The organism is Salinispora goodfellowii (genome assembly GCF_059570675.1).
Window position 1 is genome coordinate 1 of sequence record NZ_JCANTD010000031.1, and the last position, 52,691, is coordinate 52,691.

Consider the following 52,691-nt stretch of genomic DNA (forward strand, 5'->3'; position numbering starts at 1 on the left):
CCACACCCACCTTGTCGTGGCCCTGGGTGACCCGCAACCCGGCAACCGCAACGACACCATCGTCTACCGCACCTCGGGCATCGACCAGAAGCTGGCAGGACGGCCGGTCATGGCCGACGGCGCCTACCGCGGCAACCCCGACGTGATCATCCCGTACCGCAAACCCGCCGACGGCAGCGAACTACCCGACTGGAAGAAGGACCTCAACAGGCACCACCGCACCGTCCGAGCCCAGGTCGAACACGCCCTGGCCCGCATGAAGACCTTCACGATCCTGCGCGACTACCGCCGCGCCGCCCACACATTGACCGACACCGCATCCGGCAACGCCCACCTCCACAACATCATCCTCGCCGGGTGACACCAGCACCGTTGCCACACAACGCCTCCACCGAATTACGAGACATCCTTAAGCGAGACAGCCCCGCCGGGCACCAACGTGACCGGTGGAATCAGGATTGCGCGGATGTTTCGATGACGCACGTGCGTTGGACCACGTCAAGCAACTCCACGGCGCTATGGGGGGTTTCGCAGGCAAAGTATGCAGTGAGCACTGTCTCGACGTTGAGGGGAGGAGCGAAGACGAACTGGCCGTTCTCGCGATACTGCAGGATCGTGTCCGCCTTGAGCTCCCGCAGGCGGCTGACCGTGTCCTCCAAGCGCACGAGGTCGCCGTTCCTGGCGGCGCAGAAGTCGTACTCCAGCGCGGCGCTGTGCCGCGTAGGAACGAGGTCGACCGGTTCGCGGCCGATGCGGTGCTGGATGCTGTACGCGTCGAGTCCGGTGCAGATGCGCAGCAGATTCTGCACTGAGGCGCCGCCGCCGGAGATCCGCGGCGCGCACTCCAGGATGTGCAGCCGTCCGGCACTGTTGTAGCGGAACTCCGCGTTGAAAGCGGAGTTGTCAAGACCGAACCCGCCGATGACAGTGTCCAGAGCGCTCTGCAACTCCGCGCCCTTCACGGCGTCGAAGGGCTGGGTAACGCACCCGGTCTCGTGGAAGGACGGAAGACCGGTCAGGCGAGGCAGCTTGATGTGGAACAGGAGGCAGGTGACCTTGCCGTGAACGACGAAGCCGTCCACCATCACCTCGTCGCCGTCCAGGTACTGCTCTGCGATGACATGGGACGCGCCCCGGCTGCCATGCAGCAGACCACAGACGCGCTTCACGGAGACGAACGCCTTGTGGAAGTCCTCGGGCCGGTCGACACGGACGACTCCAGCGCTGTAGAAGCCGTTGGAGGGCTTGAGGACGATAGGGAAGCCCAACTCCTCCTCGACCCAGCCCAGCGCCTCGGGCGGATCCGTCGCGGCCGGGATGTCGATGTGATGGGCGACAAGGCCCCGAACCGAAGGATGGGACTTAAACAGCGACTTATCGGTGAGGCGGTGCACGGCGTCGAGGCTGCGGGTCGGCCAGCCGCGGTGGTCACGCAGTAGGTCCGTGTGCACCTGATAGTCGTCCCGGAACGAGACGATCTCGTCAAACAATCCCAGCTCGACGGTCTCTGCTGCCAAGGCCGGAAGAGTTTCCCGCCAGGCGTCCCGGTCAATCCCGGCCAGTGAGGGGGGTTCCAGGAACGTAGGCTCGATCCCGTTTTTCTCGCAGTAGCGCAGATAGTCCAGAGAGTCCTCGTGGCGACCCAGTACGAGCGTTCTCATCGGAGCTCCAGGGTGCAGCACTTGACGCTGCCGCCGGCCTTGAGGAGTTCCGACAACTCCACGCCGATGGGATTGAACCCCTCACCCTTCAGCCGCGCGATTAAATGGATGGCCGCTTGCGGGAGCAGCACGTTGTAGCCGTCGCTGAATGCGTTGAGACCGAAGACTGCCGCATCCTCGTGGCGGGCGAGGATGGCGTCGGGGAACATGGCCCGCAACACCGCCTGGCTGCCCTCGGAGAACGCCTCCGGGTAGTACATGATCTCCGTGTCGGAGAGTACCGCCAGGGCGGTGTCCAGATGGTAATGGTTTGGGTTTACGAGCGTGAGGCTCATGACTGGCAGCCCGAAGAACTCCTGAGCCTCGGCGTGCGAGCGTTGGTCCGTGCGGAAGCCGGTGCCAGCCAGGATCTGGCGGCCGACCTTGAGGTAGTCGCCCTCCCCCTCGTTGATGAACTCCGGCCACAGGACCTCCTGGAACCCTTTTCGCTCGAACCAGTCCAGGTACGCCGGACCCTCGGCAGTCCGCTCGACGTGCCGGAAACGGGCGCCGAGGACCTTGCCATCGACGACGGTCGCGCCGTTGGCAGCGAAGACCATGTCGGGCAGCCCGTGGACCGGGGCGATGAGCTCCACCGTATGGCCGAGTGACGTGTAGAGCTCGTACAGCCGCTCCCACTGGGCAACCGCGACGTCGTTGTCGGAAGGCTTCTCCGGGTGCATCCATGGGTTGATCGAGTAGGTGACGTCGAAGTGGGTGGGACGGCACATCAGGAGACGGCGTGGGATGGCCACGCGGCTGCGAACGGGTTGGTCAGTGCGCGATGCCGGACGGATTGCGTCGGTGATGGGCACGGGACTTGGCTCCTCGGTATGGGTCAGTTTGTCTTCTCGGGGGCGCGGGAGATCAGCGTCATGAACGCCGTCGCCACGAGTTCACCGGCTTCTGTCGCCACCTCGCTACGTGTCGACAGGACGTCGCTGCCTGCCAGGCGCCGGGCTGCGTTGATCTGCACGGTGACCGTGAGGCGGTCTCCCGATCGGACCGGGCGGCGGAAGGCGAGGTGCTGCTCGCTGTGGACCACACGGTCCATGTCGAGGCCGATGAGGGGGTCGTCGCGGACTTCACCCATCGCACGGTGGACAACGCTGAATACGAACGCGGGTGGTGCGATCACGTCGGGATGCCCCAAGGCACGGGCAGCGTCAATGTTCCGGTACGCCGGGTGCGGATCGCCGACGGCGTCCGCGAACTCCCGGATCTTCTCCCGGCAAACCTCGTACGGTGTGGTGACCGGGTAGCGCCGCCCGGCCAGGTCGGACGTCACCGGCATTCAGCCCTCCCGACTGAATCACTCAAGTTCATGTGCTTTCCCCCAGTCGTACTCAGATGCCGTGGTACCGCTCCTGCTCAGCGGCCGTGACACGTGACGTGGTGGTTCGGCCCCTCGGCCAGGAAGGCGGCCACCGAGGTGCGGTGGTCGTCACTCCTGACCACCCCGGCAGCGATGCCCGGCAGTGCCTCGTCCGCGGCCCGGGTGCCGCCGGCCAGATAGTGCGAGACGACCCGCTTGGTCGCCGCGTGAGCGATCGTGGGTCCGGTCGCCAGGTCCATTGCGTACTGGGTGGCGTCGGCCTGGAAAGTGGCCAGGCCGAAGATCTCGTTGACGACACCCCAGCGTTCCAAGGTCGTCGCCCGGTAAAGCCTGCCGGTCATCACCGCCTCGCGTGCCCGGCCCGGTCCCGCACGCTCGGCGAGGCGCTGGGTGCCGCCCATCGCAGGGGTGAACCCGACTACCCGTTCGACCAAGCCGAAGCGGGCCGATGCGGTGGCCACGATGAGGTCGCAGGCGAGTGCGAGCTCGAAGGCCGCAGTGAGGGTCAGGGAGTGCGCCGCGAACACGGTGGGGAAGGGCAGCCGCTCCAGGGTCCTGGTCGTGGCCAACTGCTCAGCCCAGAACGACTCGGCCTCGTCCGCCGGCATCCGCCGGAAGACCTCCACGTCGACGCCGGCACTCACGGTCGTGCCCTCAGCACGGATCAGCAGGGCCCGCGGCGGGTGGGCGCCGAGCCACCTCAGCGCCTCCTTCCAGGCGTCCCACATCGCAACGTCGAAGAGGTTCTTCGGCGGGTTGTCTATTGTCAGGACGGCCAGTGGACCATCCATAGTCATCCGGAGCGGAGACCCCTCGGGCAGGACGTTCGTCACGTGGTGCTCCGGAAAATGCTGATCGAGTTGTTGCCACCGAAGCCGAAGGCGTTGTTCTGTACATGACGCAGCCGGGGCACGGCCAGCGAGCTCCCGATGACGAGGCTGACGTCCAGTTCTAGGTCCTCGACGCCGATGTTGGTGGGGGGCACCAGGCGGCGTTCTAGGGCCATGCAGGACGCCACAGCGCCCACTGCTCCGGCAGCGCCCATAAGGTGGCCGATGGTCCCCTTGACCGCGGTGATTGCCGCACTGGGATAGCGCTCCTGGAATATGGCGCCTTCGATGCTGTCGTTGGCCCGGCTGCCAGTGCCGTGAGCGAATATGACGTCGATGTCGGACTCTACGAGGCCGGCCTGGGCGAGCGCCATACGGTGGCAGGCGGCAACACCCTCGGGATCCGGGGCTGTGGGATGGCTGGCGTCGTTGTTGACTGCGGAGGCCAGCAACTCAGCGTAGGGCGAGCGGCCACCCGCCAGGGACCGCTCGGTTCGCAGAATCAGGAAGCCGGCTCCTTCCGAGGGCGTCACGTACCGCCGGTCCTTGGCGAAAGGGCGACAGGCGTGGGGTCCGATGGCCTGCAACGTGTTGAACCCGATCAGGTTCTTCTCGGAGTACGGGTCGACGCCACCGACGACCGCCGTCTCGGCCACTCCCGCCTGAAGCATCTCCAGCGCGCACGAAAGTGCCACGTTGGCCGAGGCGCAAGTGTTGTGCACGGTGAAGGCCGGGCCGACCGTGCCGATGATGCGAGCCACGTCGTCCGCGATGGAGTAGCTGGAGTACCCGCCCGACTCGCCCGGGTCGCAGCGGCCAGCGACGACGTCCTCCAGCGTGTCCGCCTGGCCGTCACTGGTACCCACGCAGACCACGGCGTCGCGCAGTGCCAGGTGCCCGGGGATGAGACCGGCGTCAGCCAGCGCTTCGCGGGCCGCGTACTCGGCAAACAGGGAAGCCGAGCGGGCCGTCCCGTACAACGGACGGTGGCCGGTGAGCTCTTGGGCGTGCTCGCGGGCCGAATCAGGAACACGGCCGCACAGGATGCCCGGCTTCATACCGGCGTAGATCGGCTCCAGCTCTTCGAAGCGGGTGGTGGTGTTGCACAGGTCGTCCCAGAGCGCATCCCTGCCCGCGCCGGCCGGCGAGATGGCTCCGAGGCCGGTGACGAGTACGGGTTCGGTACCTCGGCTCATTACGAACTCCTCTTTGTTACGGTCACACTGGCGCACTTGCCCGATGGGGTGCGGCACTCGAGGACCGCACTCCCGCCTGGAGTAAGACCACGCAGCATCTGGAAGAAGCCGGCGGTGATGAAGGCCCCGTTCCTGCCGAAGTGTTCCGCTACCTGGGTGGTCGCCTCGGTGGCGTCCGCCCCTGTCCGTACAACCCAGGCCCGGCCGCCCGTCGGCGAGGGCGCCACAGCGACTGGGGCCTCCTTCCGGAAGTCGAAGCTCGCCGAGTAGTCGTCGCCGGTGCGAAGCCGGGCATGGGTGACACCGGAGTTGCAACGCAGGCCGGCGTCCTCGCGCCGCGCGTCGGCCAGCGCCTCGGGGGCGTAGACATCGCCGACGAGGAGGTGACCCGTCGACGGGCTCCCCTTGCCGAGCGTGGCCAGCATTTGCCAGAAAGTGACGACCGGGGTGAGCTGAGCCGCGTTGAGCGTCATGTTCCGGCCGGTGGCGCCGATCGCGAGGTTGACGAACGCGGACGCGGAGCTGGTCAGGGCGTTGGGGAAGTACTGGGCCGAGACTAGCCTGCCCTTAGACATCGCCGTACGCTGCAGTCCCACCATCGCACCGAAGTTCCCGTACTCGGTTCCGATGATCACGGTCTCGCCGGCCCCGCGCTCGTACTCATTCTGGAGCACGAGGTACAGGCACAGCCGGGTAAACCAGTCGCGGAACCTGTCACCCGCGCTCCCGACGACTTGCTGGAAGTCCTCCGGCACGCCCACGGGGGCGCCGTCCGATGACTCCCCCGGGGCCACCGCGCACAGGGCGACCCGGTCAAGGCAGAATTCAAACACGCGTCTCTCCATGGCAAAGCCGCCGCAGCCGGAAGGCGACAGCAGCGGTGGATGCGGCTACTTGGCGATGACGGCCGCGATGTGCTGGCCAAGATCCGCCACGGTGGCTAGGTCGCGCGGGAAGTCGTCACCGAGTTCGATGTCAAACTCCGCTTCCACCTGGACAATTACATCGATGAACTTAAGGGAATCGATTCCAAGGTCGGCGCTCAGGTGCTGATCGCCCGAAATTTCGAACGAGCCCGGACGCTCCGCGACGCTACGCAGTACATCGGCAACCCTGGAGTCAATATTGCTCGACATCTTAGCACCTCTCGTTAATACCGGCAATGGAAACTGTGATGACGGACATGAATAGACCGTTTCTTGTGGCCCAATGCCCGGTGAAGCCTTTGAGCTCCTGCCTGCCGACCAGTGGCCCAGGCGCGCGCAGAAGAACGCCGAACGTGCCGAAAGCCGGGTGCAGGAATACTCCTGCTTCATGGAGTCCGAGCGGGCATCGTGCCAGCGGAAACCATGCCTTGCACGTCGACTCCTTCGCCGTAAAGAGCGCTCTGTCCCAGTGGACGCGGGGATTGACTTCGGAGAGCTCACGCACCCGGGCGCGCTCCGAATGCAACGCTACCTTGGCGAGGACTCCGCCGGGCAGCGGAGCGTGCGGTTCGGCGTCTATGTCGATGCTGCACAGTTCAGAGGAGCGCGCAAAGGCTGCGGCCCGATATCCGGAGCAGTGGATCATGCTACCCACAACCCCGGCGGGCCTGCGGGGCCGTCCGCGGACGGCACGATGGGTGTCGCCGACACGACCATTCGGGCCATCGCTCGCCGCGCGCGCAGTGACGAACAGAGATGAACTCATTGCGCCGTTTATGTGATATGGAGCCGAGTGCGACATCCCCCGAATAATAGCTATCTGTCGATGGATAACCCGTGAAGAGATCCTCGCCGAATGCCCGCACGGGAAGGATGCCCTCAATCACTTTATCCCCCGATGTGTGAATGGACCAAGCGCATAACAGTAAGCACCAAATCGATGCCACCGTATCAGCTATTTCCGGCAAGTGGGGCGTCGTGGCTAGACTTCTGAGGTCAGTATGACCATATTTGTTCAAATTTCAGCCGGGGCTCATGGCTGCCCATTGAGCATGATCACAAGGGTTTACAGCCTCGAATCGGTGTGATCTCCTGAGTCACGCTTCGACTTGGATACGCACAGGGGGATTCGACAGTGTCCATGCGGGACCCAAAACTCACTCAGGCCGGTTTCGATAGGTGGGCCCTCGCCGAGGTATTCGGCATCACGGAAAGAGACAACGCCTATCGGGAGCTGGCCACCGAGTACGACAACCTCCCGGAGGACCCGTACGCGGTCGGCTCAGGGCGATACCGTCGGTATGCCCGCGGCATGTATCTGCCGTGGTCGAAGGAATTCAGCTGGATCCCGGCGACCGAGGACCAGTCGCGCGGCGGGATGAACGGCTACTATCAGGGTGACCACAACCCCGAGTACCCGGGTGTGGTGCGCAACCTCCCCGCCATCAGTGAGCGGGGCCGCAACAACCGGCTGCTCCGGGACATTATCGACTTCGACTTCCAGCAGACCCGCTGGAATGACGTCGACTCCGTATGGCCGTTGCATGTGGGAGTGCACTTTATCAAGCTCTCGATCGACGAAGACGGTGGCGTAGCCGTGTCGTCGCCGAACGAACTGCACCAGGACGGGGAACCGTTCGTCTTCGCCCACCTTATGTACCGGCACAACGCGGAGGGCGGCGAAAACATCGTCGCTCCACCCAAGTACCGCGGCATGCAGCCGCACCAGGTGCCCGAGGACGATATTATCGCCTCTTTCGAGCTGACGCTTCCGCTCGAGGCCTACGGCATCACCGACAAGCTGGTCAGCCACTACGTGGGTCCAATCAGGAAGAGCGCCGGCGACGGTCCCGGCGAACGCGCCATCCTTCTTACGGACTTCGTCCCGATGCGGCAGCTCTTCTGATGGCCTTCCGCTTCGAGAAGCCGGTCGACGGGCAGTCACTCGAGGAGCTAAGGAAGGCTCTCGTCTTCTTCTACGGCGACGCGACCGTGACCCAGGCCGACCCCGGGTTCATCGTCGGAGTCTCCGCGAACCTGTCGGACCAGGAACTGGGCGATGTTGTACGACACTTCCTGCGTGGGCAGCGCACTGGTCCCACCAAGGTGGTGGTGGAGGAAGCCGGTCGCCCGGGAGCCAGCTGTGCCCTCCCATACGACGACCGGATGGAGGTCGGACCCGGGGTGCACCTTCAGGGGCCCGACTGGGGCGGCGCGATGGACGCCGCCCGCACTCTGGTACGCGACCACTTGGCGGCTCGGTTCGACGTACCGCAACTGGGCGGATCCGCACTGATCTCCCGTGACGTGCTGGTTAAGGCGGGCTACTACCGCAAGTTCCCCAACCTAGTGAACGCAGTGTCTCGGATCCGGTCCGACTACTGGGACAGCGTCTCGGTCGCCCTGCTCCGGCCTGGCCAGGAAGACGCGCGGGCGTCGTTCTACGAGCCGTCGGACATGGTACTCAACCCGGTCACCTGCTATCACGTGTACGCCCAAGCGCCGGCGCTCATGGAACGCCACTCGTCCGGCATGTTCGGCATCGAGGGGAAGGTATTCCGCCACGAGTCGTACAACCACACGGCGACCCGGCTTGCCGAATTCACCATGTACGAACTCGTCGGTCTGGGCACGGAGGAGGCGGTCGGCGGGTATTTCCAGGATCTTCTGAAGGCGTACGCCGAGCTCTTCGCGGCACTCGGTCTCCCACACCGCATCGTCAGCGCGTCCGACGCCTTCTTCGGTGACGAACCCACCATCACCCGCAACGCCCAGCTGATGAGCGGTAGCAAGTTGGAGGTACGGATCCCGATGAAGGACGCTGAGCTCTCCGTCGCCAGCGTGAACGCGCATGGAGCGGCGTTCATCGACTCCTTCGGACTGAACCACGATGGCAGGGTCCAGGCGACCTGTTGCGCGGGCATCGGCCTCGACCGGCTCGCGTACACGCTCAAGGCCTACGACCTGCTTCCCTGACCCGACCCGATCGGATGATGCACCAGCATGGTGCCACTCACCCCACATTCATAGGACTACTGGTCATGCAGAACATCGCTGTAATCGTGGACGAGCTGCTCACACAACTCGCGGCGGCACGGGACGTGCCGAGCGACGCCCAGCCGGCCGAGGTCATCATCAGCTCGCTCGACCAGATGCGTTTTCTGGTTGCCCTAGAGGAGATCCTTGACACGGTACTGGAGGTAGGCGAGGTCTTTCCCTTTGACCTGACGTCCCGTGAGGATCTGGTCAAGAGTGTGACCGAGCTAGTCGCGGAGGCCGCGACGTGACGGCGCTGCGGAGCCGGGCCAGTGTCTCTGGGGCGCTCGAAGTCGTTCGGGTCTCTCTTCCCCTGATGTTCGGCATGGCCGGCAACCTGGTGATGATGCTCGTCGACCGAATCGCGCTGGCGCGCTATTCGGAGGCGACTCTCATCGCTTCGGGTCCGGCGGTCTTCACCGGCATGACGATCATCATGTTCGTAACCGGGATCGTCGGCATCACGCGCTCGTACGTCGCCCAAGCGCACGGCCGTGCCGACCGCGATGGAGCGGCCGACGAGGGTGTCGTCGGCATGCTGCTCGCCGTGGCGGTGGCGGTGCTGATGCTGCTCGCTACTCCGCTCGTCATACGAATACCGGAGCTCAGCGACCGGCCGGCCGACAGTGTTGCGCTGGAAGCGGTCTTCCTGGAATGGTCGGTTCGCTTCGGCGCGGTGATGGCAGTCAATATGGCGCTGGCGTCCTACTTCAACGGCACTCGGAGAACGAGGGTACCGATGGTGGTTGGTCTGATCGGCCAGGCCGTCGGCGCCATCATGGCCATCGGCCTGATCTTCGGCAGGTTCGGACTGCCAGAACTCGGGATGCGGGGCTCTGGCATCGCCACCTTCATCGCCGTCTCCGTCATGTTCGCCGGTTACGTGGTGTGTCTGCCCCGTACGTTCTACTCGGGGTTCACCCGGGTAATCGGCAGAGGCGCCCGCTATGTCCTGAAGGTGCTCGGGGCGCGGCTGGGCAAGGGTGGCCCCTCCGGCGGCTCCGCCGGTCTCGAGGAGATGGGTCACACATCTTTTGTGTGGATTGCCGGAATCCTGGGCCCTATCGCACTGGCCGCCAACAACGTCGCCCTGTCGCTCAACTACGTGGCGATCATTCCGCTGATCGGGCTGGGCGTCGGGTGCAGCATCCTGACGGGCAACGCGATCGGCGAGAACAAGCACGAGCGCGTCCCGCACATCATACGAGCCGCCCTCACGGTTGGGACGGTCTACGTCATGACCGTCGCCTTTGTCCAGATACTCCTACCCACCCTGTTGCTCACCCCGTTCGGCCTCGACAGTGCGGACCCGTCGATCACGAGCACCGCGGTCGACACCTCCCGGGTCCTGTGGATGTACGCGGTAGCCTTCATGTTCTCCATGTTCGGCCGCACTGTACTGGAGAGTTTCGGGCTGACCCGCTTCGTCTTCCTCACCCGCGTCGTGGTGGTCTGGCTGCTGAGCGTGCCGACGATCCTCGTCATCGCGATGGCCAACCGGGACAGTTCCGGTGCCCTGGTGGTGATCTGGGTCGTGTACTCGCTCTTCGAAGCCGTGCTGGGCGCGCTCTACTTCTGGCGCATCCGAAGGGCCAGCGCCACTGGTGAGAACCGGCTCGTGAAGCAAACGCCCGAGCCGGAGAGGAGCGCCGAAATTGATGTCCAACCCGTTTGATGCCCCAGGCGCACCCACCCTGGTCCTGCCCCAACGAGGAGGGACAGCACTTCCTGTGACCCGGGGACCTGGCCGTGTCCGACGGCTGGTGGGTCACCTTCGGCGCGCCGGACAGGCAAGCGTACGTCGACCACATCTACCGGCGCTGGACGGACTTGCAGCCCCAGTCGGCAACTGGTCAGGCCGTGTCGGTGCCACCTCGCCGGCTACCGCCGGCCCGTCCCGGAATGAGGAAGCATGTCTCGATCCGCCCTGGTGATCGGCGGAAACCGCGGCATCGGCTGGGCTATCTCGCACCGGTTGGTCGAGCGTGGTGACCGTGTGGCGGCCACGTACCGTACGGGCGACTGCCCGCCGGGCGCCCTGCCCGTACGGTGCGAGGTGACTGTCTCCGACGACGTAAAGCGAGCCGTCAGGGAAGCCGAGCAGGCACACGGCCCCGTCGAGATCCTGGTGGTCAACGCCGGCATCGTCCGGGACCGGCCGCTGTACGCCATGTCGCAGGACGAGTTCGAAGCGACGCTGCGGACCAACCTCACAGGGGCGTTCCTGGCTGCCAAGAGCGTCGCGCGCGGCATGATCCGGGCCCGTTTCGGCCGGATCGTCTTCATCTCCTCCGTCGTCGCCCTCTCCGGTGAGGCAGGGCAAGCCAACTATGCAGCCTCCAAAGCGGGACTGGTCGGCATGGCGCGGTCCCTGGCAAGGGAGTTCGGCCGCCGCAGCATCACGGTGAACGTCGTCTCGCCGGGGCTGACGGACACCGACATGGTGGCGGCGCTCTCCGAGGAACAACGCCTCGGGCTGATCGGCCGCGTGCCGCTCGGCCGGATGGCGCGGCCGGAGGAGGTCGCCGCCGCGACCGAATTCCTGACCAGCGACGCCGCGGCCTACGTCACCGGGGCGGTCCTGCCGGTCGATGGCGGGATGGGCATGGGTCACTGAACGTTGCCACCGGCACGCCGGATCAGACGAACGCCCCGGCGGGACAACGTGCTGCGGCGGTTATGACACTCGAGGGCAGCGTCGATGTACCCAGCTGCGCCAGAGGCCACGACACGATAGTCAGGCCCGTGGAGCGGAGTCGCGCGGCCCGCCTCAACGTTCCGGCCCGGCTCGACTACCTGGCCGTACACGTCCTGGTGCGGATCTGCGCGGCGCGGCTCACACACGTGCCCTCGACGTCGCTCGTGGTCAAGCAGCGGTGTCCCGGCTGCGGTGCCGTGGACCACGGGAAGCCGTTTGTCCACGATCTGCCGGATCTCTGGGTCAGCCTCTCCCGTACGAGAGTCACCATCACGGCGACGGGCCGGTCCGCCGCGGGGGTCAACGTGAAAATCCAAGCCGGATTCGTCTTCGAACGGCGCCTCGCCGAATGGGTCCTCGACCCGCAGCGGCCGCCACCGTACGGATGGCGCCTGACCCCACGCTCGCCTTCCTCCGCCGCTGGGTCCGTAAGGAGGCTCTGGTGGAGGTGGGACAAGGGTCTCTATTCGGGCCCGCTTCAACATACGAAGATCCGACATCGACGACGGCCGTGGCAGATGGACGGCACCGACTCCCACCACGGGGTCGGTGCCGTCGCTGCGGCGGTATCGGAGCAACCGATCACTCTTCTCCGTGCGGGGTCCCGGCCGTACGGACAGCCGAACCCGACGACAAACCAGGAGAGCACTGATGCCCAGCCGAATCATCGAGAGTTACCCCGAATTCGCCGTGAATTGCTTCACGGGCAGCTTCAGGTCCCTGGCCGGAGCGAAGGGAAGGGACATCACCGAGCAGAGCCTGTTCGAGCGAGGCGACGCCTATCTCTTCCAGACCGGCCTGGACGAGTCGGGTTACCCTGAGTATATCTTCCCGGTCGAGGAGGCCGGAGTGCTCGGCATGCGCCGCTCCGGGTTCGAGCTCACCAGGGTTCCGATCTCGTACGGAGACGTCGGCGCCCAGCTCAAGAGTCTGGTCGACCGGTTCGGCAGGGTGGTCGTCTGGGTCAACACCTCCCACCTGAACTATGCCAAAGTCTACGGGCGCACCAGCTCGTACCTGCACTCCATCGTGATCGAAGAGGTCGCTGACGACCTTTCCCACCTGCGCGTCTTCGACTGTATGGTGGTCGACGCCAAACGCTTTAGTTGCCGGGCCTGGCTCGACTTCAGCTCGTTCGAGAACGCCATCAGCGACCGGATCCAGAGCGACGCACATGACTGCATGGGCACGTTCTACGTCGTGACCGCCATGGCCGGCGGCAAGGAGGCCGGAACAGCCGGGCTTGAGGGGCACCTTCGCGGGCAGGCTCGCCGCTTCGCGGAAGAGCGCCGGTTTCACGAAGCGATCAAGGACTACCAACGGCTCTGCACGGAGTGCTTCGAGGACCCCGGCCGCAGTTCCGAGTTCGGCGCCAGGCGGCTCTTCATCCACAGCACTGTTCTGTACTGCGTGCCTAGTCTGACCCTGATGAGCCGTTCCTTGGAGAAGGCCGACGCGTCCGGCACGACACGGGAGCTCTGTGAGGAGGCGATCCGGCACTGGCGGGCCTTGGGCGTGCTCGCTCTGAGGTACGAGGCGACCGGCTCCGCCACCGTACTGGGACGCCTGATCGATCGGTTCGCCGTGCTCGACGACACCACGGCCCGACTCTGGGGAGAACTCGCATGAGCGCTGCCGACGAACGCATGCTGGGCAGCGTGACGGAGAAACCCGTTGCCGTTGCCGAGCCGGAGCGGAGCCAGCCGGCTCGTACGCCACGGGAGAAGCTGCTCTGCACGCTCTTCGCCGATGTGCTGGGGGTCCCGTCGGTCGGCATCGACGACGGGTTCTTCGAACTGGGCGGGAACTCACCGCTCGGCATGCGGCTCGTCATGGCCATCCGCGACGCGCTGCGCGTCAACATATCGGTCGAGGACCTGATCAAGGCGCCCACAGTGGCACTCCTCAGTGACGCCCTAGGCGTCGTGGCGGATCTTGAGATCATCTTGCCGCTGCGCACCCGGGGCCGCAAACCGCCGCTGTTCTGTGTGCACCCGGCGATCGGCATCGCCTGGTCCTACGCGGGGCTGACCCGCTACCTCGGACCCGATCGACCGATATACGCCCTGCAGACGCCCGGTCTGGCTGGGCTGCCCATGGCACGATCTATGGCCGAGCTGACCGACGCTTATCTCACCTGTATCCGCCGTGTCCAGCCCGGCGGGCCGTATCACCTGCTCGGTTGGTCGTTCGGTGGAAACGTGGCGCACTCCATCGCTACCCGGCTGCGCCAGCAGGGCGAGGAAGTGGCGCTGCTCGCCCTGCTCGACTCGTACCCACCCGAGTGGCAGGAACTGGCGGGCTCCTTCGACGAACCCGACCTCCTGGCCGAGGTCTTGACCAGCCTGGGGCTCGCACCCGAGGCATGCAGCGACGGCACGCTGGGCCGTGGCCGGTTGGTTGAACGGCTTCGGCTTCCCGACAGTCCGGTGTCCGGCCTGAGCGCCGACGCCCTTGCCGCGCTGCCGGACATCTTCAGCCGCCACGTCCAGCTGCTGCGTGAGCCGGTGGAGCTCGCTTTCGATGGAGACCTGCTCTTCTTCAGCGCGGGTCGTAGCCGACCGGCCTACGGTGTCCTACATGAGTCCTGGCGACCCCATGTCACGGGGCACCTGAGGAACGTGGTGGTAGACGGCCATCACCACGCCCTCATGCATCCGAGCCCTCTGAGGGAAGTCGGTACAGCACTTTCGGCCACTCTAGAGCGCATGGACGACTGAACCCTGTACCGTGCGGGTGCCGAAATGCTATCTGTGCTGGTCAAGCGGCATGGTCGTATTCGTGGAGGATTCCGCTGAGTCGGTCGCGTCGGTGGGTGTTCAGTTGAGCGAGTCGGTTGCGGTCGGTGATCGGGGCGGGTAGCGGTGCCCGTGGTGGGGCGTTGGCGCTGCCCCGGTGCCCTCGGTGTTCGTTGTGGTGGTGTTCGTACTCGCGTAGGGCGTGCATCAGGTGGGACTGGTTGAGGATTAGGGTCCGGTCGAGGAGTTCGTGGCGGCAGGCTCGGATCCAGCGTTCCATGATCGAGTTCATGCGGGGCATGCGGGCGCCGGTGGGGTGTGTACAACTAACGGCCCTGTCTCACATTCGGTGGTGACAGAGGGTGGCTGGTGTCGTTGTTCCTATGTGGTGGATGCCAATGGGCTTGTACAGACGGTGTTCTCGGGGCTGTCCCCGCTGGTCATCGAGGACGTGGCCGACGAGGGTGAGCGGATCGTGGTGCTGGCCCGCACGCCGCGGGACGCTGCGGTCTGCTCGATATGTGGGGCCTCGTTGGGACGGGTGCACGGCTGTCACTGGCGGATAGTGGCCGACGATCCGGTCGATGGGCGGCGGGTGGTGGTCCGTGTGCGGGTGCGGCGTCTGGTGTGCCCCACGCGCGGCTGCCGGCACACCTTCCGTGAACAGGTTCCCGGGGTGCTGCAGCGATACCAGCGCCGCACGGCTCGTTTGAACCGGAACGTGTCAAGGGATTGAGGCCAACGGGAGTTAATACTGCAACGGCGGGTCGTGGCTTCGACTGCTGGTCGCTCGTTGGCTGGTTGTGGTGGATGAGCAGTTGGTCGGGTCGTGGGATGCCGGGTTGGAGGAGTTGTTCTTCCGGTTCTCGCATCGGTTTACTCGGGTGGAGCCGCGGCGGCGGGCGTGGGCGTATGTGCGGGGGTTGCTGGCGTCGTTGGAGCGGCGCAACGGGTGGACGCTTGCCGAGCAGGCTGGGCATGTGTCGCCGGACGGGTTGCAGGGCATGTTGTGCAGCCCGGCGTGGGACCGTGACGCGGTCCGTGATGACGTGCGCGGCTACGTCGTGGAGCAGATCGGCGATGCGGCTGGGGTGCTCGTCGCCGACGAGACCGGGTTCATCAAGAAGGGCCGCGCCTCGGCGGGGGTCCAGCGGCAGTATTCGGGCACGGCGGGCAAGACCGAGAACTGTCAGGTCGGCACGTTCCTGTGCTATGCCGCGAGCCGGGGTCGGGCGTTGATCGATCGGGAGTTGTACCTGCCGAAATCGTGGACTGGTGATCGGGACCGGTGCCGGGCGGCGGCGATCCCGGACGCCGTCGAGTTCGCCACCAAGCCGCAGCAGGCACAGGCCATGCTGCAGCGGGCGGTCAAGGCTGAGGTGCCCTTTTCCTGGTTCACCGGGGACGAGGCATACGGGCAGAATCCCGGCCTGCGGGGCTGGCTGGAGGATCAGGACATCGCCTACGTGATGGCCACCCGCTGCGACGACGCGGTGCCTTCCGGGTTGCACACCACCACCCGCGTCGATGAGCTGATCACCAGGGTGCGCCCCGGCGCGTGGCAGCGCCTGTCGTGCGGCGATGGCGCGCACGGGCCGCGCCGCTACGACTGGGCCCGGGTGCCGATCCGGCGTACCTTCGCCCACGGCCGCCGGGGCTGGGTGCTGGCCCGGCGTTCGATCAGCGACCCGAGCGAGATCGCCTACTACGTCTGCTTCGGCCCACGCGGCACCCGGCTGCGGGAACTGGTGCGGGTCGCCGGCACCCGTTGGTCGGTGGAGGAATCGTTCCAGACCGCGAAGAACGAGGTCGGCCTGGACCAGTACCAGGTCCGCCGCTACGACGCCTGGTACGCCCACATCACCCTGGCCATGGCCGCCGCCGCGTTCCTCGTCGTCACCCGCGCCCTCGAAGCCGCAAAGGGGGCACCACCGCAAGCAAGCACAGCCTGATCCCGTTGAGCAGCAACGAAATCCGTCGCCTGTTCGCCCACCTCGTCCTGGCCATCCGCCACCGAACCGGCCACATCCTGCACTGGTCCGACTTCCGCCGAACACGCCAGGAACAAGCCAAACCACCATAAGTCACGACCCGCCGTTGCAGTATATAAGTAGTGTTCGCTCGTTAGCCGGTCACGGCGAGGGGTTGTGGGACATGTTCGAGCGAGGGATGCGGGTACGGCTGCGAGACCGCCTGTGGGAGGTGGAGGGCGTCAAGGGTGCCGGCTCCGAGGCACTTCTCGATTTCCGGCGGGCCGATGAACGACCGGGACCCCGCCGCCTTACCGTCGTTGCGGGCCTGGAGCCGAGTCTGCGTGCGGAGCCCGCCACGGAACTGCGGTTCGAGGTCGGTAACCCTGTACGTCTGTCTGAACTTCACAACGCGCTGGCCCTGACGATGGCGCACGGCCGGTCGGACTTGCTCGCGGTGGAGCACGGCCGTATCGACGTGGAGCCCTACCAGCTTGTTCCCGTGCTGGCAGCGGTAAGACAGCCAAAGGCTCGGCTGCTGGTTGCCGATGATGTTGGTCTGGGAAAGACCATCGAAGCGGGACTGATTCTGATGGAGCTGGCCCGCCGGGGTAGGGCAGATCGAGTGTTGATTGCCTGTCCGGCCGGCCACCCCTACCGGTGCGCGCCGCCGTCGCGCCCGCGGTCGAGGAGGTGGCGCCGGTGTTCCGCGCGACGACGGGACGGCCCGTGCCCGGTGCCGTCCGGGCGGTCGTGTTCGACCTCGACGGTGTGCTGGTCGACAGCCTGGCCGTGGCCCGGGAGGCGTTCGCCCTGGCGTACGCCGAGGTGGTCGGCGACGGCGTCGCGCCGGTCGACGAGTACTGCCGCCATCACGGCCGTTACCTGCCGGAGGTGCTGCGGATAATGGGCCTGCCGGCGGCGATGGCGGACCCGTTCGTCCGGGAGAGCAACCGGCTCGCGCACCGGGTCGTGCCGCTGCCCGGTGCCGCGGACCTGCTCCGGCAGCTGCGCCGGCGCGGCGTCGGGCTGGCGGTCGCCACCGGCCGCAGTGGCGCGCGGGCCCGGCACGTCGTGGAGTTGGTGGGGCCTGCTGCCCCTGTTGGACCATGTGGTCGGCGCGGACGAGGTGAGCCGGCCGAAGCCGGCCCCGGACATCGTCCTGCGGGCGCTGGAGTTGTTGGACACCGATCCCGCCGACGCGCTCATGGTCGGTGACGCGCCGGCCGACCTGGCCAGCGCCCGCGCGGCGGGGGTGGTCGCGGTGGCGGCGTTGTGGGATGAGTCCGATCCCGGGACGCTGCGGGCCGCCGGCCCGGACGTGGCGCGGAAGGTCCGGTACGCCGCGCTCCGCGTCGAGCAGCCCACCCTGGACGACGCCTTCGTCTCGCTGACCGGCCGGGCCACCCGGACCACCACCCCGCCGACGACCGACGAGAGGTCCTCGTGAACGCCCTGTCCAAGCTCGTCGCCGTCGAGGCCAAGCTGTTCCTGCGCGAGCCGGTGTCGCTGTTCTTCGTCTTCGCCCTGCCGCTGGGTCTGATGCTCGTCTTCGGCCTGCCCCAACGCGGCGCGACCGCCGACGACGGCGGTCAGCACACCGAGCTGACCTTCCTGCCGGCCCTGGCGTTGGCCCTCACCATCGGAATGCTCGCGCTGTTCACCCTGCCCATGGCGCTGGGCATCTACCGGGAGCGGGGGGTGCTGCGCCGGCTCGCCACCACCCCGGTCCACCCCGCCCTGCTGCTCATCGCCCAGGTGGTGGTTAACCTGGCGATGGGGGTGGCCGGCGCGGTCGTCACCGCGATCGGCGTACGGTTCCTGCTGGACCAGCCGGCCCCGGCCAACGTGCCGGCGTTCGTGCTGGCGTTCCTGCTCGGTGTGGCCTGCCTGTTCGCTCTCGGCCTGCTCATCGCCGCGCTCGCCCCGTCTGCGCGGGCAGCCCAGTCGATCGGGCCGGCGCTGTTCTTCCCGCTGCTCTTCCTCGCCGGTGCCTGGCTGCCCCGCGACCAGATGCCGACCGTGCTGGCCCGCATCGGCGACTACTCGCCGCTCGGCGCCACCGTCGACACGCTCGCCGCCACGTGGGCGGGCGAGAGTCCGGCGCTGCCGCAGCTGCTCGCCCTGGCGGTCACCGCCGTGCTCGGCAGCGTGCTGGCCACCCGCTTCTTCCGCTGGGAGTGAGCCCGCCCGGGCCTGTACGGCCGCGTGACCGTGGCCGGGCCTAGTGCAGCCCCGCATAAGTTCTTGACGGGTCATGCGGCCTTGAGGGGGCGGCCGTCGTAGGTCCAGCGGAAGGGTTTCGCGGTCCGGTTGTAGTGGGTGAAGAACTTGAGGATCTTGTTGGCGAGGTGCTCGCGGGAGGTGAACTCGCCGCGACGCAGCAGCCTGCGGGTCAGGATCGAGAAGACCAGTTGCACTATGTTCAGCCAGGACGCGTGTTTCGGGGTGTAGGTCACGCTGAACCTCGGGTGTGCGGCCAGCCAGGCCCGGGTGGCTTTCGAGGTGTGACTGGACCCGTTGTCCAGGACCAGGTGAATCCGCAGGTGGGCAGGGGTTTCGAGGTCGATCTCGGTGAGGAAGTCGAGGAAGGCGTCGGAGTTGTTGCGGTTGATGATCTTCGGCCGGACGGTGCCGTCGGCGACGTCGAGGGCGGCCATCAGTGAGACGGTGCCGTGTCGGCGGTACTCGAACTCGCGGCGTTCCGGGCGGCGGTGCCCCGCGCGGCGGGTCCGGTATCGGCGTGACTTGGCCTGAATACCGGTCTTCTCGTCCACGCTGAGCAGTACCGTGCCGGCGGGAACATGCTGGTAGAGAGTGCAGATCTGCTCGGCACGGGCGAAGAAGCCGGGATCGTCGGGCCGGTTGAGTCAGCCCCGGACTCGGTGCGGTTTGATGTCGACACCGGTCAGGATCCGCCCGACCTGGCTGGCGGAGATCGCGATGCCGTGCCGCTGCCGCAGGTGCCCGGCGATCAGCGGGTGGGTCCATTGGGCGTCGGTGTCGGGTGGCTCACTGGTCGCGGTCGCGATGATCAGCAGGTGTACGTCGATGTCGTAGAGCGGCGGGCGTCCCGGGCGGGGCCGGTCGTTAAGGGCGCGCATGCCCCGGGTGCGGTAGTCGCGGCGGGTCTTACGCACGGTGGCCACCGTGCAGCCGACCTGCCGGGCGATCTGCGCGTTCGGGACCCGGTTCGCGGCGGCGAGCAGGATCCGGGCCCGGCGGACCTGCCGGAACTCTGCGCTGGACTGCCCGGCGATTCGGGTCAGGGCCTTGCGGCGGCGCCGGGTCAGCCGGACCCGGTCGACAGGTTGCAGCCTGGCCATCAGCGGCAAGCCCTCATTTCATGATCGACGAAGGTGACGATCATGGACGATGCCGCAGGCACGGGCGTGTCGGCAGGTGACGACACGCCCGGAGTTGATCACACTGGACGCCGTGCCCGTACCCAGCAAACGCGTCAAGGACGACCTCGCCGCCGACCTCGACCACCACGCCTCACAGGTCTGGCCCGGCCTGGAAGAAGTCACCATCCGCTGGCGCGGCCGCCACGGCTACGTCACCGCCTGGACCAGTGAAGACGACGGCGTACCCGTCTGCCGCCTCGAATACCTCGGCTTCGACGACGTCTACGGCTTCGCCCTCCACGACCCAGCCACCGACACCTACACCGACAGCCCGCTCCCCGACGGACACCCCGAAGGCAGCCCACAAGACGCCCTCGACTGCGCCGTACGACTGCACCTGACCGGCATCGCCGATCAGCCCCTCAACGACGAAGACGACTGACAACCCAATCCCGTACGACCCGTCAAGAACTTATGCGGGGCTGCACTAGGGGGTGGTTAAGGGTGTCCGGCGATTGTGACGTGGATTACCTTCAATGGTGAGAAGTGGTCGTCGCCGGATCGGGGAAAGCATCTTCCAGTCCTCGGGCAGCCCTTTCCGGGAGCGCCGGTGCCGCCCTTTCTCGGTAGTCCGCGTCGCATGAGCGACCGGCGCACGGCGAGGCGGAACGACGACGACGGAGGTCGTGCGATGACACATTCTTCCAACTCCGCGCCGACTGTCGGGCCGGCAGAATCCATCGTCAACGGCGACGACCGGACCGAGCGGTCAGTACCGGCCCCATCGATCATCAGGGAGGCTGTCGGCATCGTCGAGGCGGTGCTGGAGGGCGGGCCGGTGAACCTGCCGGCCGAACTGCGCAGCCACCGGGTCTCGCCGGTGGCCGACAAGATCAAGGTGCACCACTACGGCGGGTACGAGCACTTCGAGCGGGACTCCTCCGGGGTCACCGAGGACGCGCCCGTGGTGTTCCGCTGGACCGGGCGCACCCGGATCGCCGAGTAGCGGAAGGCGGCAACTCCGATGGGCATCCCGGCTCCGCGGCCCGTCCCGTACCTCCTGGTCCGGGACGCGGCCCCGGTCATCGCGTTCTACACCGACGTCTTCGAGGCCGTCCCGATCGAGCAGGAGTGCCTGCTCGACGGGCGGATCCTGCACGCCGAACTGGCCGTCGGCGGGCGCCGGCTCACGGTCAGCGAGTGGGGCGAGGAGCCTCGGACGGCCGACGCCGGCGACGGTCCGGTCGTGTTGACCATCGCCTCGGACGACCCGCGGCTGCTGCTCGAGCGGGCCCTCGCGGCCGGCGCGCAGATCGAGGCGGCGGCCGAGTATCCGAGGAAGATCAGGAAGCCGGCGAACAGGGCGACGATCGGAAGAGCCATGCGTTCGGTGGCGGCGTTGGCCTCGCCCTCGGCGTCGGTGAGTTGCCGTGCGCGTAGGGCGATGGCCCGGGAGCGCAGATCGGAATAACCTCAGCGAGCAACGAGAGCCGGAATCGGGGCCGGGGCGGCTTGTGCACTATCACCAGTGCGCCAACCGAGCCTCCGATGAGGTCGGCGGGTCGACACCCGCTGGCGGGGTCCTACGGCGCAGAGCACCCGCCCTGGTTCACGACGCTCGCCGTCACGGCGTCCCGGTCCCTCGCTGACCCGGCCCATCCGAGCTGCGGGGGGCAACCCCCTACCTCGCTCTTGCCGGCTGCCGGTGCTACTGCGGCAAGCGAGGGTGCCTTGGCCAGCAATCGCCGGCCAAGGCACCCTCGCGCGTTCATGCAAGCGCGAATGTCGCCTGAACGATGAGATGTCGATCGACTACGCTTCGCTGTTGCAGTTCTGTGACGTGCCCCGGCGGGGCACCAACCTGCGTTTTCTGGCGGCCGGCACGTGTGGCTACGCCAACATGACATCCATATCAGCGACGGGCGGATATGGGAATTTGGTTCGTGTTGGGCCTCGGACACAAACCATTTCCCCACGGTGCGCGCTGAGATCCACTTCAGCGCGCACCGTTTGCGTTTCGGGCTGGTAGTTCAGCCGGAGGCCGAGTTGCCGGTAGACCTTGGCCTTGTCGGCTGGGTCGGCGTCGCGGAGCACGGGGGTGATATCCCCGAGTGCGGTCACCAGGGTGGTGATTTCTGCTCGGGTCAGCCGGTGTGGGGTGGTGCTCGCGAGTGCGTGTAGTTCTGCTTCGGCGCGGTCGGTCTGGGTCTGGGTGATCCAGGCGGTAACTACCGTCGGGTCTGCGCCAGCGTCGAGGGCGGCGCGGTAGCGCTTTAGCTTGGCGTTGCACTCGGTGATGATGGTCTGGTCTGGTGTGCCGGTTGCGGGCGGATGGGCTACTGGTTGGGCGTCGGCCAGCGCGGTGATGGTGTGTTCGAGGACATCGAGCACGTGGCGGCTGGACCCCGCACGCCGAAGGCGCCGTACGGGCACCCAGATCTGCTGGTCCGGCGCGCCGGCACCTTGCGGATCATCGACGAGGCAGACGTGCAGCCGTGGATCGAGGTTCGGCTGGGCCGGCGGGCACCAGAGCCGATCGCCGCCCGGCTCGGCATTACGGTGGACGCACTGCGGATGCGGCTAGCCCGCGCCGACGAACGGCTCGCGCGGGCCGTCGCGGAGGGCGGTCTCACCGGGGTCGCCTCGACCGGTGCCGTAGCGGCAACCACGGCGCAGGCGATCCGTGGGACCAGCATCCGCGTAGGCCGGGCCAGCGCACGCGCGGCAGGTACCCGCGGGGTTGCGATCGCCGCTTGACCGACATCCCATGCTCGATGTGACGATGTGGGCTCGGCGCCGGTGCGCCGGGCCCACAGTCGTTCTAGTTCCGTTTGAGGTGGATGCTGCGAGGTGGCGGGGCCCTGGACCTGCAGGAATCCGATGGCCTGCCCGCGGTGACCGCGCTGTGGTGACACCGCTGCTGGTGCTCGACGTCGTCGGGCTCACCCCACGCCTGCTGGAGCACATGCCGGCGCTGTCGGCCCTGGCCCGCGACGGGTTCCAGGCGCGGCTCAGCACGGTGCTGCCGGCCGTCACGTGCTCGGTGCAGTCCACCTTCCTGACCGGTGCGATGCCCCGCGACCATGGGATCGTGGGCAACGGCTGGTACTTCCGGGATCTCGGCGAGGTGCTGCTCTGGCGGCAGCACAACGGCCTGGTCGGCGGCGAGAAGCTGTGGACCGCGGCGCGCCGGGCGCATCCGGGCTACACGGTGGCCAACGTCTGCTGGTGGTACGCCATGGGCGCGGACGTCGACTGGACGGGTGACGCCCCGGCCGGTCTATCACGCGGATGGCCGCAAGGAGCCGGACTGCTACACCGATCCGCCGGAGCTGCACGACGAGCTGACCGACCGGCTGGGTGTCTTCCCGCTCTTCTCCTACTGGGGCCCGGCCGCCGGGATCGCCTCGTCCGACTGGATCTGCCGGGCGACCCAGCAGATCCTGGAAGCGCATGCCCCCGACCTGACCCTGGCCTACGTGCCCCATCTCGACTACGACCTGCAGCGGTACGGCCCGTCGTCGCCCCAGGCGCGGGAGGCGGCCCGGCGGCTCGACGGGGTGTTGGCGCCGCTGCTCGACGCCGCGGCGGCGCACGGGGTGACCGCCGTGGTCCTCTCCGAGTACGGCATCACCGACGTCAGCCGTCCCGTCGACGTCAACCGGGCGCTGCGCGCCGAGGGGCGGCTCCGGGTGCACACGCAGGCCGGGATGGAGTACCTCGACCCGTGGACGTCCGGCGCCTTCGCGGTCGGCGATCACCAGGTGGCGCACGTCTACGTCCGGGATGCGGCCGATGTGGACCGGGTGCGGAGATCTGCGCGGCGCTGCCCGGCGTGGCGGAGGTCTTGGACGCGGCGGGCAAGGCGAAGTATGGGCTGGACCATCCGCGGTCGGGTGAGCTGGTCCTGGTCGCCGACCCGGACGCCTGGTTCACCTACTACTACTGGCTCGACGATGTGCACGCCCCGAATTTCGCCCGTCTGGTGGAGATCCACCGCAAGCCGGGCTACGACCCGGGGGAGCTGCTGCTCGATCCAGCGAACCCGCTCCGGGCCAAGGCCCGGGTGGCTGCTGCGCAAGAAGGCCGGGATGCGGTACACGATGAACGCGATAGGCCTGGACGCCGGCGCCCGGGCGGTCCGCGGGTCGCACGGCCGGCTGCCCGGCGATCCGCGTGACGAACCGGTGCTGATCTGCACCGACCCGGCGTACGGCCGGGAGGGTTTCGCCGTGACCGAGGTCAAGGATCTGCTCCTGTGCCTGGCCCGGTCTGGCCGGATGACGCGGGATGCCGGCCGCACGTGGTATGTGTCCATGTCTTTCGTGCGTGGCCGAACGGATCAGTGGGCGCTCGGCCGTACCAGTCCCGACTCGTACGCGGTGATGACCAGCTGCGCGCGGTCCCGGACGCCCAGCTTGCTCAGCAGCCGGGTGATATGCGTCTTCACCGTTCCCACGCCCAGGTGCAGGTGCTCGGCGATCTCGGTGTTCGACAGCCCGCGGGCGATCAGGCCGAGCACCTCACGCTCGCGTTCGGTGATCATGTCCAGCCCGCGCGGCGCGGCCGGCCCGCCCTGCCCGGTGAAAGTGGCGATCAGCCTCCGGGTCACCCGCGGGGCCAGCAGCGCCTCCCCGGCGGCCACCAGCCGGATGCCGTTGAGCAGTTCTGCTGCCGTGGCGTCCTTGACCAGGAAGCCACTGGCGCCGGCCCGGAGCGCGGAGTACACGTACTCGTCCAGGTCGAAGGTGGTCAGGATGAGCACCTTCACGTCCGCGGTCGCCGGTGCCGAGCAGATCTGCCGAGTCGCCTCGATGCCGTCCAGCTCGGGCATCCGGACGTCCATCAGCACCACGTCCGGCCGAAGCTGCCCGGCCATCCGGACCGCCTCGGCGCCGTTGCTCGCCTCGCCCACCGGCGTGTAACCGGGGGAGGCGTCGAGCAGCGCCCGGAAACTCTCCCGCATCAGGGCGTGGTCGTCGGCGAGGAGCACGGCGACGTCCGGCGCTGCCTCGGTCATGCGATCTCCTCGTTCGTGGTGTACGGGATGTCGGCGGTGACGCGGAAGCCACCCTCGGGACGGGTCTCGGTGGACAGCGTGCCGCCGTACATCGTCACACGCTCGCGCATGCCGATGAGCCCCTGCCCCGCACGGCCCCGGTCCTGCCTACGGCCCCGGCCGTTGTCGCTCACCTCGATGTGCGCCACGCCGTCCGCCGCCCGCACCGTCACCCGGCACCGGCTCGCCTCCGCGTGTTTCATCACGTTGGTCAGCGACTCCTGGACGATCCGGTAGACGGTCAGCCCGACCGCCGTCGGCAGGTCCTCCGTGCCGCTCACCGCCAGGTCGACCCGGAACCGCGGCGACTGCAGCCGCTCGACCAGATCGGCCAGGTTGGCGGCGCCGGGGGAGGGCGTCAGCTCCACGCCCTTGTCGTCGTCGGCGCGCAGCACATCCAGCAGCCGCCGGATCTCGGTGAGCGCCGACCGGCTGGTCTTCTCGATGGTCTGCAGCGCGGCCCGGCTCTCGGCCGGCCGCTCGTCGGCGATGTGGTTGGCCACGGTCGCCTTCACCGCGATCAGGCTCAGGCTGTGGCCCACGATGTCGTGCAGCTCGCGGGCGATCCGCAGCCGCTCGTCCGCGACCGCGTTCCGGGCCGCCCGGCGGGCGTGATCGGCGCGGATCGCCCGCCGCCACCGGACCAGCCGGCCGGTGACCCAGGCCGTGACCATGCTGACGACGACCACGCCCAGCTCGACCTGCCACCACAGCGGCACCTCGCTGTCCGGAGCGTCGGCAGGGGTGGTGCCGGTACGCGAGTAGAGCCACGGGATGGTGACCGCGCTGGCGGCCACGGTTCCGATCAGCGCGACCGTAGACATCACCCGGCGGGCCGTGGCCGCCGCGGAGTACAGCATCGGCGCGATCGGCAACCAGGTCATGAAGAGGACGCCTATCCCGGCCGCACCGGCGGCGGTGGCGACCGTGACGGCCGTGACCGCGACGGCCCATGCCGGAAGCGGCCATCGGCGACGGACAACCAGGGGCAGACAGGCCGCCGAGGCGGCCAGCCACGCCACCCCCGCCGAGTCGGTGATCCGCGGTCCCGGTGGGTCCAGCGTGGCGGTGGTGACGAAGTACGTCAGCGGGACGGCGGCAGCGGCGTCGATCAATGTGCCGCGCATCTCGAATCCGAAGAGCCGGGTCACGCGGACACGCTATACCGATCAGTCCGGATCGGACGTATGACCCAGGTCAGACCCGAAGTTCCGACCTCGGTCAGACGCGCCGAAACCCCCCGCGTTGACACCATGGACCACATGATCGAGCTGGTAGAGCTGACCAAACGATACGGATCGACTCTGGCGGTGGACCGGTTGTCCTTCGAGGTTCGCCCGGGCGTGGTGACCGGCTTCCTCGGCCCGAACGGGGCGGGCAAGTCCACCACGATGCGAATGATGCTGGGCCTGCACCGCCCGACGTCGGGTCAGGCCCTGATCGGTGGCCGGCGCTACGACGAGATCGGTCACCCGCTGCACGAGGTCGGCGCCGTGCTGGACGCCGACGCCGCCCACCCCGGTCGGACCGCGTCAGTCCATCTTGGGTGTCTGGCCCGATCCAACGGCATCAGTAGGGCGCGGGTGAGCGCGGTGCTGGAACAGGTCGGGCTGTCGAATGTGGCGGACAAGCGGGTCGGTGGCTTCTCCCTCGGCATGAAGCAGCGTCTCGGTATCGCCGGCGCGCTGCTCGGCGATCCGGGCGTGGTGGTCCTCGACGAGCCGGTCAACGGCCTGGACGCCGCAGGCATCCGGTGGATCCGATCCACCCTGCGGTCGCTGGCCGCGGAAGGCCGCACGGTGCTGCTGTCCAGCCACCTGATGAGCGAGATGGCGCTCACCGTCGACCGGGTGCTGATCATCGGCAGGGGCCGGCTGATCGAGGACACCTCGGTCGCGGAGATGCGAGCCCGGTTCGAACGCGACGTGCTGGTACGGACCCCGCGGGCGGCCGAACTCACCGCCGTGATCACCCGCCTCGGCGCCACCGTGACCACCACCGAGGACGGCGACCTGATCGCCGTCGGCATGGACGCCCCCGCCATCGGTGACGCCGCCGCAGCCGCCGGGATCCCGGTCCACGGCCTGACCCCACGCAGCGCCACGCTCGAAGACGTCTACCTGGGAATGACCGACGAGGCCGCCGAGTACCGGGCCACCACCGAAGGGATCACCCGATGACCATCGTCCAGACCCGCCCGGCCCCCGCTGCCCCGGTGGACACGACGGCTCCCGTCCGCTCCGGCGCCTTCCGCGACGCGGTCGCCGCCGAGTTCCTCAAGGTCCGCACGCTCCGATCGACGTGGGCGTTCCTGGGCGGCGGGGTAGCCGCGTCCCTGCTCGGCGCGCTCATCCTGTTCATGCTGGTGGGGGCCTACGACGCCGCCAGCCCCGCCGACAAACTCAAGTACGAGACCGCCGACCCGACAGTGGTCACCATGCCGTTCGTGATGTTCTTCGTCGGCGCGATCGGTGCCATGCTCATCACCAGCGAATTCGGCACCCGATCCCTGGGGCCGTCCCTGCTCGCCGTCCCGCAACGCCGTACTCTGATCGGCGCCAAAGCCACCGTCGCCGGCCTCATCGGCCTGACCAGCGGTGCCGTGTTCGTCCTGTTCGCCTTCGTCGACGCCCGGCTCCTGCTCGGCGACCGGCCCGCACCCATCAACCCCTGGCCGCAGTGGACCGACGCCATCCCCACCGTCCTCTGCTCCACCCTCGTCGTCATGGCCACCACCCTGGTCGCGATGGGTCTCGGTGCCCTGCTCCGCTCCACCGCCGGCACCCTCACCACCCTCGGCTCGCTGGTCCTGGTCGCCCCGATCTTCGCCCACTTCCTGCCCACCGTCTGGCATTTGCGCCTCGCGTCGATCCTGTTACCCGACCTCACCCCGCAACTGGCCGGCAGCAACCACCCGTACCTGCTCTCCCAGGGTGGCGCCGTCGCCGTCGTCGCCGGCTACGTCCTGCTCGCCCTCGGCGCCGGCGCGATCGCCTTCCACCGCCGGGACACCGCCTGACCCCTATCCCGGGCACGGCGCCCCAGACCCCCGACCGCTCCGCTCCCCTTTGCTCCGACGAACACGAAGGATCGAGAAATGACCGCATTCGCCGCTAGCGCCCCGCTCGCCGGCCCCGACCTCGCGCAGACTTTCGGCGGCATCGCCTTCTGGGGCACCATTCTGGCCATCCACGTGATTCTCTTCGGCGCCACCCTGGTCAGCATCTCCCGGGCGCAGCTGAGTTCCGGCTCCCGCAAGCGCTGGATCTGGCTGGTCGTCCTGGCCCCGGGGATCGGCATCATCCTCTGGTTCGCTTCCGGCCGCCCAGCTACCCGCAACCGCCCCAGCAGCGCCTGATCCGAAGACTCCCGCCGCGCGGCTTCCCCCGTCGCCACGACCTCGTTGTCGTACAGGTAGAGGCCGGTGATCGCCAGGTTGGACCGCTGCTGACGCGGCTTTTCATCGATCGCGATCAGCCGGCCGGTGTCGTCGGTGACGCCCACCCCGTACCGCGCTCCGGGTCCTGCACCCGGTAACCGAAGAGCGCGCAGCCGTCCAGGTCGCGCGCCTCGTTCTGCAGCATCCGGCCGAAGCGGGTGCCGTGGAAGACGTTGTCGCCGAGTACGAGCGCGCAACTGTCGTCACCGATGTGGTCGGCGCCGATGATCATCGACTCGGCGATGCCGCGGGGCTCGTGCTGCGTGGCGTACGTGAAGTTCAGCCCGAGACGAGACCCGTCGCCGAGCAGGGCCTGGAACATCGAGGCGTCCTCGGGCCGGGTGATAACCAGGATGTCGTGGATCCCGGCAACCATCAGCGTCGAGATCGGGTAGTAGATCATCGGCTTGTCGCTGACCGGCAGCAGTTGCTTGGAGATCGGGATGGTGAGCGGGTGCAGTCGGGTGCCGTTGCCCCCGGCCAGGACGATGCCCTTCACGACAGAACTCCCGTCGGATCGCCGGTGGTGAGCCGGACGTCGGCGCTCTTCTTGACGCTGTCCATCAGGTCCGCCAGCCGGATCGAGGTGCTGGCGAACTCGTTCAGCGGATCGCCGGCCGCGACCGCGGCGGTGAACAGGGTGACGACATTGCGGAACTGATCGTCGGTGGGCAAGGTGACCTCCTCGTAGTGGTCCTGCCGATGGATGCGCACGACCGGCTGGACCCCGGGCGGTGGGGTGAAGGCGCGGTCCAGCACTATCCGCCCGGCGCTGCCGATCAGCTCGTAGCCGCTGCGGTAGCCGTGCTCCATGCCGAACTGCAGTTGGGCCGGGATGCCGGCGCCGGTGTGCAGCAGGATGCTGCCGGAGATGACCACGCCGTGCGCCGGATCCTGGCGCAGCACGGCGCCGGTCAGGGTGAGCGGGCCGGGAAGGTGGTGCAGGGCAGCCCGCACCGGGTAGACGCCGACGTCGTCGAGTACGCCGCCGCCGACTGACGGCAGGTAGCGGATGTCGCCGGCCGGCTTGGGTGGGATGGTGAAGGTGGCGGAGAAGCCGCGCAGCTCGCCGATGATCCCGTCGGCGAGCATCCGGGCGACGGCGGCGTGCTGGGAGTGCTGCAGAAACATAAAGTTCTCAAACAACACGAAGCCCCGGCGCTCGGCTAGGGCGTAGAGGTCACGTGCCTCGGTCGCGCTGGTGGTGAGGGGTTTCTCGGCGAGCACGTGCTTGCCGGCGTTCAGCGCACGGTCGATCCACTCGGCATGCAGGACAGCAGGCAGCGGAAGGTAGACCGCGTCAACGTCGTCGCGGTCCAACAGGCGGTCGTAGCCCTGCATCGGCTCGCCACCGAACCGGGCGGTCAGATCGGCCGCCTTGGTGAGGTCGCGGCTGGCCACTGCGGTGACCACGGTGGCCGGCTCGGCGTCCAGTGCCGGCAGCATCTTGCGCCGCGCGATATCCGTGCAGCCAATGATCCCGAAGCGCAGCGGAGCGTTCATCACGAGTCCCTTCACTGCAGTGTGTGTACGCCCGCGAGCAGGCTGCGCAGCTCGACGTTGAGGTAGTTGTAGTGCCGCGTCAGCCGGGACCGTTGGCGCAGCGACACCCAGTGGTGGTGGTCGCCGGGCGTGTTGCCGAATCGGGTCCGGCCTCGACGACCAGGTAGCGGTTGCGGGCGTGGTAGAAGCGGCCGCCCTCCTCGGTGTGCACGACGTCGTAGCGGATCCGGGACGGATCCGCGGTCAGCACCTCGTCCAGATATGTCGGCCGGGCCTCCGCCGGGGCCTCGAACCCGGCGATGTTGCGGCTATTCGGCGCCCTGGGCCGCCGGGCGACCGCTCAGCGGCTCGGGTCCCCACCGTTGTCGCCGGCGTGTGGCTCGTCATTACCCTGGTCGCGCGGCAGGCCACCGGCTCGCTCGCCGGACCGTGGTGGGCGCTTGGCTTGCTGGCGGGACCGGCCGGCGCGGAGGGCGCCATCCAGCGGGCGAAGCCGAGCACCGCCTCGATCGGCACCATATCGACGTACGCTTTTGCCGCGATACGGGTGGTGTCGGTTTGGTCGCGGGAATGCGGCCGTTGTTGAAGGTGATCTCGCCGAAGCTGAAACCGTGCAGGCCCATGGCGGGTTGGTGTGGGATGAGGTGGACGCTGGATCGGTCGGTTCAACCAGGACGGCGGATAGTCCGCCGGAGCCGGAGCCGGAGCCGGAGCCGGAGCCGGAGCCGGAGCCGGAGCCGGAGCCGGAGCCGGTGTGTGCGATGCCGCCGTGCAGGTCAGCGGGGTTCCTAGGCTTGGGTCGGCTTCAAGGTCTTGACAATTGTGATCGCGGTGGGGTGACGGCTCATGTTGCCCTCGGACACGTACAGTTACCCCACAGTAATCAGCGTCGGGCTTAGCCTCGACGCTGATTTTGTTTTGGCCGGGGTTGTAGGTGAGGGCGAGCCGTAGCTCGCGGTAGACGGTGCTTTTGTCCTCGCTGTGGGCCGCAAAGCGCGAATCGTGTGGGAACGCCTCATCACGCAGCACCCACGCTACTTCGCCCACTGGGCCTGGGCCCGTAACCCTCTGATGACGGCCAGGGTGGTACGAGCGGAGTGACGGGAGACTGTCACGCTCCGTTCCGTGGGAGCCCGGAGGTGAGATTCCTCCGGGCGACCCGACCCTGGGGTGGGCGTCCGCCGAGGAACCTGCTTTCGATTTTCGCCTGGGAGGTCATTGCGGTGCGGACGCGGACTTTCACCCGAGTTCGTTCGCCTTTGGACATACCGCCGGAGACGCTCATGATAAGATCATGGGCTTCGGACTCAGGGTCGATCGCGCCGTCGACTTCCGGCACCCGCAGGCCGACGGCGTAGTGCGAGAAAACGGGCATGGTCAGGCTGTACTGGTTGCCGTAAAAAGCGCGTTGGGGCTCACCGATGACGACGGCGTCGAAACCGCGGTTCGGGTCGGCGAGAACGTCAAGAAGCTTGGCGGCGGGGTATGACCGCCACACGGGGGACTGTCCCCAGAGAGGGGGGGCTCGGTGCGGGTAGCGGTCACTGGTGCCAGCGGTATGGTCGGCACGGCACTCGTTGAGCACCTCCGCGCCGAAGGCCACGAGGTCCGGCGCGTCTCGCGGCGGCTGCCGACGCAGCTCAGCGACATCCAGTGGGATCCGGCCGAGGGCCGGCTGGCCCGGGCCGACCTCGCCGACCTCGACGCGGTGGTGCATCTGGCCGGAGCGAATATCGGTACGCTGTGGACCGCCAAGAACCGGGACCGGATCTATCGCTCCCGCATCGACGGCACCAATCTGTTGGTGGCGGCTCTCGCCGGGGCGCGGTCGGCACCGGTCCTGGTCACCGCGTCGGCGATCGGCTACTACGGCGATCGCGGGGACGAAGAGTTGACCGAGGAGAGTCAGCCGGGGGTCGGATTCCTGGCCCGGCTCTGCCAAGACTGGGAGGCCGCTGCGGCGCGAGCCACAGAGCACGGTTGTCGGGTGGTGCAGACCCGGTTCGGGGTCATCCAGGCCCGCGATGCCGGCATGTTGGTGGCCATGCGGCGCTCCGCGCTCGTCGGGCCGGTGGTCCGCTTCGGGCACGGGCGGCGTCACCAAAGCTGGGTGGCACTCGACGACGTCACGCGCGCCATCACGTTCGCGCTCGCTACTCCAGCGCTTGCTGGCCCGCTCAACGTCACCAGCCCCAACCCGATCACGAATGCGGCGTACGCGGCGACGTTGGGGCGGATCATGCGGCGCCCGGTCATTGCCGTACCTCCGCTGTTGCCGCGGATCGCGCTGCCCGGTGTGGCCGACGAGCTGCTGCTGCAGAGCGCGAAGGTCCTGCCAGGGCGATTGCTGTCGGCGGGGTTTCAGTTCCGCTACCCGACCCTCGACAGCTGCCTGCGAGCGCTGCTGTGACTGGGCCACGATACCCCCTCCGGTTGAGAGGCTACCGGCGGTCGCGACCGTACGGGGGCCGAGTCAAGGACTTCGATACGCGAACATTCAGCGAGGCGCTGACGCGCCGCGGCCCGTTCGGCCGGCGGTTCCTTCCCGGCGTGGCGCCGCGCGCGCCGTGGGTCGCAGCAGGTGATAGCGGCCCGCGCGTGCCAGCGCTCAACGAGGTTGGTGAAGGGAAGAGTCCGATAGCGCCGACATGATGCCTCAGCCGCGCTGTCGAATCGCACCAACCACCAACAAGGTCGTGCTGGGCAGATAGAAAAGGCCCACCGAGGCCGCACCGAGGATGACACTGATGCCGAGCACCGAGGCCGAGGCGATCGCCACCGGCCGCCGCGCGCGCCTTGGCGTGACCAGCGGGGCGGCGGCTACCGCCACCGGGATCAGGAGCAGGGCGGCCGCACCCCAACCGGCGACCTTTAGCAAGCTCTCTCGGTCCGTGGTTTCCACCGTCCCGGCGGGCTGGCCTGCCTCCATGGGCGTGCCGACGACGGTGCTCTCGGCGCTCTCGGCCAGCGGTAGGAACAGCAGCGCGGCGCTCACCGCCATCGTGAGCAGAAAGGCTGCGAACAACCAGCGATTGTCCGAGACGGTGAGCGACCATCTGCGGTTGCGCGTAACGGCTTGCTGAGACATCCGCGTTCCTCCGCTGTCGTTGTCGTCCTGGCTCCGGCGGTGCCGCCGTGCAACGTGCTGCCGACTTCCTGATGCTATCGATGTTAGTTAGCTTCTCTTGGGCAGATTCCCGCTCACCGTCCGGTTCCTTCACGGCCGACGCCACGGGGCTGGGGCTCGGGACTGGTGGCCGGCGTCGACTTCCATCTTGGTTTCAGTCCGGAGCGGATCGACCTCGGCAATCAACGGCGGAATTTATCCAATATGGATCTAGGCGTGGAGCGGGTCTCGTTCGGTTCGGGTGGGCTTGACATGGCGGATGCGGTGGTCATCCTGACCGACCACGATGACTTCGACTACGACCTGGTGCCCGCCGTTCCCGGTACGTTTTGGACTGCCGACGCAGACTGCGCCCGGGTCCGAACGTGGAACTGTTGTAGGCGTTCTGCCCATAGCCGCAAGTCGCTGGACGTCGGCGGTCTGCGCGGCGTCGCGAGGGCTGCCGCGGCGACGGGTGTCGCGTTGTCCCGCAGGCGTCGGACATCATATGCTGCCGATGGCTTGACGGTCGATGGGATACGCGCTGCCCGGTGCGGGGCTCGATGTTCGCGGAAGCTTCACGTAGGACCTGGAAGGTGGCAAGGATGAGAACGCTCGCCGCACTCGCTCACAGCAAGAGAAAGGCCGTTATCTATATCTCGGCCGCTCTGTTCGTAGTTGCTGGTGCGGTCGGTGGTGGAGTAATTCCGATGCTTTCCACCGGCGGCTTCACCGACTCCCGGACAGAGTCCGCGCGCGCGAGCGAGTTTATCCAGCGGGAGTTCGGCACCGGCGCACCCAACCTGATCCTGCTCGTTGGTGCCGACCAGGGCGTGGACGATTCCGCTGCGACGCGGGCCGGCACGGAGCTGACCAGCCGGTTGGCGGCTGAGCCGGGCGTCGCCGAGGCGACGTCCTACTGGACGCAGCAACGCCCTGCCGCGCTGCGCAGTAAGGACGGCGACCAAGCCCTCGTTCTGGCCCGGATCGAGGGCGACGAGGACGAGGTTAACAGTCGGATGGAGGTGCTCGGCGAGCGCTACAGCGGCGAGGTGGACGGGCTTCGGGTGCAACTCGGCGGCGCCGCCGAGGCGAACCGTGAGATCATCGAGAACACCGAGCGCGACCTGATCAAGATTGAAGCAATCACCATCCCGATCGTCTTTGTCATTCTCATCTTCGTGTTCCGGGGCCTCGTGGCGGCTTTCCTTCCACTGCTGGTGAGCGTCCTGACCATCGTGTCGGTGCTTCTGGTGATCCGACTGTTGACCACGTTCACCGATGTCTCGGTGCTGGCCACCAACGTCGCGACCGGCCTGGGCCTGGGGCTAGCGATCGACTACAGCCTGTTCATCCTCACCCGCTACCGCGAGGAGCTACGTCAGGGTGCGGCGATGGACCGGGCCATTTCGGCGACGCTGGCCAGTGCGGGACGCACCGTGGTGTTCTCCGCGATCACCGTCGCCCTTTCGCTGAGCGCACTGCTGATCTTCCCGTTCGCCTTCCTACGCTCCTTCGCCTACGCCGGTATTCCGACGGCGTTGATCGCAGCGCTGATCACCATCACGACCCTGCCGGCGTTGCTGGCCGTGCTGGGCCCCCGCGTGGACAAGTTCCAGATCTTCCCGCGTCGCAGGGAACCGGATCCCGAGCGGGGCTTCTGGCATCGACTTGCTACGTCGGTAATGCGGTTTCCCATCCCGGTGGCCGCTGTGGTCATCGTCGTGATGCTCTTCCTCGGCGCCCCGTTCCTCGGGCTGCGGATGGGATTGGCCGACGAGCGGGTTCTGCCCCAGGACGCCAGCGCGAGCCAGGTCGGGGCAACCCTGCGCGGGGAATTCTCATCGATGGATTCACAGCCACTCAACGTGGTGCTGCCCGACGCCCCGGCGAGTGCCGATCGCGCATCCGCAGTGACCAGCTATGCCGCGAGCGTGTCGCGGCTGCCCGACGTGGCCCGTGTCGACACGGTGACCGGGAGCTTCGTGGACGGTACGCGGATGACCGAGGCGACCGTCCAGGCGACGCGGTTCGCGACCGACAGCAGCGTATACCTGGCCGTCACGCCGTCGGTGGACAGCAGGTCGACCGAGGGTGAGCAACTGGTCAAACAAATCCGGTCACTGTCCGCGCCATACGAGGCGCAAGTGAGCGGACCAGCGGCCGAACTGGTCGACTCGCTCGACTCCCTGTATTCTCGGATGCCGCTGGCACTGGCGCTCATCGCGGCCAGCTCGCTCGTGGTGCTTTACCTCTTCACCGGCAGCGTGGTGATTCCGCTCAAGGCCATTGTGCTCAACTGCCTGAGTCTCAGTGCTACCTTCGGCGCGCTCGTCTGGGGTTTTCAGAACGGTCACCTCGAGGGGATCGTCGGCGAGTTCGAGGCCACGGGCACCATCACCTGGACGGTGCCGATCCTGCTCTTCTGCATCGCGTTCGGCCTGTCCATGGACTACGAGGTGTTCATTCTTTCCAGGATCAAGGAGGAGTACGACCGCACCGGCGACAACACCCTCGCCGTGGCCCGTGGACTGGAACGGACTGGCCGTCTGGTGACCGCAGCCGCGATCCTCATGGCCGTGGTCTTCCTCGGGTTCATTATCTCCGGCATCGTCTATCTGAAGGCCATCGGTGTCGGCCTGGCGTTGGCGATCCTCATGGATGCGTTCCTGGTCCGGGGGGCACTCGTGCCCGCCTTCATGCGACTGGCCGGTCGGTTCAACTGGTGGGCCCCCGGACCCTTGCGTGCCCTGCACCGCAGGATCGGCATCAGTGACTCCGATGGTGACGGCCACACACGGCACAGCGTCCAGCCAGGCAGGTCCATCCCTGTTGCCAGTGAGCCCGAATAGCTGGCTTGGTCGGTCGGGGTCGCGGCCCGATCGGTCTATAGGACCTGGCGCGGGCGGTGGTGTCGGTCCGGTGCAGCACGCTGATCGCGCTGCGCCGGCCCGCCATGGTGAGCAGCAGCGATGGGAAACCGTAGTACCCATGGCCCTCCCTGCCGTCGGTAGCCAGGTACTGGAGTAGGTGGGCGGCCATCTCAGAAACCTTGCTGTCGACGATGCCTTCGGATGCTGGGGCCCGGAAGCGATCGGCCTGGATCCGTCCTTATTGGGCCGGCGCCGGACGGCGCGCCGTAACCGGGCGAGGCCCGTGGAAGGGGCGACGTAATCTATCCGGGCTGTCGCGGCCCGAAATGACTGCCAGCTTCGGCTACGGCACCGACGGTCGACGGTCGGATCGCATCATCAACGGCGCGACCATGACCTACCTCTACGACGGTCTGAACCCGCTGCAGGAAAAGGTTAACGGTGTCGTCGCCGCGACCATGACCAGCGCTGGCATTGATGGGTGGCAGCTACGTGAATCTGGAAGACCGTCCTTGGTCTATCGCCGAGCGTTTGGGCCTGCCGTGACAATGCCGGGCCGCAGCACTGGGGTCGTGGCGGGCGCACCCCTGGTCCCGGCCCTCCCTGGAACGCCCATCGTCGACACCAACCCGATCAGCCAACTCTTCACGGCCGTACGCGGGTTTGGTGCACGGAACCGTCGCCGCCGGCCAACTCGGCTTGGTTGGCCTCTCGATCGGTGCGCTCTTGGTGATCTTCGGACCGCTGACCATGGTGCTCTACCACAAGCGTAAGAACGGTTGATCGGCCTTCAGCGGGACCGGTGCACGGGGGTAAGCCGCTCCAGGTCCGCGATGACGTTTACCGCGCTGGGCGTGGCGTTGAATTCGGCCTGGAGGTGTTCGGCGTCGGTTCGGAAGGACGGATTCTCGATTAGCCGGACCAACTCCCGAAGCATTCGGCCAGTGAGGCTTATTCAGCGAGGCTTAGAATGTTCACAGTGGAGCCCTGAGTGTAGAGGACGGTCCGCTTTTAGTAGGATGGAGTTTCCACACAACACCGCACGAAAAGCGAACCGCCGAACTTGTATCATACCACCGGGTTCACCCGAAGCCAGATCCGTGACCTATGCGTCCTCGTGAACGCGGCGGCCGACAATATGGGCGCGAAGCCCTGGTCGCCAATTCTCGGTCTTTACCGATCTGTCGTTGTCGCCCTGACCTACATGCGCAGAAACCGGGTCCAGGCCGAGATTGCCGAGTCTGCCGACGTCTCTCAATCGACGATTTCCCGGGCGATCACTGCCGTCACCCCGTTGATTAATCAGGCGTTGGCCGAGTTCGTGCCCACCGCCGACGACCGCAGTCCCGACGTGCGATACGTCGTGGACGGCACCCTGCTGCCGTGCTGGTCGTGGCGGTCCTGCAGGGCGCTGTTCTCGGGCAAACACAAGACCGCCGGAATGAGCGTGCAGGTGTGCTGCACCCTCGACGGCGGACTGGCCTGGATCTCCGATCCCGTCACCGGAAACCGTCACGACTCTTACTCGATCAACGAATCGGGAGTGCTCGTCACCCTCGATCCGGCGAACTGGATGGGCGACAAGGGGTACGTCGGCAACGACATGATCACCCCATACAAGAAGCCACAGGGCGACGAACTTAAGAACTGGCAGAAAGAATACAATCGGCAGGTTAACCGAATTCGGTGGATCATCGAGCAGGTGATCGCGAACTTCAAAACCTGGCGGATCATGCATACCGACTACCGGAGGCCGCTGAAAACTTTCACCGAAACCATCTCTTGCGTCATCGGCCTAGACTTCTACCGAATGCTCGCTGAATAAGCCTCATTGTTGGGCTGATTGAGGTGGTTCGCGAGTTCCTACCGGGCAGCTGAAGGGGAGCTGGTGACAGTGGACGAGGATGAGATTCTGCACCGCTACGGCCTGCATCCAGTCGTGGAACACCACGATCAGGTTCGTGACCTGCTCATGGCCCAGACTCGGCTTGAAGGGCAGAGCCAGGGTTACGGCGACACGGAGGTGATGAAGCTCTGCTGCGTCCAGCTGTTCCATGCCGGCGTGATGAGCGACGTTCTGACGATCTGGCGGGCGAAGTCGTCAAGTTGGGACGCGTTTTGCTCGATTGACGTCCAGTTGCTGTGCGGCGGCGGGCTGACCGAGACTAAGGCATACCTGCTCACGGAGGGTTCCGACGACGCCGCGCAGGCGCTGGATCACCTCCACCGTAGTGAGGCCGCAGGGGACTTCGCCGACTTCTCGGTGGAGAAACAGGCGTCCTCGTACGCCGACTACTACCACCGCCCGATTCGAGTGTGAGCAACCAATGGCGACGAGGGCGTATCGGGAGTTGGGCGGCGACGACGTGGCGGTCTGGGACCGCTTCTACGCAACGTTCGACTTCCGACCCAGCATGCGCCGTTTCCCGGCGATCACCGAGCCGACTCCATCGGTCACCTGGAGTCTGAGCGGCCTCGGCGACGATCCCGGCTGCACCCGGCTGGATCGCCTGACCGAGGTGGTACACGCTGGGCTCACCGCGCTTGTGGGCACGGGCTCGATCCTGTGTTTGGACTGGCAGCACCCGTGCTACCGGGTCTGGCCGAGCCTTGTCGGACCCGAGAACATCGATCCGCCGCGCCAGCCCGGCTGGCCGCTCTCGCCGTACCCCGACGGCGACTACTACATCTACCTCGCCGAGAACTTCCGGTTCGGTACCTTCGGCCACCCGTGGGAGCTGTCGCTGTGCGTGTTCGGCGGCGACCTGCTGGACCTGGTAGAAGCCGATCTGCATGAGGTTCTCGGCCAAGTTATGCGCCGTGACGGTCGGCAGGTGCCCGCATGATCCAACTCCTCGTCCACGAGCTGATGACGCTCGGTACCGAAGCCGGGGCGCACCAGCGCCTGCTCCAAGCGCTCGCCCGGACGGCACCGCCGTCGGCGTCGATGGCGCCGGTGGCCGCCGATCCACCCGTAGAATGGACCGACTCGCCCCGCCATGGGCCCACCCGGGAGGACGACATGGCGCTTTCCTTCGGACTCGACGACGCGGTGCTGGCGGACTTTCCCGAGAGCCAGGTGCGACTGGTCCTGGCCGACGGTGTCCGTAACGACGGGTCGTGGCCGCTCACCGATCGACTGATCGACGAGTAGACGGCAGACCTGGCAACGGGCAGGTGGCAGCCGCACGACGAGTCCCGGCCCACGATCGGCTCGTGGCACGAGGCGTACCGACGGTTCGGCACCAACCCCCGACGGACGCGGCCCAGCGTGGACGCGTTGAGCCGCCGCCTGGCCAAGGTGGGACGGCTGCCCAGGGTGAATCCCGCGGTCGACGCGTACAACCTGGTGTCGGTGCGGCACGGGATTCCGGCCGGCGCCTTCGACGTCGCCAGCATCGACGAGCCGGTGGTCGTGCGCCCGGCCCAACCGGGCGATGGATTCACCCCGCTCAACGAGACGGACCGGCGGGAGGAGCCGGGCCCCGGTGAGGTGGTGTACGCGGTCGGTTCGGAGGTGCTGACCCGGCACTGGAACCACCGCGACTGTGACCGCAGCAAGGTCACGCCTGCCACCCGACGGGTCGTCTTCATCCTGGAGCGGGTCAGCGCGTCGGCGGTCCCCGACGAGGCCATGATCGCGGCGCAGGACCTGCTCGTGGAGCTGGTCACCCCACACGCGGAACGGATCACCGTGCTGGCCCTCTCCGCCGACTCACCCCGGACGGAGACCGTCTCGGTGTGAGCGCCGGCCGGGACGCCCAGCCGCGGGCAGCTCAGCCTTGCGTCACCCGGATGGCCCTGGCCGGGCAGAGCGCTGAGGCGGTCAGCACCCGGTCGGTCGAGTCCGGGCCCGGCTCCTTGTCGAGCAGCACCACCACCCCGTCGTACGAGTCCTGGTCGAAGACCTCTGCGGCGGGGCGGTTGTCGGGTGGGTTCGAGCTTGTGTAGGCGGCGGCCGTCGGCGGCTTTGCCTGGGTTGGGTGTGGTCCGGCGTCGGCGAGGCGGTACCCGGAGGGCGGGCGTCCGCCGAGAAACCTGCCTTCGACTTTCGCCTGGGAGGTCGTTGTGGTGCATTTAGTTGTCGGCTCGTCACGTTCGGATGGTGGTCGATATCGGTGGCGGCGTCGCCGCGGGCGTGCCAACCTGGGGCGGCCCGCCATTGATTTCAGTGGGCAGGGCGCGTAGCCACCACGATTACGATGAGGAGTGACAAATGCGAGCAGCTTCCACGATCCGGACCCTTGACCGTCCTACCGTGGAGTTCTGCCTTGGCGTTGTTGAACCTCGGAATCGTCGCCCATGTTGACGCTGGAAAGACCAGTCTGACCGAACGCCTGCTCTACGAGGCCGGTGCCGTGTCCCAGCTGGGCAGCGTGGACGCCGGCACGACGCGGACCGACTCGATGGCGCTGGAGCGCCGGCGCGGAATCACCATCCGGGCGGCGGTCACGTCCATCATGATCGGTGATGTGAGCATCAACCTGTTGGACACCCCCGGCCACCCCGACTTCATCGCGGAGGTCGAGCGCTCGCTGGCCGTGCTTGATGCCGCCGTGCTCGTGGTGTCGAGCGTCGAGGGGGTCCAGCCGCAGACCGTCGCCATTTGGCGGGCGCTGCGCCGCATCGCCGTACCGACAGTGCTCTTCCTTAACAAGGTGGACCGCCGCGGTGCCGACGTAAACCGGGTAATGGCCGAGGTACGCCAGCGGCTCGGGGCGCGTGCGGTCATGCTCACCACGGCCGTCGCCCAGGGCGGCTGCGATGCCCGGGTGCGGGCCGTGGGCCTCGACGCCGAACCGGTGCTGGAGGCGGTGGCGGAGATCGACGACGACGTGGCGGCGCGGTGGCTGACCGACGAGCCGGTGCGTGTCAGCGACGTCCGCCGGGCGATCCGGAACTCGGTGCGCCGCGCCGAACTCGCCCCGGTGGCGTGCGGCTCCGCGATCACCGGAGCCGGGGTGCGGCAGCTGTGCCACCTCCTGGCGGACTTGCTCCCGCGCGCCGAGGAGCGGGACGGTCCACTGGCGGGTACGGTCTTCGCCGTCGATCGGGACGGGCACGGCCGGCGGGCCTGGCTACGGTTGTGGTCCGGGCGTCTGCACGTACGGGATCGGGTGCAGCTCGCCGAAGCGCGCCCCCAGACGGTGACCCAGGTCGCCGTCATGGAGCCCGACGGCGTCCTGGTGCGCCCCAGCGTGTCCGCCGGGCAGATCGCCGCGGTACGCGGCGTGTCGGCCCGCATCGGCCAGCACATCGGGGACCCGCCGCGGCGGCACGTCTACCGGTTCCCACCGCCGACCAGGCAGGCGGTCGTCGAGCCCGTCGAACCGGACCAGCGCTTGGCGATGTTCGCTGGCCTGGCCGAGCTGGCCGACGAGGACCCACTGGTGGACTTGCGGCTCGACGAGCAGCAGGCGGAGGCGGTGATCCGCCTGCACGGCGAGGTCCAGAAAGAGGTGCTGGCTGCCCTCATGGAGGACCGGTACGGCGTCCGGGTGCGGTTTTCCGGCACGCTGACGGCCTGCATCGAACGGGTCGCCGGCACCGGAGCCGCCGAGGAGCGAGCCCACGAGTACGGCAACCCGTACCTGGCTGGGTTGGGGTTGCGCATCGAGGCCGCCCCGGTCGGACACGGCATCGAATTTCGCCCCGGTATCGAGCCCGGCCGGCTACCACCGGCATTCGTCGCGGCCACCGAGGAGGGCGTGCGGGCCGCGCTCCGACAGGGCCGGCACGGCTGGCCGGTCACCGACTGCACGGTCACCATGATGACCTCCCGATACTGGCCGCGACAGAGCAGGCCGCACCAGAAGTTCGACAAGTCCCTCTCGACGGTAGCGGCGGACTTCCGCAATCTCGCCCCGGTCGTGGTCGCCGCGGCGCTGCGCCGGGCCGGTACCCGGGTGTGCCAGCCGATTGAGCGATTCGACGTCAACCTTCCGCAGCATGCGGTGGAGAGGGTGATGGCGTTGCTCGGCCGGCTGGGAGCAGTCGTCCACGATACCGCCGTCGCCGGTGGGTACCTCGAGGTGGCTGGCACCCTGCCGTCGGCGCGGGTGCCGCAGGTCGTCGCTGCGCTTCCCGACCTCACCGGCGGCGAGGCCGTCCTGACCACCACCTTCGACCACTATGCGCCGGTGACCGGTGAGGACCCGTCGACGTTACCTCGGCGGGGACCCGATCCGGGTGATCGAGAGGCATGGTTCCGTGCCGTACCGCGGTAGTGCCGGACTGCGGGGGAGTACCTGGCCGCCGTCGGGCGGCCCGGCGCGACGCGGAGGGAGGCCCGAGCATGATGAGGTCCGCCGTCTCGGCAACTCCGGGCTGGTGGTGTCGGTCGTCGGTCTGGGGTGCAACACCTTCGTTCGCATGATCCACATCGACGATGCCCGTGCCGTCGTCGACGCCGCCCTCGACGCCGGCATCACCTGCTTCGCCGCCGCGAACATCTACGGTGCCGGTCGGGGCGAGTCCGAGCCGATGCTCGGGGCGGTCCTCAAGGGCCGCCGCGACGATGTCGTGGTTGCCACGAAGTTCGGCATGAGCCCGGCTCTGCGCCAGTGCAGTGACGTCAGTGCATCGTCACTGATCAACCACTGCAAGATTGGCAGGACACGGCTTCGTCCCCGAATGCGATCTCATCGGACCTGAAGTAGCCCGCGTTCGGCCAGGTAGGCGCGGAGCGTCTCGGCGTCCTCGGCAGACAGCAACCGGCGGGGGATTACGGTCGCCGGCATCTGACCGACGTACAGGATCCAGAACTCGGGGGTGTCCTTGACCTGATCGACCCCGTCCCAGGCGATGCCGCTGGACTGCGAGCCACTGCGCATCAGAATGTTGTCGTCAGTAATCTCATAGGCCCCCTCGACGGCGTAGCCACTGGACCGGCGCCGGGCGCGCAGCCGGACCCACGGCCAGTACAGCATCGCCAGCAGGCCACCCATGAGCATCGTCAGCCACAGCGGCTGGATCTGGTCGCCCCATCCGAGGCTCCGCGATACGGCGAGGCCGGCCGTCCCCGCCGCTGCCAGCGCGGCGCCGAGGCATAGGTACTTGCGTAGCTGATCAATGGTGAGCGCAGCGGCCACGCGGCTCGGGTAGGCGGGATCTGCCGGGACGTCAAAACGGATGTGCACGCCAGAACGATAGTGCCCCACAGCCCGCGACCGCTTCGCCCCCAGCAAGGGGCACGCGAGCTCCGCCCTTGTACGCCCTCCTCGCGGAGTCCAGGTTCATCGCACCCGAGGAGACCGCCGAGTACGGCAAGACGGGCAGCCGCCTCGCCGGCACCCGCTGCGCCGCCCGGAAAGCGTGGAGTCCTCCACCGGCTCGCTCGGCACGGCGCGAAGATGACTGGGGGAAGCGGGCATGAGCGACATCGTGCTCAGCCAGCAGCAGTGGGACGATCTCTGCCAACGCGCCGATGCCCACCGGGCCTCACCGCCCGAGCCTGCACGCCCGCCCGGCCCGCCGGGCAGCGAGACGGTGACGACAGCAGGAAGCCATACGAGAATGCCGTGTTGGGCCGATTCGCGGTTGGGGAGCTCAATTCGAAGTGATGACGATCTTGCTGCGGACGTGGCCGCCCTCCATCTCGCGGTGGGCGTCGGCCGCTCGGTGCAGCGGATGGCGGCCGGAGACCTCGATCCGAGGCGCACCCCGGTCATACAGCTCCACGAGCTCCGCGAGCCGGTCGCGGCTCCGTTGGCTGAAGATGGCCCGGACACCGAGCTGCCCCACCCGGTCGAAGTCCACGAGTGTGCCGATCCGGTCAGGGTCGGCGACCAGCTTCACCGAGGCGTCGAGGGCCGCACCGCCGGTGGCGTCCAGAGCGGCCGTGACCCCGCCGGGCGCCAGTGCCTGCACCCGCTCGACCAGCCCGTCGCCATACTCGGAGGGCACGGCACCCAGTGAACGCAGATAGTCGTGGTTGCGCAGGCTTGCCGTGCCGACCACCGTGGCACCCCACAGCCGGGCGAGCTGGACCGCCACCGTACCGACTCCACCGGCCGCCGCGTGGATCAGCACCGCGTCGCCTGCACCCACCCGCAGGTGGACCGGTCAACGGGTCCGTATTTGGAACGCCGGACGTGGCGGTGGCCAGCGCATTCTTCACCGAGTTGTTCGGGTGGAAGGTGCAGGTGCAGGCGCATGGTGGTCCGATCGACACCGGAAGCGCCGTGCCCGGTGGCATGCATCGCGACCCGGGCCCGCCGCAGCACTACCTCTACTTCGCCGTCGACGACATCGAGGCCGCCATGAAGCGGGTGGTGGAGTTGGGCGGTGAGGTGGAGCCGATGCGCCCCCGACCGAACAGTGGGGTGCCTTCGTCGAGTGTCGGGACAACCAGGGTCTTCCCTTCGGGCTGCACCTACCGCCGAAAAGCCTCCTCCTGAACCGCGCGTGGGCCGTGCCCGGAGACGACCGTCGACCGTGACCACCGAGCCGGTAAGGTAGGAGCCGGCACCGCGACCGACGGCGGTTAGCTCCTGGGCGGCGTCCGCACAGTCGGATTTGGTTCGGGCGGTGAGCTAGACCCGGACCCCAGCCGAGGCGAAACCCCGCGCGATCATCCTCTCGATCCCCTGGGTGCCGCCCGTGACGAGGGTGGTCTTTCCCGCTATCGAGAACAGCTCACTCATGACAACCATCAAGAGGCAAGATACTTCACCACGGTACGATGCCGAACACGCTGCTGCCTACGGCGATGCCCCGTAGATGGCGGTGCCGCCGGCCAGCGGTGACTTGTTCCTTGCGTCGCGTCGGAGCGGCCACGACGGACGCATAGAGTAGTTTCGCCCTGCGTCAATCCGTAGTACCGAGTTCGAGGAGAGCCCCATGGCCGATGCCTCCGTCGCGCCCACCGTCGCCCCGTACCTCGCCTACGAAAACCCGGCGGAGGCCATCGAGTGGCTGACCGGCACATTCGGTTTCACCAAGCTGGCCGTCTTCGACGACGGTCAGGGCAACGTTTACCACGCTGAGCTCCAGGTCGGCGAGCGTGGTCTGATTATGATCAGTGGCGTCAACTCGACCCTGCGTATCGGCGAGCCGTTGGCGCTCGGCGCCGCGTCGGCTGGCACCTTCGTCCGTCGGGAGACCGACACGGAGGTGAACGAACTTCATCGCAAGGCGGTGGCCGCCGGCGCGGAGATCCTGCTCGAACCGGAGGCGAAGCCGCACGACTCGTACGAGTTCACCTGCCGTGACCCGCAGGGGCACGTGTGGACCTTCGCGACCTACCGGACCAGCCTCGGCTGACTTCCACTCGTTCCGACTGCGGTCTCGGTCCCACCCAAGCGGGACCACCGGCAGTGTGCTGGCGCTGGTCGACAATCCGATGCAGCGTGAGCGGCTGGTCGCCGACGACACACTGCTGCCGTCGGTGGTGGAGGAACTGCTGCGTTGGGTTAGCCCGATCATGCAGTTCCGGTGACCGGTCCGGTCGTCCGGTCGGAGAGCAACTTCGTCGACGGCGTCAAGTCCCTGCCCGGGAGCTCTACTGGACAGCCCCGCCCGCGCGGGTGGTGGTGTCTGCTGATCTGCGCGATCGACGGCATCCCCCGGTTGGCGGCCAACAGCGCGGGGCTGAAGCGCTCGTGATGGTGATGCCGCCGGCATCACCATCACCGTGGCGACCGCTCGCCGCCCGCATTCGGTCATCCTCCTAGGATGGTCTAGGGGGTGTGATGCCGAGGCCGACTACGTTAGCCAAGCGCGCTTGGCTTTTGGGTCGTCTCGGCTGGTGTCCGCATGCGCGAGCAAAGCGGTTCGGGGCGCAGGCCGTGCGCGGCATGGATGTCCATCCCGGTGTGGGCGGAGTCGATCGCGTATTCCGTGTAAATCAGCCTGGCGTTGATGAGTTCGACCGTCGCAGGTCTGTCCTTTGTTGAGCAGGTGCACTGCCTGGTAGGCGGGCATCAACGGTGCTCTGCCAGGACCGTTGTCTGTTGCGGTATGTCGCCCAGGCGAGCAGGGTCAGCCATGACCAGGCCGCGACGATCATGATTCGCTGAAACAGGCCGCCCAATGCTACGAGGTTCGGCGATTGGGCGAAGGCGGCGTTCGAGAGCCCGAGGGTGACGAGGAAGACGACGGCGGTGGCAGTTGAGTACAGCATCCAGCCCCATCGAGCTACCCCCGCTTTTATGGAGCTTCTTGACCATGGCCTGACGGCCGTGGGAGAGGAAGTGTCTGTGGCAGCACCGAAGAAGTACCCCGATGAGCTACGTCAGCGCGCTGTGCGCTTGTACCGCGAGTCGGATCCGAAGCCGGTGATCCGGCGCCTGGCCGAGCAATTCGGTGTGCATCACGAGGCGCTGCGGAACTGGATCCGGCAGGCCAAGGCTGACGAGGGTGAGCGGCACGACCGGCCGACCAGCGAGATGGTCGAGGAGAACCGTCGGCTACGCCGCGAGGTCACCGAACTGCGGCGGGCGAATGAGAGCCTGAAGTCCGCGTCTTGATATGCGGGTGACCTGTGAGGGGCCACGCCAGTTTCGTGCTGGTAGTGCTCTTCGATCGAGGGAGACCCGCCATCAATACCATGATCTTGTCCCTGGTTCGGGCGGCGGACGGTGTTCCGCAGCTCGGGCATGGGCTTCTGGATGAGTATCTGCGGTTCGTCGCTGCGCGGACGCGGCCCAACACCGTGTCCGCGCATGCATTCGATCTGAAGGTGTTCTTCTCCGTCGTGGTCAAGCAGCCGTCGGAGGTGACGACTGCTGACGTGCTCGGCTTCATCGAGGCGCAGCGTGCTCCGCGCCGGGGCGGTAACGTGGTCCGGTTGGCCGACGGCGAGGCCGGGCTGGCCGCCTCGACGATCAAGCGCCGGCTGGCGACGGTATCGGGGCTGTTCGCTTACTTGGACGCGCGGGGGCTGGTGACGGGCAATCCGGTGCCGCGGGGCTTGGCCACCCGCCGTCCGGGACGGCGCGGGGTGCCGTTGATCCGCGCGCCGCGGCTGCTGCCGCGCGTGCTGACGCCGCCGGAGGCGGCGGCGTTGCTGGCGGCGTTGCGCACGTTCCGGGACCGGGCGATGGTCGAGCTGATGCTGCTGGCAGGGCTGCGCCGTTGCGAGGTGCTGGGTCTGGCCCTGGCCGATATCCGTCCCGGGGAACGCCGGGTGTTCGTCGCCGAGGGCAAGGGCGGTAGTCAGCGCATCGTGCCGGTCGGGTCGCCCTTCTTCGCCTCTCTGGCGTCCTATCTGAATATGGAACGTCCCGTGGAAACGCTGACGGATAAGGTGTTCGTCGTCCTCAAGGGTCGGCGTCGAGGGCAGCCGCTGACTGCTGACGGACTCGATGAGATCCTCGACGGCGCCCGCGGCCGGGCCGGGCTGTCCCACGCGACATGTCACGAGTTGCGCCACACGTGCTTCACGCGGCTGCGGGAGGCGGGTATGGCGCTGGAGGCGATCCAGGCCCAGGCGGGGCACCGGTCGATCGAAACGACACGCGTCTACCTGCATCTGGCCGACGGGTGGCTGGCCGATGAGTACCGCAAGGCGATGGACATCCTCGACGGCCTGCACGCTGACGTCGTGGAGGTGGCCAGGTGAGCGCTGTCACCACGAGGATCCTGGCGTTCGGGCCGCGGACCGCCGGCCTCGCCGGGCAGTACGTCGCCGCCGGGGACACCGAGGCCGCGCGCAAGTGCCGCCGGCATGTCACCGAGGCGTTCACGCGCCTGTTCTGCGACTTCGACGTGTGGCTTGCCGCGCCGGCAGCCGACCGGCTGGCCGCACCGTTGCCGGTGCGCGGCTTCGTCGCTTGGGCCGCGGTCATCACCGGCGTCGCCGTTGACGCCGAGTACGTCGTGGCAGCCCGCTCCAAGTGGGGCCTGTTCCTGGCCGAGAAGCACCCGCAGACCGCGGCCACGTTTCGCGCTGAGGCCGCAAGCCTCGGCTTCGACACCCGCGAGATCGACAAGATGTGGTCGAAGCTGTCGCAGATCACGGTCATCGCCGGCTGCCCGCCGGACCTGCTCACCGCGCAGCAGTACGTCGCCGGCCGTGACCTGTTCGCCGATGCGCTCACGGCCCTGCGCGGACACCGGCCCAAGACACTGGCCACCCCGCTGTTCGGCCTGGACGCGGTGATGTTCCAGCGTGGCCAGGCACCGGTCCCGGCACTGCGCAAACCATGGGCCGCCCGGTCGGTGCACGAGGTCGACTGGGACCACGTCGCGGCGACCGCGCCGACGATGACCGCCACGATGCGCCGTTACCTGACCCAGGTCGCGATCAGCCTGCGCCCCTCGTCAGTCCAGGTCATCGACACCACCCTGCGGCAGCTGGCAGGGTTCCTCGTCGCAGAGCATCCGCAAGTCACCACAGTCGCCGGCATCAGCCGCCAACACATCGAGGCGTTCAAGTCGTGGCTGGCAGCCAGAGCCGGTTACCGCAAGCAGCGCAGCCTGTCCAGAACCACGCTCGGTATGAGGATGGGACACCTACGGGCGTTCTTCGAACGTATCGCCGAGTGGGACTACGACGACGTCCCGCCCCGCATCCCGGTCTTCGCCTCCGACCGGCCGCTCAAGGACCGTCCCCTGCCCAAATTTCTCGACGACCCGGCCGCCGCGAAGATGATGACCGCAGCCAGGGCCCTGCCCGACCGGTTCGACCGCCTGGCCGTGGAACTGCTGGCCCGCACCGGAATGCGCAAAGGCAAACTACTCGGCCTGACCGTCGACGCCGTGGTCCAGATCGGCTCGGCCTACTGGCTACGCACCCCCGTCGGCAAGATGCGCACCGACCGCTACATCCCCCTGCACCCCGCAGCCAAGACCCTCATCGACGAGGGGGATCGCCGAACGCGCCGACTGGCAGAGCAGCGACCTGCTATTCACCGACCGCGGCCGGCCGATCCCCGCCACCCGGGTCGACAAGGCCGTCCAACGCGCCGCCACCAACGCCGGCATCGGCCACGTCCACCCACACCAACTACGCCACACCCTGGCCACCCAGGCCATCAACCGCGGCATGAGCCTCGAAGCGATCGCCGCCCTGCTGGGCCACAAGACAATGACCATGACCATGGTCTACGCCCGCATCGCCGACCGCACCGTCGCCGACGAGTACTTCGCCGTCACCGCCAAGGTCGAAGCCCTCTACCAGCACCAGCAGACCCCAAACCTGCCCGCTGACGCCGAAGGCACCCAGATGCGCAAACTCCGCGCCGAGGTCCACCGCCGGATGCTCGGCAACGGCTACTGCGCCCGCCCCGTCGAACTCGACTGCCACTTCGAATCAATCTGCGAATCCTGCACCTTCTTCGTCACCACCATCGAGTTCCGGCCCACCCTGCAAGCCCAACGCGACGACGCTGAACACAAAGGTCAACTCGGCCGCAAAAAGATCTTCGACGGACTCATCGAACGACTCGACTCAACCGGTACTTGACACACATCACCCACATAAGGCGTCTTTCTTCGCGGCGGAGCTCGACCCAACCCGGCGACGGCCATGAGGTTCGTTCACGAACACCGTGACCAGTTCGCGGTCGCGCTCCTGCTACGGGTCCTGAACATCGGCGCCTCGACCTACTACGCGTGGGTCAAGCAGGCCGAGCAGCCCTGCGACCGGGACGTGGTCGACCTGGGGCTGATCTCCGATCCGACTTCTGGTCCTCGGAGTGTTGGCGTGGCTCGTGGCCGGGCTGGTCTGACGAGTCGGCCGGTGTCGCCGAACGGTCGCAGCCCTGTCGAACATGGCCTATCCCCGCTCGCCACCAGCCGGGGGCCCGCGGTCTGCGCCGGTCTCGTCGCCGCGCGCGGGTACCGCGGACCGCCGGACGAGCGGCACGGTGGACGACGCCACCGCCCCGGCCCGTCGGCGTCGGTGCCGGAACACCACCAGTGCGAGGACGACCAGGACCACCAGGAGCGCTGTGCCGGCATTACCGATGACCGTTTCGATGCGTTCCACGGAGGCGCCGGCCAGCGCGCCGGCGAACACGTACAGCGCCGACCATAGGTAGGCCCCGGCGAGGGAGGCGGGAAGGAAGTGCGGGTACGGCACCTTCGCCATCCCGGCGGTGGCCGGGGTGAGGGTACGGACGATGGGCAGCAGCCGGGTCAGGAACACCGCCCACGCACCGTAGCGTTGTAGTGCCGCCATCGCGCGGTCCCAGTTTGCGGCACTGATCTGGCGGCCGGGGTAGGTGTCGCGTAGGCGTTGGCCGTAGCGGCGGCCGAGGAGGTAGCCGATGTGGTCGCCGGCGGAGTTCGCCACGCCCACGACCAGGAAGAGGCAGACGAGGGTGACCGGGCTGTCCATCGCGGCGCCGAGTACCAGGACGACGGTCTCCCCGGGGACGACGATGCCGAGGCCGAGCCCCGACTCGGCGGTGCTGAACGCGGCAGCGGCCAGCAGGACCACCGGCGTCGGAAGATCGGACAGGGTGTCCAGGACGCCGGTGATCCACGACACGGACTTACCTCCAAGGTTGAGCGATCTATCGGGTGGGGTCACGTCTCGTGTACAAAGTGCGAGCTTATCGCTTCAGGTAATTCGGGCGTACTCGGCAGGACGGGTGCTACCCCCGCTCTTTTCTGAGACAGGACTGGCCGGGTACCTCGCAAGCTGACCGCGTTCGCCGACCGGTTCGGGTAGCTGGGCGGTCTCGCTGCCCCGGCTATCGGCTGCCTTCCCACCGCCGTCGCCGGAGCGGGGTCGCCGTCGCTAGGGGGAGCTCTGGGGGCGGTAGGGGGTTGGGGGTGCGCACGCCGCTTCGTAGGGTCATCGCGAACAACCAAACAATGCCTGAAGAAGCTCTCTATTTTCGACAGTTGCTGTCCCGATGGCCCGTGAGTCGCGATTGGCCCGGGCTTTGTGGCTGGGCTAGTGGTGGGAGACATAGATGGGAAACGAGGAGAAGCTTCTCGGGTACCTGAAGCGGGCCACCACAGATCTGCGCGAGGCTCGCCGGCAGCTACGCAACGCCGAGCGCCGGGAGTATGACCCGATCGCGATCGTCGGTATGAGCTGCCGATTTCCGGGCGGCGTGGACGGTCCGGCGGCGCTGTGGCAGCTCCTCGTCGAGGGGGGCGACGCCATCTCCGACTTTCCCGACGACCGGGGCTGGAACACCGAGGACATCTATGACCCCGACCGTTCCAAGGTCGGCAAGACGTACGTGCGGAGCGGCGGTTTCCTTTCCGACGCCGCGCTTTTCGACCCCGAATTCTTTGGCATTTCCCCGCGTGAGGCGATGGCCATGGACCCGCAGCAACGGCTGTTGCTGGAGGCGTCCTGGGAGGCGTTCGAGTCGGCGGGCATTGACCCGGTCTCGGTACGCGGCAGCCGTACCGGCGTGTTCGCCGGGCTCATGTACCACGACTACTCGGCCCGGCTGCCGACGGTGCCCGCCGAGCTGGAGGGCTTTCTCAGCAACGGCAACGCCGGCAGCATCTTCTCCGGCCGGGTCGCGTACGTGCTGGGACTGGAGGGGCCGGCGATCACGGTGGACACCGCCTGCTCGTCGTCACTGGTCGCGTTACACCTGGCGATTCAGGCTCTGCGCCGGGAGGAGTGCACCCTGGCGCTGGCCGGTGGCGCGACGGTGATGGCCACCCCGGAGACGTTCGTCGACTTCAGCCGGCAAGGGGGTCTGGCCTCCGATGGCCGGTGTAAGCCGTTCGCTGCCGCCGCCGACGGCACCGGTTGGGCCGAGGGCGTCGGGGTGCTGCTCGTCGAGCGACTCAGCGACGCCCAGCGTAACGGGCACCGGGTGCTGGCCGTCGTACGCGGCACCGCGGTCAACCAGGATGGCGCCAGCAGCGGCCTCACTGCCCCCAACGGTCCCTCGCAGCGTCGCGTCATCGCCGACGCCCTGGCGAATGCTCGGCTTTCTGCCTCTGATGTGGATGTGGTGGAGGCGCATGGTACGGGTACGACGTTGGGTGATCCGATTGAGGCGCAGGCGATTCTTGCGACTTATGGTCAGGGTCGGGAGTTGCCGTTGTGGTTGGGTTCGGTGAAGTCGAATCTTGGGCATACCCAGGCTGCTGCTGGGGTGGCTGGTGTGATCAAGATGGTGATGGCGATGGGGCATGGGGTGGTGCCTCGTACGTTGCATGTGGATGAGCCGAGTCCGCATGTGGATTGGAGTGCTGGTGCGGTGCGGTTGGCGGTTGATTCGGCTGACTGGCCGGTTACGGGGCGGCCGCGGCGGGCGGCTGTGTCGTCGTTTGGGATTAGTGGTACGAACGCGCATGTGATTGTGGAGGAGGCTCCGTCGGTTGAGGCTGCCGGGTCTGGGGTGGGGTCGTCTGGGTCCGGGTCTGGGTCGTTCGGGTCTGGGGTGGAGTTGGTGGTGTCTGCGGTGGGGGTGTCTGAGTCTGCGGTGGAGCGGGCTCCGTTGGTTGGTGTTGGTGAGTCGGTGGGGGTGGTGGAGTCGCCGGTGGTGTTGTGGCCGTTGTCGGGTCGGTCGGTGTCGGGGCTGGTGGGTCAGGCGGAGCGGTTGCGGGGTTTTGTGTCTGGTGAGCGGGCGGTGGATGTGGGGTTGACTCTTGGGGTGGGTCGGGCGGGTTTGGAGTATCGGGGTGTGGTGGTGGGTCGGGAGGTGGGGGGGTTGGTTGCTGGTTTGGGGGAGTTGGTTGGTGGTGGTGGTGTGTCGGGTCGGGTGGTGTCGGGTCGGACGGCGGTGTTGTTTTCGGGTCAGGGTTCGCAGTGGGTGGGGATGGGTCGGGAGTTGGCGGGGGCGTTTCCGGTGTTTGCGGGGGTGTTGGATGAGGTGTGTGGGGTGTTTGGGTCGTTGTTGGGGGGTGATTTGCGTGAGGTGATGTTTGTGGATTCGGGTGGTGTGTTGGGTGAGACGGGGTGGGCGCAGCCGGCGTTGTTTGCGTTTGAGGTGGCGTTGTTTCGGTTGGTGGAGTCGTGGGGTGTGGTTCCGGATTTTGTGGTGGGTCATTCGGTGGGGGAGTTG

At 67.5% G+C, this 52,691-nt stretch carries 55 protein-coding genes and 10 pseudogenes; 40 read left to right on the forward strand and 25 right to left on the reverse strand.

Annotation, left to right across the window (positions count from 1 at the left end; translation table 11 throughout):
• A partial coding sequence (locus T398_RS21895) for a transposase family protein (RefSeq protein ID WP_496449591.1) occupies positions 1 to 361 on the forward strand: 361 nt, incomplete at its 5' end.
• A gap of 91 nt (positions 362 to 452) precedes the next feature.
• Here the strand turns inward: T398_RS21895 and T398_RS21900 are convergent.
• The 8 genes from T398_RS21900 to T398_RS21935 form a co-directional block, all read right to left on the reverse strand.
• Positions 453 to 1,661: an ATP-grasp domain-containing protein gene (locus T398_RS21900; protein ID WP_496449593.1), complete on the reverse strand. Its 1,209-nt coding sequence runs from the start codon at positions 1,659 to 1,661 to the stop codon at positions 453 to 455.
• Positions 1,658 to 2,497 carry a dimethylargininase gene (gene ddaH / locus T398_RS21905; protein WP_496449665.1) on the reverse strand — a complete coding sequence of 280 codons (840 nt, stop codon included), beginning with the start codon at positions 2,495 to 2,497 and terminating at the stop codon, positions 1,658 to 1,660. Before ddaH ends, T398_RS21900 begins: the two co-directional genes overlap by 4 nt.
• Positions 2,498 to 2,538: 41 nt before the next feature.
• The gene (locus T398_RS21910; RefSeq protein WP_496449595.1) at positions 2,539 to 2,994 is read right to left on the reverse strand and encodes an FAS1-like dehydratase domain-containing protein; all 456 of its coding nucleotides are present in this window, start codon (positions 2,992 to 2,994) and stop codon (positions 2,539 to 2,541) included.
• Positions 2,995 to 3,071: 77 nt separating this feature from the next.
• A complete protein-coding gene (locus T398_RS21915) occupies positions 3,072 to 3,869 on the reverse strand; it encodes an enoyl-CoA hydratase/isomerase family protein (protein ID WP_496449597.1) in 798 nt (265 codons plus the stop codon).
• Positions 3,866 to 5,098, reverse strand: a complete 1,233-nt coding sequence (locus T398_RS21920) for a beta-ketoacyl synthase N-terminal-like domain-containing protein (RefSeq protein ID WP_496449599.1) — start codon at positions 5,096 to 5,098, stop codon at positions 3,866 to 3,868. Before T398_RS21920 ends, T398_RS21915 begins: the two co-directional genes overlap by 4 nt.
• On the reverse strand, positions 5,062 to 5,895 hold the full coding sequence (locus T398_RS21925) for a hypothetical protein (RefSeq protein ID WP_496449600.1): 834 nt from the start codon (positions 5,893 to 5,895) through the stop codon (positions 5,062 to 5,064). Before T398_RS21925 ends, T398_RS21920 begins: the two co-directional genes overlap by 37 nt.
• Before the next feature lie 57 nt (positions 5,896 to 5,952).
• Positions 5,953 to 6,198, reverse strand: coding sequence for an acyl carrier protein (locus tag T398_RS21930; RefSeq protein WP_496449601.1), 246 nt, complete (start codon positions 6,196 to 6,198; stop codon positions 5,953 to 5,955).
• A 1-nt stretch (position 6,199) separates the two neighbouring features.
• Positions 6,200 to 6,790 (reverse strand): 4'-phosphopantetheinyl transferase family protein, encoded by a 591-nt coding sequence (locus T398_RS21935; protein WP_496449603.1) that lies wholly within the window; start codon positions 6,788 to 6,790, stop codon positions 6,200 to 6,202.
• Between the two features lie 339 nt (positions 6,791 to 7,129).
• Here T398_RS21935 and T398_RS21940 point away from each other — a divergent pair, with 339 nt between their 5' ends.
• From T398_RS21940 to T398_RS21975, 8 genes are all read left to right on the forward strand, one after another.
• Complete coding sequence (locus tag T398_RS21940) at positions 7,130 to 7,894, forward strand: 2OG-Fe dioxygenase family protein (RefSeq protein WP_496449666.1); 765 nt, start codon at positions 7,130 to 7,132, stop codon at positions 7,892 to 7,894.
• A complete protein-coding gene (locus T398_RS21945; RefSeq protein WP_496449604.1) occupies positions 7,894 to 8,964 on the forward strand; it encodes a class-II aminoacyl-tRNA synthetase family protein in 1,071 nt (356 codons plus the stop codon). Before T398_RS21940 ends, T398_RS21945 begins: the two co-directional genes overlap by 1 nt.
• A gap of 65 nt (positions 8,965 to 9,029) precedes the next feature.
• Complete coding sequence (locus T398_RS21950) at positions 9,030 to 9,275, forward strand: hypothetical protein (RefSeq protein WP_496449606.1); 246 nt, start codon at positions 9,030 to 9,032, stop codon at positions 9,273 to 9,275.
• The gene (locus T398_RS21955) at positions 9,272 to 10,699 is read left to right on the forward strand and encodes an MATE family efflux transporter (protein WP_496449607.1); all 1,428 of its coding nucleotides are present in this window, start codon (positions 9,272 to 9,274) and stop codon (positions 10,697 to 10,699) included. Before T398_RS21950 ends, T398_RS21955 begins: the two co-directional genes overlap by 4 nt.
• Positions 10,700 to 10,767: 68 nt before the next feature.
• Positions 10,768 to 11,016 carry an MbtH family NRPS accessory protein gene (locus T398_RS21960; RefSeq protein ID WP_496449668.1) on the forward strand — a complete coding sequence of 83 codons (249 nt, stop codon included), beginning with the start codon at positions 10,768 to 10,770 and terminating at the stop codon, positions 11,014 to 11,016.
• Complete coding sequence (fabG, locus tag T398_RS21965) at positions 10,937 to 11,641, forward strand: 3-oxoacyl-ACP reductase FabG (RefSeq protein WP_496449609.1); 705 nt, start codon at positions 10,937 to 10,939, stop codon at positions 11,639 to 11,641. The genes T398_RS21960 and fabG overlap by 80 nt, the downstream gene beginning before the upstream one ends.
• Positions 11,642 to 12,373: 732 nt before the next feature.
• On the forward strand, positions 12,374 to 13,351 hold the full coding sequence (locus tag T398_RS21970; RefSeq protein ID WP_496449611.1) for a hypothetical protein: 978 nt from the start codon (positions 12,374 to 12,376) through the stop codon (positions 13,349 to 13,351).
• Entirely contained in the window at positions 13,348 to 14,442 is a 1,095-nt protein-coding gene (locus tag T398_RS21975) for a thioesterase domain-containing protein (RefSeq protein WP_496449612.1), read from the forward strand. Before T398_RS21970 ends, T398_RS21975 begins: the two co-directional genes overlap by 4 nt.
• A gap of 40 nt (positions 14,443 to 14,482) precedes the next feature.
• On the opposite strand, the pseudogene T398_RS21980 reads toward T398_RS21975, so the two are convergent.
• Positions 14,483 to 14,767 (reverse strand): annotated as a pseudogene (locus T398_RS21980) (integrase core domain-containing protein); the annotation flags it as partial.
• A 78-nt stretch (positions 14,768 to 14,845) separates the two neighbouring features.
• Here T398_RS21980 and T398_RS21985 point away from each other — a divergent pair.
• From T398_RS21985 to T398_RS22000, 4 genes and pseudogenes are all read left to right on the forward strand, one after another.
• A pseudogene (locus T398_RS21985) lies at positions 14,846 to 15,184 on the forward strand (ISL3 family transposase); the annotation flags it as partial.
• Positions 15,185 to 15,278: 94 nt separating this feature from the next.
• Positions 15,279 to 16,412: an IS701 family transposase gene (locus tag T398_RS21990; protein WP_496449670.1), complete on the forward strand. Its 1,134-nt coding sequence runs from the start codon at positions 15,279 to 15,281 to the stop codon at positions 16,410 to 16,412.
• Positions 16,413 to 17,132: 720 nt separating this feature from the next.
• A pseudogene (locus T398_RS21995) lies at positions 17,133 to 17,754 on the forward strand (HAD-IA family hydrolase); the annotation flags it as partial.
• A gap of 122 nt (positions 17,755 to 17,876) precedes the next feature.
• Complete coding sequence (locus tag T398_RS22000; protein ID WP_496449614.1) at positions 17,877 to 18,614, forward strand: ABC transporter permease; 738 nt, start codon at positions 17,877 to 17,879, stop codon at positions 18,612 to 18,614.
• Positions 18,615 to 18,685: 71 nt separating this feature from the next.
• Here the strand turns inward: T398_RS22000 and T398_RS22005 are convergent.
• Together T398_RS22005 and T398_RS22010 are read right to left on the reverse strand one after the other, a co-directional pair.
• Positions 18,686 to 19,273, reverse strand: a pseudogene (locus tag T398_RS22005) (IS630 family transposase); the annotation flags it as partial.
• 27 nt (positions 19,274 to 19,300) lie between these two features.
• The gene (locus T398_RS22010) at positions 19,301 to 19,756 is read right to left on the reverse strand and encodes a helix-turn-helix domain-containing protein (protein WP_496449616.1); all 456 of its coding nucleotides are present in this window, start codon (positions 19,754 to 19,756) and stop codon (positions 19,301 to 19,303) included.
• A 76-nt stretch (positions 19,757 to 19,832) separates the two neighbouring features.
• Between T398_RS22010 and T398_RS22015 the strand changes: the two genes are divergently transcribed.
• Both T398_RS22015 and T398_RS22020 read left to right on the forward strand, forming a co-directional pair.
• Positions 19,833 to 20,219 carry a hypothetical protein gene (locus T398_RS22015; RefSeq protein ID WP_496449618.1) on the forward strand — a complete coding sequence of 129 codons (387 nt, stop codon included), beginning with the start codon at positions 19,833 to 19,835 and terminating at the stop codon, positions 20,217 to 20,219.
• Between the two features lie 249 nt (positions 20,220 to 20,468).
• Complete coding sequence (locus T398_RS22020; RefSeq protein WP_496449619.1) at positions 20,469 to 20,783, forward strand: DUF5988 family protein; 315 nt, start codon at positions 20,469 to 20,471, stop codon at positions 20,781 to 20,783.
• A 305-nt stretch (positions 20,784 to 21,088) separates the two neighbouring features.
• On the opposite strand, the pseudogene T398_RS22025 reads toward T398_RS22020, so the two are convergent.
• Positions 21,089 to 21,244, reverse strand: a pseudogene (locus T398_RS22025) (type II secretion system F family protein); the annotation flags it as partial.
• Positions 21,245 to 21,667: 423 nt separating this feature from the next.
• On the reverse strand, positions 21,668 to 22,168 hold the full coding sequence (locus T398_RS22030; protein WP_496449621.1) for a hypothetical protein: 501 nt from the start codon (positions 22,166 to 22,168) through the stop codon (positions 21,668 to 21,670).
• Here T398_RS22030 and T398_RS22035 point away from each other — a divergent pair.
• On the forward strand, positions 22,148 to 22,534 hold the full coding sequence (locus T398_RS22035) for a hypothetical protein (RefSeq protein WP_496449623.1): 387 nt from the start codon (positions 22,148 to 22,150) through the stop codon (positions 22,532 to 22,534). The two genes, T398_RS22030 and T398_RS22035, sit on opposite strands and share 21 nt — an antisense overlap.
• A 148-nt stretch (positions 22,535 to 22,682) precedes the next feature.
• Positions 22,683 to 24,045: pseudogene (locus T398_RS22040) on the forward strand (alkaline phosphatase family protein); the annotation flags it as partial.
• Positions 24,046 to 24,119: 74 nt separating this feature from the next.
• Here T398_RS22040 and T398_RS22045 read toward each other — a convergent pair.
• The gene (locus T398_RS22045) at positions 24,120 to 24,797 is read right to left on the reverse strand and encodes a response regulator (protein ID WP_496449672.1); all 678 of its coding nucleotides are present in this window, start codon (positions 24,795 to 24,797) and stop codon (positions 24,120 to 24,122) included.
• Complete coding sequence (locus tag T398_RS22050) at positions 24,794 to 25,987, reverse strand: sensor histidine kinase (protein ID WP_496449624.1); 1,194 nt, start codon at positions 25,985 to 25,987, stop codon at positions 24,794 to 24,796. The genes T398_RS22045 and T398_RS22050 overlap by 4 nt, the downstream gene beginning before the upstream one ends.
• 111 nt (positions 25,988 to 26,098) lie before the next feature.
• Between T398_RS22050 and T398_RS22055 the strand changes: the two genes are divergently transcribed.
• The 3 genes from T398_RS22055 (at position 26,099) to T398_RS22065 (ending at position 28,194) form a co-directional block, all read left to right on the forward strand.
• Positions 26,099 to 27,016 (forward strand): ABC transporter ATP-binding protein, encoded by a 918-nt coding sequence (locus T398_RS22055; protein ID WP_496449625.1) that lies wholly within the window; start codon positions 26,099 to 26,101, stop codon positions 27,014 to 27,016.
• A complete protein-coding gene (locus T398_RS22060) occupies positions 27,013 to 27,855 on the forward strand; it encodes an ABC transporter permease (protein ID WP_496449627.1) in 843 nt (280 codons plus the stop codon). Before T398_RS22055 ends, T398_RS22060 begins: the two co-directional genes overlap by 4 nt.
• A gap of 78 nt (positions 27,856 to 27,933) precedes the next feature.
• Positions 27,934 to 28,194: a hypothetical protein gene (locus T398_RS22065; protein WP_496449673.1), complete on the forward strand. Its 261-nt coding sequence runs from the start codon at positions 27,934 to 27,936 to the stop codon at positions 28,192 to 28,194.
• A 35-nt stretch (positions 28,195 to 28,229) separates the two neighbouring features.
• On the opposite strand, the pseudogene T398_RS22070 reads toward T398_RS22065, so the two are convergent.
• The 3 genes and pseudogenes from T398_RS22070 to T398_RS22080 form a co-directional block, all read right to left on the reverse strand.
• Positions 28,230 to 28,774 (reverse strand): annotated as a pseudogene (locus T398_RS22070) (sugar nucleotidyltransferase); the annotation flags it as partial.
• The gene (locus T398_RS22075) at positions 28,771 to 29,793 is read right to left on the reverse strand and encodes a Gfo/Idh/MocA family protein (RefSeq protein ID WP_496449628.1); all 1,023 of its coding nucleotides are present in this window, start codon (positions 29,791 to 29,793) and stop codon (positions 28,771 to 28,773) included. The pseudogene T398_RS22070 and the gene T398_RS22075, both read right to left, overlap by 4 nt.
• Before the next feature lie 64 nt (positions 29,794 to 29,857).
• Positions 29,858 to 30,028, reverse strand: a complete 171-nt coding sequence (locus tag T398_RS22080; RefSeq protein ID WP_496449629.1) for an NDP-hexose 2,3-dehydratase family protein — start codon at positions 30,026 to 30,028, stop codon at positions 29,858 to 29,860.
• 34 nt (positions 30,029 to 30,062) lie between these two features.
• Between T398_RS22080 and T398_RS22085 the strand changes: the two are divergent.
• The 3 genes and pseudogenes from T398_RS22085 to T398_RS22095 all read left to right on the forward strand — a co-directional run.
• A pseudogene (locus T398_RS22085) lies at positions 30,063 to 30,298 on the forward strand (DUF6297 family protein); the annotation flags it as partial.
• Between the two features lie 774 nt (positions 30,299 to 31,072).
• The gene (locus T398_RS22090) at positions 31,073 to 31,267 is read left to right on the forward strand and encodes a hypothetical protein (RefSeq protein ID WP_496449631.1); all 195 of its coding nucleotides are present in this window, start codon (positions 31,073 to 31,075) and stop codon (positions 31,265 to 31,267) included.
• 39 nt (positions 31,268 to 31,306) lie between these two features.
• Positions 31,307 to 32,188: a TIGR01777 family oxidoreductase gene (locus T398_RS22095; RefSeq protein ID WP_496449633.1), complete on the forward strand. Its 882-nt coding sequence runs from the start codon at positions 31,307 to 31,309 to the stop codon at positions 32,186 to 32,188.
• A gap of 246 nt (positions 32,189 to 32,434) precedes the next feature.
• Here T398_RS22095 and T398_RS22100 read toward each other — a convergent pair whose 3' ends face one another.
• Positions 32,435 to 32,803 carry a hypothetical protein gene (locus tag T398_RS22100; protein WP_496449634.1) on the reverse strand — a complete coding sequence of 123 codons (369 nt, stop codon included), beginning with the start codon at positions 32,801 to 32,803 and terminating at the stop codon, positions 32,435 to 32,437.
• A 791-nt stretch (positions 32,804 to 33,594) separates the two neighbouring features.
• Between T398_RS22100 and T398_RS22105 the strand changes: the two genes are divergently transcribed.
• Positions 33,595 to 35,736 (forward strand): MMPL family transporter, encoded by a 2,142-nt coding sequence (locus T398_RS22105; RefSeq protein ID WP_496449675.1) that lies wholly within the window; start codon positions 33,595 to 33,597, stop codon positions 35,734 to 35,736.
• 811 nt (positions 35,737 to 36,547) lie between these two features.
• Here the strand turns inward: T398_RS22105 and T398_RS22110 are convergent.
• The gene (locus T398_RS22110) at positions 36,548 to 36,694 is read right to left on the reverse strand and encodes a hypothetical protein (protein ID WP_496449636.1); all 147 of its coding nucleotides are present in this window, start codon (positions 36,692 to 36,694) and stop codon (positions 36,548 to 36,550) included.
• A 180-nt stretch (positions 36,695 to 36,874) separates the two neighbouring features.
• Between T398_RS22110 and T398_RS22115 the strand changes: the two genes are divergently transcribed.
• The 5 genes from T398_RS22115 (at position 36,875) to T398_RS22135 (ending at position 39,502) form a co-directional block, all read left to right on the forward strand.
• Positions 36,875 to 37,582, forward strand: coding sequence for a transposase family protein (locus T398_RS22115; protein ID WP_496449638.1), 708 nt, complete (start codon positions 36,875 to 36,877; stop codon positions 37,580 to 37,582).
• Positions 37,583 to 37,651: 69 nt separating this feature from the next.
• Positions 37,652 to 38,077 (forward strand): hypothetical protein, encoded by a 426-nt coding sequence (locus T398_RS22120; protein ID WP_496449640.1) that lies wholly within the window; start codon positions 37,652 to 37,654, stop codon positions 38,075 to 38,077.
• Positions 38,078 to 38,108: 31 nt separating this feature from the next.
• Positions 38,109 to 38,603: a DUF2716 domain-containing protein gene (locus tag T398_RS22125; RefSeq protein ID WP_496449642.1), complete on the forward strand. Its 495-nt coding sequence runs from the start codon at positions 38,109 to 38,111 to the stop codon at positions 38,601 to 38,603.
• Complete coding sequence (locus tag T398_RS22130) at positions 38,600 to 38,911, forward strand: hypothetical protein (protein ID WP_496449643.1); 312 nt, start codon at positions 38,600 to 38,602, stop codon at positions 38,909 to 38,911. The genes T398_RS22125 and T398_RS22130 overlap by 4 nt, the downstream gene beginning before the upstream one ends.
• 54 nt (positions 38,912 to 38,965) lie before the next feature.
• Positions 38,966 to 39,502, forward strand: a complete 537-nt coding sequence (locus T398_RS22135) for a B3/B4 domain-containing protein (RefSeq protein WP_496449676.1) — start codon at positions 38,966 to 38,968, stop codon at positions 39,500 to 39,502.
• Between the two features lie 31 nt (positions 39,503 to 39,533).
• On the opposite strand, the gene T398_RS22140 is transcribed toward T398_RS22135, so the two are convergent.
• The gene (locus T398_RS22140; protein ID WP_496449645.1) at positions 39,534 to 39,920 is read right to left on the reverse strand and encodes a ferredoxin; all 387 of its coding nucleotides are present in this window, start codon (positions 39,918 to 39,920) and stop codon (positions 39,534 to 39,536) included.
• Positions 39,921 to 40,028: 108 nt separating this feature from the next.
• Here T398_RS22140 and T398_RS22145 point away from each other — a divergent pair, with 108 nt between their 5' ends.
• Positions 40,029 to 41,984 (forward strand): GTP-binding protein, encoded by a 1,956-nt coding sequence (locus tag T398_RS22145; protein WP_496449678.1) that lies wholly within the window; start codon positions 40,029 to 40,031, stop codon positions 41,982 to 41,984.
• A 100-nt stretch (positions 41,985 to 42,084) separates the two neighbouring features.
• Positions 42,085 to 42,411 carry an aldo/keto reductase gene (locus T398_RS22150; RefSeq protein WP_496449680.1) on the forward strand — a complete coding sequence of 109 codons (327 nt, stop codon included), beginning with the start codon at positions 42,085 to 42,087 and terminating at the stop codon, positions 42,409 to 42,411.
• Here the strand turns inward: T398_RS22150 and T398_RS22155 are convergent.
• Positions 42,399 to 42,896 carry a YcxB family protein gene (locus tag T398_RS22155; protein WP_496449647.1) on the reverse strand — a complete coding sequence of 166 codons (498 nt, stop codon included), beginning with the start codon at positions 42,894 to 42,896 and terminating at the stop codon, positions 42,399 to 42,401. The genes T398_RS22150 and T398_RS22155 overlap by 13 nt on opposite strands.
• A 409-nt stretch (positions 42,897 to 43,305) precedes the next feature.
• A complete protein-coding gene (locus T398_RS22160; protein WP_496449648.1) occupies positions 43,306 to 43,806 on the reverse strand; it encodes a zinc-binding dehydrogenase in 501 nt (166 codons plus the stop codon).
• A gap of 50 nt (positions 43,807 to 43,856) precedes the next feature.
• Here T398_RS22160 and T398_RS22165 point away from each other — a divergent pair, with 50 nt between their 5' ends.
• From T398_RS22165 to T398_RS22175, 3 genes are all read left to right on the forward strand, one after another.
• Positions 43,857 to 44,156 carry a VOC family protein gene (locus T398_RS22165; protein ID WP_496449650.1) on the forward strand — a complete coding sequence of 100 codons (300 nt, stop codon included), beginning with the start codon at positions 43,857 to 43,859 and terminating at the stop codon, positions 44,154 to 44,156.
• 442 nt (positions 44,157 to 44,598) lie between these two features.
• Positions 44,599 to 45,021 carry a VOC family protein gene (locus T398_RS22170; RefSeq protein ID WP_496449651.1) on the forward strand — a complete coding sequence of 141 codons (423 nt, stop codon included), beginning with the start codon at positions 44,599 to 44,601 and terminating at the stop codon, positions 45,019 to 45,021.
• 171 nt (positions 45,022 to 45,192) lie between these two features.
• Complete coding sequence (locus T398_RS22175) at positions 45,193 to 45,363, forward strand: hypothetical protein (RefSeq protein WP_496449653.1); 171 nt, start codon at positions 45,193 to 45,195, stop codon at positions 45,361 to 45,363.
• Between the two features lie 241 nt (positions 45,364 to 45,604).
• On the opposite strand, the gene T398_RS22180 is transcribed toward T398_RS22175, so the two are convergent.
• Positions 45,605 to 45,880, reverse strand: coding sequence for a hypothetical protein (locus T398_RS22180; RefSeq protein ID WP_496449655.1), 276 nt, complete (start codon positions 45,878 to 45,880; stop codon positions 45,605 to 45,607).
• Between the two features lie 76 nt (positions 45,881 to 45,956).
• Here T398_RS22180 and T398_RS22185 point away from each other — a divergent pair, with 76 nt between their 5' ends.
• The 5 genes and pseudogenes from T398_RS22185 (at position 45,957) to T398_RS22205 (ending at position 49,165) form a co-directional block, all read left to right on the forward strand.
• A complete protein-coding gene (locus T398_RS22185) occupies positions 45,957 to 46,226 on the forward strand; it encodes a transposase (protein WP_496449657.1) in 270 nt (89 codons plus the stop codon).
• 80 nt (positions 46,227 to 46,306) lie between these two features.
• Positions 46,307 to 47,320, forward strand: coding sequence for a tyrosine-type recombinase/integrase (locus T398_RS22190; protein ID WP_496449659.1), 1,014 nt, complete (start codon positions 46,307 to 46,309; stop codon positions 47,318 to 47,320).
• A 656-nt stretch (positions 47,321 to 47,976) separates the two neighbouring features.
• Positions 47,977 to 48,219 (forward strand): annotated as a pseudogene (locus tag T398_RS22195) (phage integrase SAM-like domain-containing protein); the annotation flags it as partial.
• Between the two features lie 409 nt (positions 48,220 to 48,628).
• A pseudogene (locus T398_RS22200) lies at positions 48,629 to 48,763 on the forward strand (tyrosine-type recombinase/integrase); the annotation flags it as partial.
• Between the two features lie 30 nt (positions 48,764 to 48,793).
• Positions 48,794 to 49,165, forward strand: a complete 372-nt coding sequence (locus tag T398_RS22205) for a hypothetical protein (protein ID WP_496449661.1) — start codon at positions 48,794 to 48,796, stop codon at positions 49,163 to 49,165.
• Positions 49,166 to 49,477: 312 nt separating this feature from the next.
• Here T398_RS22205 and T398_RS22210 read toward each other — a convergent pair whose 3' ends face one another.
• The gene (locus T398_RS22210; protein WP_496449662.1) at positions 49,478 to 50,194 is read right to left on the reverse strand and encodes a DedA family protein; all 717 of its coding nucleotides are present in this window, start codon (positions 50,192 to 50,194) and stop codon (positions 49,478 to 49,480) included.
• A gap of 430 nt (positions 50,195 to 50,624) precedes the next feature.
• Here T398_RS22210 and T398_RS22215 point away from each other — a divergent pair.
• Positions 50,625 to 52,691: type I polyketide synthase (locus T398_RS22215; RefSeq protein ID WP_496449663.1), on the forward strand; the 2,067-nt coding region annotated here is incomplete at its 3' end.

Excerpts from the sequence above, each read along its gene's own strand:
- T398_RS21950 (WP_496449606.1), top strand. The coding sequence starts at position 9,030 with ATGCAGAACATCGCTGTAATCGTGGACGAGCTGCTCACACAACTCGCG.
- T398_RS22090 (WP_496449631.1), top strand. The coding sequence starts at position 31,073 with ATGGGCTTCGGACTCAGGGTCGATCGCGCCGTCGACTTCCGGCACCCG.
- T398_RS21940 (WP_496449666.1), top strand. The coding sequence starts at position 7,130 with ATGCGGGACCCAAAACTCACTCAGGCCGGTTTCGATAGGTGGGCCCTC.
- T398_RS22010 (WP_496449616.1), bottom strand. The coding sequence starts at position 19,756 with ATGGCCAGGCTGCAACCTGTCGACCGGGTCCGGCTGACCCGGCGCCGC.
- T398_RS22110 (WP_496449636.1), bottom strand. The coding sequence starts at position 36,694 with ATGCTTCGGGAGTTGGTCCGGCTAATCGAGAATCCGTCCTTCCGAACC.
- T398_RS21945 (WP_496449604.1), top strand. The coding sequence starts at position 7,894 with ATGGCCTTCCGCTTCGAGAAGCCGGTCGACGGGCAGTCACTCGAGGAG.
- T398_RS22190 (WP_496449659.1), top strand. The coding sequence starts at position 46,307 with ATGATCTTGTCCCTGGTTCGGGCGGCGGACGGTGTTCCGCAGCTCGGG.
- T398_RS22170 (WP_496449651.1), top strand. The coding sequence starts at position 44,599 with ATGGCCGATGCCTCCGTCGCGCCCACCGTCGCCCCGTACCTCGCCTAC.
- T398_RS21975 (WP_496449612.1), top strand. The coding sequence starts at position 13,348 with ATGAGCGCTGCCGACGAACGCATGCTGGGCAGCGTGACGGAGAAACCC.
- T398_RS21900 (WP_496449593.1), bottom strand. The coding sequence starts at position 1,661 with ATGAGAACGCTCGTACTGGGTCGCCACGAGGACTCTCTGGACTATCTG.
- T398_RS22180 (WP_496449655.1), bottom strand. The coding sequence starts at position 45,880 with ATGCTGTACTCAACTGCCACCGCCGTCGTCTTCCTCGTCACCCTCGGG.
- T398_RS22130 (WP_496449643.1), top strand. The coding sequence starts at position 38,600 with ATGATCCAACTCCTCGTCCACGAGCTGATGACGCTCGGTACCGAAGCC.
- T398_RS22055 (WP_496449625.1), top strand. The coding sequence starts at position 26,099 with ATGATCGAGCTGGTAGAGCTGACCAAACGATACGGATCGACTCTGGCG.
- T398_RS22065 (WP_496449673.1), top strand. The coding sequence starts at position 27,934 with ATGACCGCATTCGCCGCTAGCGCCCCGCTCGCCGGCCCCGACCTCGCG.
- T398_RS22020 (WP_496449619.1), top strand. The coding sequence starts at position 20,469 with ATGACACATTCTTCCAACTCCGCGCCGACTGTCGGGCCGGCAGAATCC.
- T398_RS22205 (WP_496449661.1), top strand. The coding sequence starts at position 48,794 with ATGACCATGGTCTACGCCCGCATCGCCGACCGCACCGTCGCCGACGAG.
- T398_RS22060 (WP_496449627.1), top strand. The coding sequence starts at position 27,013 with ATGACCATCGTCCAGACCCGCCCGGCCCCCGCTGCCCCGGTGGACACG.
- T398_RS21935 (WP_496449603.1), bottom strand. The coding sequence starts at position 6,790 with ATGTCGCACTCGGCTCCATATCACATAAACGGCGCAATGAGTTCATCT.
- T398_RS22105 (WP_496449675.1), top strand. The coding sequence starts at position 33,595 with ATGCTTTCCACCGGCGGCTTCACCGACTCCCGGACAGAGTCCGCGCGC.
- T398_RS21970 (WP_496449611.1), top strand. The coding sequence starts at position 12,374 with ATGCCCAGCCGAATCATCGAGAGTTACCCCGAATTCGCCGTGAATTGC.
- T398_RS22045 (WP_496449672.1), bottom strand. The coding sequence starts at position 24,797 with ATGACCGAGGCAGCGCCGGACGTCGCCGTGCTCCTCGCCGACGACCAC.
- T398_RS21930 (WP_496449601.1), bottom strand. The coding sequence starts at position 6,198 with ATGTCGAGCAATATTGACTCCAGGGTTGCCGATGTACTGCGTAGCGTC.
- T398_RS21910 (WP_496449595.1), bottom strand. The coding sequence starts at position 2,994 with ATGCCGGTGACGTCCGACCTGGCCGGGCGGCGCTACCCGGTCACCACA.
- fabG (WP_496449609.1), top strand. The coding sequence starts at position 10,937 with ATGTCTCGATCCGCCCTGGTGATCGGCGGAAACCGCGGCATCGGCTGG.
- T398_RS22140 (WP_496449645.1), bottom strand. The coding sequence starts at position 39,920 with ATGGCGGGCCGCCCCAGGTTGGCACGCCCGCGGCGACGCCGCCACCGA.